The sequence below is a fragment of the Parabacteroides hominis genome, assembly GCF_014287585.1.
GTDB classification, from domain to species: Bacteria; Bacteroidota; Bacteroidia; order Bacteroidales; family Tannerellaceae; genus Parabacteroides; species Parabacteroides hominis.
Genome location: NZ_JACOOJ010000026.1, coordinates 1 through 57671, shown reverse-complemented (window position 1 = coordinate 57671; position 57671 = coordinate 1). Strand labels below are relative to the sequence as shown.

The 57671-nt window shown below is 47.9% G+C and carries 43 protein-coding genes and 2 tRNA genes (1 of these 45 running past the window's edge); 28 read left to right on the top strand and 17 right to left on the bottom strand.

The features are described from left to right. Window positions 1-261, top strand: partial view of an ABC-F family ATP-binding cassette domain-containing protein gene (locus tag H8S65_RS13950; RefSeq protein WP_186930540.1) — the 3' end only. The gene continues 1377 nt to the left of window position 1, outside the view; only the last 261 of its 1638 coding nucleotides appear in the window; its start codon lies off the left edge, out of view; the stop codon is at window positions 259-261. On the opposite strand, the gene H8S65_RS13945 is transcribed toward H8S65_RS13950, so the two are convergent. Further along, window positions 258-1736 carry a DUF3943 domain-containing protein gene (locus tag H8S65_RS13945; RefSeq protein ID WP_186930539.1) on the bottom strand — a complete coding sequence of 493 codons (1479 nt, stop codon included), beginning with the start codon at window positions 1734-1736 and terminating at the stop codon, window positions 258-260. The genes H8S65_RS13950 and H8S65_RS13945 overlap by 4 nt on opposite strands. 155 nt (window positions 1737-1891) lie before the next feature. Here H8S65_RS13945 and H8S65_RS13940 point away from each other — a divergent pair, with 155 nt between their 5' ends. The 5 genes from H8S65_RS13940 (at window position 1892) to H8S65_RS13920 (ending at window position 4696) form a co-directional block, all read left to right on the top strand. After that, entirely contained in the window at window positions 1892-2503 is a 612-nt protein-coding gene (locus tag H8S65_RS13940; RefSeq protein ID WP_186930538.1) for a trimeric intracellular cation channel family protein, read from the top strand. Window positions 2504-2523: 20 nt separating this feature from the next. Beyond that, window positions 2524-3594, top strand: a complete 1071-nt coding sequence (locus H8S65_RS13935; protein WP_186930537.1) for an asparaginase — start codon at window positions 2524-2526, stop codon at window positions 3592-3594. Between the two features lie 30 nt (window positions 3595-3624). Continuing rightward, window positions 3625-4428, top strand: coding sequence for an MBL fold metallo-hydrolase (locus H8S65_RS13930; protein ID WP_186930536.1), 804 nt, complete (start codon window positions 3625-3627; stop codon window positions 4426-4428). A gap of 92 nt (window positions 4429-4520) precedes the next feature. Continuing rightward, window positions 4521-4593: transfer RNA gene (locus tag H8S65_RS13925), tRNA-Lys, on the top strand. A gap of 30 nt (window positions 4594-4623) precedes the next feature. Continuing rightward, window positions 4624-4696, top strand: a tRNA-Lys gene (locus H8S65_RS13920). 109 nt (window positions 4697-4805) lie between these two features. On the opposite strand, the gene H8S65_RS13915 is transcribed toward H8S65_RS13920, so the two are convergent. The 3 genes from H8S65_RS13915 to H8S65_RS13905 are packed head-to-tail and all read right to left on the bottom strand — an operon-like array spanning window position 4806 to window position 6980. Next, complete coding sequence (locus H8S65_RS13915; protein ID WP_186930535.1) at window positions 4806-5270, bottom strand: TspO/MBR family protein; 465 nt, start codon at window positions 5268-5270, stop codon at window positions 4806-4808. After that, the gene (locus H8S65_RS13910; protein ID WP_186930534.1) at window positions 5267-6529 is read right to left on the bottom strand and encodes a Y-family DNA polymerase; all 1263 of its coding nucleotides are present in this window, start codon (window positions 6527-6529) and stop codon (window positions 5267-5269) included. The genes H8S65_RS13915 and H8S65_RS13910 overlap by 4 nt, the downstream gene beginning before the upstream one ends. Window position 6530: 1 nt before the next feature. Next, window positions 6531-6980: a LexA family protein gene (locus H8S65_RS13905; RefSeq protein ID WP_186930533.1), complete on the bottom strand. Its 450-nt coding sequence runs from the start codon at window positions 6978-6980 to the stop codon at window positions 6531-6533. A gap of 280 nt (window positions 6981-7260) precedes the next feature. Between H8S65_RS13905 and H8S65_RS13900 the strand changes: the two genes are divergently transcribed. Both H8S65_RS13900 and H8S65_RS13895 read left to right on the top strand, forming a co-directional pair. After that, complete coding sequence (locus tag H8S65_RS13900) at window positions 7261-8166, top strand: helix-turn-helix domain-containing protein (RefSeq protein WP_186930532.1); 906 nt, start codon at window positions 7261-7263, stop codon at window positions 8164-8166. 15 nt (window positions 8167-8181) lie between these two features. Continuing rightward, window positions 8182-9081 carry a helix-turn-helix domain-containing protein gene (locus H8S65_RS13895; protein WP_186930531.1) on the top strand — a complete coding sequence of 300 codons (900 nt, stop codon included), beginning with the start codon at window positions 8182-8184 and terminating at the stop codon, window positions 9079-9081. Window positions 9082-9472: 391 nt separating this feature from the next. Here the strand turns inward: H8S65_RS13895 and H8S65_RS13890 are convergent, their stop codons facing one another. From H8S65_RS13890 to H8S65_RS13845, 10 genes are all read right to left on the bottom strand, one after another. After that, the gene (locus H8S65_RS13890) at window positions 9473-11149 is read right to left on the bottom strand and encodes a sodium:solute symporter (RefSeq protein WP_186930530.1); all 1677 of its coding nucleotides are present in this window, start codon (window positions 11147-11149) and stop codon (window positions 9473-9475) included. Window positions 11150-11248: 99 nt separating this feature from the next. Beyond that, a complete protein-coding gene (gene rpiB / locus H8S65_RS13885; RefSeq protein WP_186930529.1) occupies window positions 11249-11680 on the bottom strand; it encodes a ribose 5-phosphate isomerase B in 432 nt (143 codons plus the stop codon). 83 nt (window positions 11681-11763) lie between these two features. Further along, window positions 11764-13791 (bottom strand): transketolase family protein, encoded by a 2028-nt coding sequence (locus H8S65_RS13880; protein WP_186930528.1) that lies wholly within the window; start codon window positions 13789-13791, stop codon window positions 11764-11766. Window positions 13792-13852: 61 nt separating this feature from the next. Then, window positions 13853-15529: a ribulokinase gene (locus tag H8S65_RS13875; RefSeq protein ID WP_186930527.1), complete on the bottom strand. Its 1677-nt coding sequence runs from the start codon at window positions 15527-15529 to the stop codon at window positions 13853-13855. A gap of 3 nt (window positions 15530-15532) precedes the next feature. Continuing rightward, window positions 15533-17044: an L-arabinose isomerase gene (gene araA / locus H8S65_RS13870; protein ID WP_186930526.1), complete on the bottom strand. Its 1512-nt coding sequence runs from the start codon at window positions 17042-17044 to the stop codon at window positions 15533-15535. A 27-nt stretch (window positions 17045-17071) separates the two neighbouring features. Next, window positions 17072-17758, bottom strand: a complete 687-nt coding sequence (locus H8S65_RS13865) for an L-ribulose-5-phosphate 4-epimerase (protein ID WP_186930525.1) — start codon at window positions 17756-17758, stop codon at window positions 17072-17074. Between the two features lie 205 nt (window positions 17759-17963). Then, window positions 17964-18656 carry an NUDIX hydrolase gene (locus H8S65_RS13860; RefSeq protein ID WP_186930524.1) on the bottom strand — a complete coding sequence of 231 codons (693 nt, stop codon included), beginning with the start codon at window positions 18654-18656 and terminating at the stop codon, window positions 17964-17966. A 27-nt stretch (window positions 18657-18683) separates the two neighbouring features. Beyond that, entirely contained in the window at window positions 18684-19829 is a 1146-nt protein-coding gene (galK, locus tag H8S65_RS13855; RefSeq protein ID WP_222616295.1) for a galactokinase, read from the bottom strand. Between the two features lie 101 nt (window positions 19830-19930). Continuing rightward, a complete protein-coding gene (locus H8S65_RS13850; protein ID WP_186930523.1) occupies window positions 19931-21214 on the bottom strand; it encodes an MFS transporter in 1284 nt (427 codons plus the stop codon). Window positions 21215-21263: 49 nt separating this feature from the next. Further along, window positions 21264-22343 carry an aldose epimerase family protein gene (locus H8S65_RS13845; RefSeq protein WP_186930522.1) on the bottom strand — a complete coding sequence of 360 codons (1080 nt, stop codon included), beginning with the start codon at window positions 22341-22343 and terminating at the stop codon, window positions 21264-21266. Between the two features lie 189 nt (window positions 22344-22532). Between H8S65_RS13845 and H8S65_RS13840 the strand changes: the two genes are divergently transcribed. The 8 genes from H8S65_RS13840 to H8S65_RS13805 all read left to right on the top strand — a co-directional run bounded on the left by H8S65_RS13840 (window position 22533) and on the right by H8S65_RS13805 (window position 41706). Then, window positions 22533-24485 (top strand): alpha-L-arabinofuranosidase family protein, encoded by a 1953-nt coding sequence (locus H8S65_RS13840; protein ID WP_186930521.1) that lies wholly within the window; start codon window positions 22533-22535, stop codon window positions 24483-24485. Next, entirely contained in the window at window positions 24482-26425 is a 1944-nt protein-coding gene (locus H8S65_RS13835; protein ID WP_186930520.1) for a glycoside hydrolase family 97 protein, read from the top strand. The genes H8S65_RS13840 and H8S65_RS13835 overlap by 4 nt, the downstream gene beginning before the upstream one ends. Before the next feature lie 125 nt (window positions 26426-26550). Next, window positions 26551-29115: a hypothetical protein gene (locus H8S65_RS13830; RefSeq protein ID WP_222616297.1), complete on the top strand. Its 2565-nt coding sequence runs from the start codon at window positions 26551-26553 to the stop codon at window positions 29113-29115. 39 nt (window positions 29116-29154) lie between these two features. Then, window positions 29155-33270 (top strand): hybrid sensor histidine kinase/response regulator transcription factor, encoded by a 4116-nt coding sequence (locus H8S65_RS13825; RefSeq protein ID WP_186930519.1) that lies wholly within the window; start codon window positions 29155-29157, stop codon window positions 33268-33270. A 10-nt stretch (window positions 33271-33280) separates the two neighbouring features. Further along, window positions 33281-34438 (top strand): alginate lyase family protein, encoded by a 1158-nt coding sequence (locus tag H8S65_RS13820; RefSeq protein ID WP_186930518.1) that lies wholly within the window; start codon window positions 33281-33283, stop codon window positions 34436-34438. A gap of 198 nt (window positions 34439-34636) precedes the next feature. Then, entirely contained in the window at window positions 34637-37717 is a 3081-nt protein-coding gene (locus tag H8S65_RS13815; protein ID WP_186930517.1) for a SusC/RagA family TonB-linked outer membrane protein, read from the top strand. Between the two features lie 24 nt (window positions 37718-37741). Beyond that, complete coding sequence (locus H8S65_RS13810) at window positions 37742-39223, top strand: RagB/SusD family nutrient uptake outer membrane protein (RefSeq protein ID WP_186930516.1); 1482 nt, start codon at window positions 37742-37744, stop codon at window positions 39221-39223. A 2-nt stretch (window positions 39224-39225) separates the two neighbouring features. Then, window positions 39226-41706: a glycoside hydrolase family 2 protein gene (locus H8S65_RS13805; RefSeq protein WP_186930515.1), complete on the top strand. Its 2481-nt coding sequence runs from the start codon at window positions 39226-39228 to the stop codon at window positions 41704-41706. Window positions 41707-41829: 123 nt separating this feature from the next. Here H8S65_RS13805 and H8S65_RS13800 read toward each other — a convergent pair whose 3' ends face one another. Next, window positions 41830-42711, bottom strand: coding sequence for a LysR substrate-binding domain-containing protein (locus H8S65_RS13800; protein ID WP_186930514.1), 882 nt, complete (start codon window positions 42709-42711; stop codon window positions 41830-41832). A 101-nt stretch (window positions 42712-42812) separates the two neighbouring features. On the opposite strand from H8S65_RS13800, the gene H8S65_RS13795 reads away from it, so the two are divergent. From H8S65_RS13795 to H8S65_RS13765, 7 genes are all read left to right on the top strand, one after another. Then, window positions 42813-44102 (top strand): MFS transporter, encoded by a 1290-nt coding sequence (locus tag H8S65_RS13795; RefSeq protein ID WP_222616294.1) that lies wholly within the window; start codon window positions 42813-42815, stop codon window positions 44100-44102. A 184-nt stretch (window positions 44103-44286) separates the two neighbouring features. Next, entirely contained in the window at window positions 44287-45693 is a 1407-nt protein-coding gene (locus H8S65_RS13790) for a polyamine ABC transporter ATP-binding protein (RefSeq protein ID WP_186930513.1), read from the top strand. 16 nt (window positions 45694-45709) lie between these two features. Further along, window positions 45710-46483 (top strand): ABC transporter permease, encoded by a 774-nt coding sequence (locus tag H8S65_RS13785; protein ID WP_186930512.1) that lies wholly within the window; start codon window positions 45710-45712, stop codon window positions 46481-46483. Further along, a complete protein-coding gene (locus tag H8S65_RS13780; RefSeq protein ID WP_186930511.1) occupies window positions 46480-47268 on the top strand; it encodes an ABC transporter permease in 789 nt (262 codons plus the stop codon). Before H8S65_RS13785 ends, H8S65_RS13780 begins: the two co-directional genes overlap by 4 nt. Window positions 47269-47284: 16 nt before the next feature. Continuing rightward, a complete protein-coding gene (locus H8S65_RS13775; RefSeq protein WP_186930510.1) occupies window positions 47285-48613 on the top strand; it encodes an ABC transporter substrate-binding protein in 1329 nt (442 codons plus the stop codon). A gap of 30 nt (window positions 48614-48643) precedes the next feature. Further along, complete coding sequence (locus H8S65_RS13770; protein WP_186930509.1) at window positions 48644-49261, top strand: HAD family hydrolase; 618 nt, start codon at window positions 48644-48646, stop codon at window positions 49259-49261. A gap of 71 nt (window positions 49262-49332) precedes the next feature. Next, window positions 49333-50301 carry a FimB/Mfa2 family fimbrial subunit gene (locus H8S65_RS13765; protein ID WP_186930508.1) on the top strand — a complete coding sequence of 323 codons (969 nt, stop codon included), beginning with the start codon at window positions 49333-49335 and terminating at the stop codon, window positions 50299-50301. Here H8S65_RS13765 and H8S65_RS13760 read toward each other — a convergent pair. Then, window positions 50298-50984: a queuosine precursor transporter gene (locus H8S65_RS13760; RefSeq protein WP_186930507.1), complete on the bottom strand. Its 687-nt coding sequence runs from the start codon at window positions 50982-50984 to the stop codon at window positions 50298-50300. The two genes, H8S65_RS13765 and H8S65_RS13760, sit on opposite strands and share 4 nt — an antisense overlap. A gap of 277 nt (window positions 50985-51261) precedes the next feature. On the opposite strand from H8S65_RS13760, the gene H8S65_RS13755 reads away from it, so the two are divergent. The 5 genes from H8S65_RS13755 to H8S65_RS13735 all read left to right on the top strand — a co-directional run bounded on the left by H8S65_RS13755 (window position 51262) and on the right by H8S65_RS13735 (window position 56833). Continuing rightward, window positions 51262-51603, top strand: a complete 342-nt coding sequence (locus tag H8S65_RS13755; protein WP_186930506.1) for a hypothetical protein — start codon at window positions 51262-51264, stop codon at window positions 51601-51603. 96 nt (window positions 51604-51699) lie between these two features. Continuing rightward, entirely contained in the window at window positions 51700-54060 is a 2361-nt protein-coding gene (locus tag H8S65_RS13750; RefSeq protein WP_186930548.1) for a TonB-dependent receptor, read from the top strand. Between the two features lie 30 nt (window positions 54061-54090). Next, on the top strand, window positions 54091-55119 hold the full coding sequence (locus tag H8S65_RS13745) for a sensor histidine kinase (RefSeq protein ID WP_186930505.1): 1029 nt from the start codon (window positions 54091-54093) through the stop codon (window positions 55117-55119). Then, complete coding sequence (locus tag H8S65_RS13740) at window positions 55116-56123, top strand: sensor histidine kinase (protein WP_186930504.1); 1008 nt, start codon at window positions 55116-55118, stop codon at window positions 56121-56123. The genes H8S65_RS13745 and H8S65_RS13740 overlap by 4 nt, the downstream gene beginning before the upstream one ends. After that, on the top strand, window positions 56120-56833 hold the full coding sequence (locus H8S65_RS13735) for a LytR/AlgR family response regulator transcription factor (RefSeq protein ID WP_186930503.1): 714 nt from the start codon (window positions 56120-56122) through the stop codon (window positions 56831-56833). Before H8S65_RS13740 ends, H8S65_RS13735 begins: the two co-directional genes overlap by 4 nt. Window positions 56834-57135: 302 nt before the next feature. On the opposite strand, the gene H8S65_RS13730 is transcribed toward H8S65_RS13735, so the two are convergent. Further along, window positions 57136-57417, bottom strand: coding sequence for a hypothetical protein (locus tag H8S65_RS13730; RefSeq protein ID WP_186930502.1), 282 nt, complete (start codon window positions 57415-57417; stop codon window positions 57136-57138). Window positions 57418-57671: the final 254 nt, after the last annotated feature.

Here is a 57671-nt window from a genome sequence, read left to right as displayed (position 1 = left end):
CTGGAACCGGTCAATTTGCTGATCCTCGACGAGCCGACGAACCATCTGGACATGAAAACGAAAGATATCCTGAAACAAGCCTTGATGGATTTTGACGGGACGTTGATCGTCGTGTCGCACGACCGTGATTTCCTGGACGGCCTTGTGACCAAAGTTTACGAGTTCGGAAACAAGAAAGTGACGGAACATCTTGAGGGTATCTACGAGTTCCTGCAACGCAAGAAGATGGAGAACCTGAACGAGTTGGAACGGAAGAATTAAATCCGTATCCCCAGTCCGAGCATCAGGTCGTAAGTGGAATAATCCACCCGGGGATAATACCTGTAGTTTGTCCGTCGTGAGAAATAGCGGTTTGTCAGGGTGATGTTCCACTTGTCCTTTAATAAATAAGCCAGTTTCATCGAGAAGATAGTCAGGCGCGCGTTTCCGGCATCGCCCTGGATATTCAGGGTGCTGGGGTCTGTCTGCGACCAGTCGATCTCCGGATCATAGCCCTTCCAGGTGAAGATATGGTAGTTTTCCATGTTGAGCAGAAAAGCCAACCGTTTGTTGTAGATGATGCCGGCTCCGGCTTTTGTGCTGTAGCCGCTTCCCAGGTTATAATCCCGTTCGCCGAGCAACATGTAATCCGAAAGGCTGGCTCCTAAAGCTACGCCGTTTGCGTACAGTTCGGCATAAATATCCGTTTTGTCTCCCGATGTGGCTTGCTTGTAATAAATCAAGCCGCCCCCTGCTGCTGCCGGTGCTGCGATACGGTAGGGAGGAACGGTCAGATCGCTTCCGTGGCGGAGCTCCGAATTGTAGAAGTCGAAATGTTGGAAAAATCCGGCGGAAAGCGTACGCGCTCCTTTTGTCCAAACTGTTTTCCCCCATAAGGCGCCGATGGCGTTGACCTGGCTGACAACCGGCTGCGCCGAGAATAAATCCATCCCGAAGTTGAGGCGAAACCATTCATAAGGAGAATAGAAATCATCGTTGATAGGATTTCCGTAGTCGATGCGGAAATTAATATTCAAGCTCGTCGTGCCCCGCTTCGAACCTTCCTGCTCTGCCAGAAAACGCGGTCCCATTGTCACGATGAAGTTCACAGGAACAGACGTATAGGTTCGTCCTTTTGAAGAACTATGCCGCCAGGCTTCACCCGAAATGATACGGTTGAAGGCGCGGACCGGCGACAGGATGCCCGCCAGCACTTCACGTCCGACACGTTCGGCCCCCGATGAACGGTTGTCGATGAACAGGTCGGACAGCCGGTAGGTGATTTCTCCCAATTCGATTCCCCCGAATGTCGTTGCCAGCATGTCGTTGATGGAAGGCGGTTCGTTTTCCATAAAGAACTCCCACATCAGGCTACCGCCGGCTGCAAACGGGGCGGATTGCCAGAAGTTCATCCCGTTGCTGCGTGCTGAGTTGAAATAGAGCGAACCGTGGTAAGGATGAGAAAACAGGTTGGTCGTGAACTGGTCGGTATCCCATACCGGGCCTTTCCTGAAATTGCTCTTGATCGTATGCCCGTTGATATACGCCCAGTCTTCTTTCACGATATAACGGTCGAATCCCCAGACGACCATATTGAGCCCGAATGTTTCGAGTGCCGCTTTCCAGGGGCGGCGGGGCTGGAATAAAGTGGTGTCGCTTGTATAATGGCGATGTGTTATTTGAGGTATGTATTCTTGTCCCCATATCCATGAAGACGAAAGCAGACAAATAAGTCCGGTTAATATAAACTTCTTCATTTTTTCTTAATTAGATAATCATCAGCACCTTTTTGGACGCAAACTTATATATAATTAACAGCCGGATATTCGTTTGGTTTAAATTATTATCAGGTCGTCTTGATAGAAAACCGCAACATTGCGAGGAAATACTTATTTTTGCAGAAAAAATCAAAATGATAGACTTCATTACGTTTTGCGACTATACCGGAACATTCGCTTTCGCGATTAGTGGTATTCGCTTGGCTTCGGCTAAACAATTTGACTGGTTCGGCGCTTATGTGGTTGGTGTAGTGACGGCGGTAGGAGGTGGTACGATCCGTGATATCCTCCTCAATGCCACTCCTTTCTGGATGGAGCAAGCCTCTTATCTCATTATATCGGCACTGGCATTGCTCTTCGTTATCATCTTCCGGAAATATGTGATCAGCTTGAAGAATACGTTCTTTATATTCGATGCTATCGGGTTGGGACTGTTCGGCGTAGTGGGTATCGAAAAGGCGCTCGCTTTCGGGTTCCCGATGTGGGTGGCTATTGTGATGGGGACGATTACGGGGGCTTTCGGAGGGATGATCCGCGATATTCTGATTAATGAAGTGCCGCTGATATTCAGGAAAGATATTTATGCGTTGGCATGCGTGTTCGGAGGCCTTATTTATTATGCTTGCTTGCAGATGGGAATCGGCCCGTCGCTGACACAGTTTATCGCTGCTACCGGAATATTCGTTTCCCGGATCGTGGCGGTAAAATATCATATAAGCGTCCCTGTATTAAAAGGGGAAGAATAAAATTATTAACTTTGCGATCTATGACAGCAAATATGAACACTCAAAGTGAGAAAGCCTCGATCCTGCTCATCTATACAGGCGGAACGATCGGTATGATCGAAAACCCGGAGACCGGCGTGTTGGAATCTTTTAATTTTCAACATTTAAAGGATAATATGCCGGAGCTGAAGAAGTTGGGCTATGCGGTTTCGACCATCCAGTTCGATCCGGCTATGGATTCATCGGAGATGGGGCCGGAGTCATGGATGAAGATCGTGAAGATCATTGCTGACAATTATCAGCTGTACGACGGTTTTGTCGTGCTTCACGGTACGGACACGATGTCTTTCACGGCATCCGCTTTGAGTTTTATGCTGGAGAATTTAAGTAAACCGGTCATCTTTACCGGTTCGCAATTGCCGATCGGCATGTTGCGGACCGACGGGAAAGAAAACCTGATCACCGCTATCGAGATCGCCGCAGCCAAGGAAAACGGCGTCCCGGTTGTACCGGAGGTTTGTATCTTTTTCGAAAATGACTTGTTGAGGGGCAACCGTACGAGTAAGATCAATGCGGACAACTTCAATGCTTTCCGTTCATACAATTATCCGCCGCTGGCACATGCCGGTATCTATATAAAGTATGACACCGGGCAGGTTTACCATCCTGTTTCGAGAAAGCCGTTGAAACCGCATTACCTCTTGGACCGGAACATAGCAGTGCTGAAACTTTTTCCGGGGATTTCTCCCCAGGTGGTGGAAAGCATCCTGAACATACCGGGGCTGAAGGGTGTCGTGATGGAGACGTTCGGAAGCGGTAACGCGCCGTGCTACGATTGGTTCCTGACGATGCTGAAAGATGCGGTGAGCCGGGGAATTGTGATTGTGAATGTAACCCAGTGTAGTGCCGGAAGCGTGGAAATGCACCGGTATGAGACTGGACATAAATTGTTGGAAGCGGGGGTGATAAGCGGATTCGACAGTACGACTGAAAGTGCTGTCACCAAACTCATGTTCCTTTTCGGCCACGGCCTGACGCCGGAGGAGGTGAAGGACCACATGAACTGTTCGCTGATCGGGGAGGTGACGATCCCCGACACGTTTCGCCCGTAATTCCTGTTAAGGACTGAATTGGAAATTAAAATGAAACTATCATTTCTGAGTTTAGCAAGTGGAAGCAGTGGAAACTGCTATTATCTGGGAACACCCGAGTTCGGTGTGTTGATTGATGCGGGTATCGGTATTCGTACCATAAAGAAGGTGTTGAAAGATAAAGCGATCGATTTCTCCAAAATTATTGCAGTCCTGATCACGCATGATCATGCCGATCATATCAAGACCGTGGGGTGTCTGGGAGAAAAACTTTGTATTCCTGTCTATACGACGGAGGCTGTTCACCGGGGGATCAACAAGAGCCGCTATGTGGAGGAAACGCTTGTCGGTTCGCGTAAGGTGATCGAAAAGGAAGTGCCTTTTATGATCCGCGATTTCCGCATTACTGCTTTCGAGGTCCCGCATGACAGTACCGACAATGTCGGCTATTATATCGAATATGGCGATCATAAGTTCACGTTGGCAACGGATGTCGGCCATATCACCGAAACGGTAAGCAAATATATGAGCATGGCGAACCACCTGATCATAGAGGCCAATTATGACGAAGAGATGTTGCAGTTCGGCACGTACCCCGCTTTCCTGAAGGAACGCGTTGCCAGCCCGACCGGACATTTGAGCAACCGTGAAGCTGCCGAGTTCCTCGCAACCCATTATGATCCCAAACTGAAAGATATCTGGTTGTGCCACCTGAGCCGTGACAATAACCATCCCGAACTTGCCTATAAGACAGTCGATTTCCGTTTATTCCAAGAGGGGGTGCGGGTAGGAAAGGATGTCTCCCTGCATGCTCTGAAGCGGACTACACCGTCTGATATTTTTGAATTCGAGTAAATTTTTATGTAAAAAATTGCGGGAAAAGTTTGCGAAGAAAAATTAAACTCCTATCTTTGCACCCGCAATCGAGAAGCAACGATAGCATGAATGACTTGGTAGCTCAGTTGGTAGAGCAAATGACTCTTAATCATTGGGTCGAGGGTTCGAGCCCCTCCCAGGTCACTCTGATAAAAAAACAAAACCAACAAAAATGACTCGGTAGCTCAGTTGGTAGAGCAAATGACTCTTAATCATTGGGTCGAGGGTTCGAGCCCCTCCCGGGTCACAAAAGCAACAAGTTGATAAACAGTATTTTACAGTTATTCTGTGAAGTGCTGTTTTTGTTTATGGACCTTTTTTATGCGGTAAATATAGGCTGTTGAAAATTCGGCATTTTAGTTGTTTAGCAGGATGTAGCCATTCAAATATGTGGCAAAATAAATCCAGATGATATAAGGGATGAATAAGAATGAACTGACTTTTTTTACTGGATAACTCTTAATAGCATACATAGTCACACAGATGTCAAGAATAAGAATATCAATAAGTCCTAACAAGGGATTTCGCAGGTAGAAGAATAAAATACTCCATGTGAAATTGAAGATTAGCTGAATGCCAAAGAGCTTGATCAGTTCTTTTTTCTTTATTGAGTTTGATAAAAAAATTATTCCGATAGATATTCCCATACAAAGATAGATAATACTCCATGCGATCGGGAACACTACATTCGGAGGAGTTAATTTCGGTTTGGAAAGAAGTGGATACCACATCTTAATAGCCTCATCCTGAAAGTAACTTGCGGTCAATCCGATAAAAAAACATATTAATACCGGAATAATTATTGCTACAACTTTTCTCATAACTTTATCTTGATAATATCATTTAGTTTAGTAGTATAACAAGGGGATAGCAGTTCTTGTTTTAACTTCCACTTCCTTCGTCCGTCCTGTACCGCCAAAAATAGGTTATTTCGGGAAAAGCCATTATTAAGTCGGTCTACAACCTCCATCAGCTTTTTATGTTTTTCTCGGTCCACGACATCGAATATGTTTTGTTGGATTGCGTTGTCCGGTACGATATCCATGAGAATAACTCCGGCTTTTTTGAAATAATATCCTTTCCGGTAGATATTTAGAAGCGCAGCAATTGCGTAGTGCACAATCTCAGGAGTACTGTTTGTCGGGACTGGTAGTTTGATCACGCAATTCTTGAAATATTGTGGCAGATCCTCCCTGAAATTGTTGGTATGAATGAAAACCATGAGCGATTGTGCGCAAGACTTCTGTTTGCGTAGCTTACCGGCACAGATACTTGCAAAAGAAGAAACAGCCTCTTTCAATCCCTCAATATCCGCGATCGTTTGTCCAAACGCCCTGCTGGTGCAGATTTGTTTTTTAGCCGGAGCTATTTGTTCCATATCGATGCAAGGTTCACCGTTCAGTTCTTTCCAGGTACGTTCACCTACGACTGTCATTTGTTGTCGGACCCATGCTTTCGGCATTTGGGCGAAGTCGTAAGCACTATATACGCCGTATTGCTCTAATCGCTTCGCATGCCGGTGTCCGATGCCCCAGACATCGCTGATCTCTGTGCGTTTTAAGGCTTCGATTCTCTTCTCCTCGGTGTCTATAATGCAAACTCCTTTGTATCCTTTATGCTTCTTAGCGAACTTGTTGGCTACCTTAGCTAATGTCTTTGTCAGGGCGATACCCATAGAAACAGGTATCCCGGTTCCTTTGGTGACCGACTGGACTATGCCTTCTCCGTATGTTTTCAGATCATATAAACCAAATCCAGAGAAATCCAAAAAGCATTCATCAATTGAATAAATCTCGACATTGGGAGAATAGGAGGAAAGCATACTCATTACCCGGTTGGACATATCGCCATACAGGGTATAGTTGGATGAGAATACTCCGATATTATATTGTTCAATTTCAGTTCTGATCTGATATGCCGGGACTCCCATCTTTATACCGATCTTTTTTGCCTCATTGCTTCGGGCAATAACACAGCCATCGTTGTTTGATAGCACAACCACCGGCCGGCCATTCCAATATGGATTGAATGCGCGCTCACAACTCGCATAGAAATTATTACAGTCTACTAAAGCGAACATTTTATGCTCTCCTGTTGTGCTTCTTAATGGAGTAGGTGACTATTCCCCAGACCATAAAATCATTTTCTGATGTTACCTTGATTGGCTGGTAGGCTTCGTTTGCAGGGATCAGCCAAATGACATTAGACTCGATCCGGATATACTTGATCGTAAATTCTCCGTCTATATAGCAGACTGCCATATCTCCGGTTCGCGGCTCAAGGGATTTATCAATAACTAAAATATCCCCGTCATCTAACCCTGCATCTTTCATAGAATCTCCTGAAACACGTCCGTAAAACGTACAGGCTGGGTGATGAATCAGTTCTTTGTTTAAATCAATAGCCTGGCTGATATAATCCTGTGCCGGACTTGGAAAGCCGGCTTTAATTCCTCCATCCGCATAAGGTAGCGGCATATAGGTTTCAGTATCTACATTGTAGATGGTTAAATTCTTTTCGTTTTTACTCATAAATGGTCTCCTTATTGACAAAAGTAGGAAATGATTTGGTTAATATCATTGAACTGGTTGTTAATGTTTTAGAGATAATTTTTTGTCTTGGAATAGTGAAAAAGTGCATCTGATGAAATTGAAAGGCTTTTTTATGATATAAAATCGGTAACAATGGTTATGTAATCTGTAATTGGGGTAATGAAGATGTCTGGATTATCTTTTACTTTTGTAACCGGAATGTTGTAAGTGATATAATGGATATTTTTTGTATTACTCGGTAAGTTAAATATTTGCGGTTATGGATAAGATACTCAATTTGGATAATGTGGACCTGTATAACAAATTATACGGCCTTGAAACGTTGAACCCGCTGATCAGCGTGGTTGACCTGAACAAAGCGACCAACGGTGTAGACCTCATCCGGTTCAACTATGGCGTTTATGCACTGTTCCTGAAACTTGAAAAGGCCTGTGACATCAGATACGGACGTCAGACTTACGATTACCAGGAAGGTACTATCGTCTGTTTTGCTCCTGGACAGACGGCGGAAACGACTCCGACGACGGACAAGGTCCAGGTTAACGTATATGGGATTCTTTTTCATCCGGACCTGCTGCGGGGGACGTCGTTGGGGAAGGTAATTAAGAAATACACGTTTTTTTCTTATGAGGTAAGCGAAGCGTTGCATCTTTCGGAAGAGGAGAGAAGTATCGTGATGGATTGCCTGAAGATTATACGTATGGAACTGGAACATGGTGTGGACAGGCATAGCAAGACTTTGCTGGTAAACCATATCGAATTGCTACTTAACTATTGCATGCGTTTCTATGAACGCCAGTTCATTACCCGCAGCAAGGCGAACAGCGATGTGTTGACACGCTTCGAGAGCCTGCTGGATGAGTATTTCGAGGGGGCGACTGCTGAGAGTAACGGCCTGCCTACGGTGAAATACTTTGCCGACAAGCTCTGCCTTTCGTCTAATTATTTTGGCGATATGTTCAAGAAGGAAACCGGGAAGACACCGCAGGAATATATTCAGACGAAGGTTATCGAACTGGCTAAGGAGCGTATCTCCGTTGCGGAGGAAACTGTCAGCCAGATTGCCTACTCGCTGGGATTCCAGTATCCGCAGCATTTCTGCCGCTTGTTTAAGAAGCGGGTAGGGTGTACGCCAAATGAATATCGGGCACAAAACAATATGTGAGTGATTTTTTAGGCGATGAAAGAAAAAACGTTGGACATAAAGACCGTATGTGAATGCAATCGGTGTTTGGGGTGCGAGACGCTGCATCCGCAGGTCAGTATCATCAATCTGGAGAATCCGAATCTGGAACAGGATGCCGTAAGGTTCGAGTTCTACGCTATCCTGCTGATTGAAGATTGTGAAAACGGGTGCGATTGTTGCGGGCGCAAATATTACGACTATTCTAATGCAACGATGGTGTTTCTTACTCCCGGCGAAATTTTCGGCATGAGCGAGAATAATACGCTTCCCGACAAGGGTTATCTTTTGGCTTTCCATCCTGATTTACTGTTCCGCACCTCGTTGAAAAATCATATCAAGAATTATACTTTTTTTTCCTACCGCAAGGAAGAGGCATTGCATCTTTCGCAACGGGAAACGGCGAAAGTGACCTGCTGCCTCGAAAATATCGAAGACGAGCTTCATCATGCTATAGACACGCATAGCAGTACCATCCTGTCCCGCCATATCGAACTGTTACTGGATTATTGTACGCGCTATTACGAGCGGCAGTTCATTACCCGTGAAAACAAAAACAAGGCGATTCTGGAGAGAATGGATAAGATTCTCGACGGCTATATCGCCTCCGGTAAGTTACAGGACGGCAAGCTCCCCACTGATGCCTATTGCGCTGAAAATCTAAATTTGTCCATTGCTTATTTCAATGATCTGTTGAAATTTGAAACAGGTAAGACGCTTGCCGAATATTTCCAGCTAAAACGATTATATATCGCCAAAAACCTTTTGTTGAAAACGGACAGCACGCCTGCCGCCATTGCCTGCCAGCTGGGTTATCCGAGCGTGCAGCATTTCAGCTTGATATTTAAAAAGATAACAGGTTTCTCACCCAATGAATACCGGTGTTCGCAGAATTAAAAGCCGTAATTAATCGTTTTTTAAGTATATTGAGGCTGTACAAAATGAAATCACTCCAAAAAGGTTTTTGGAAAAAGTTGAATATGTCTCTTGGTTTCATGAAGGCAAAGGTCACAAAAGTCTATGGGATTAGTGTAGTCTCAGGGAAACCTCGCCAAAAGGCTCTTGCTCAGATGGAGTTTTGTATCAAGGCTCACAGTAAAATGTTGTGCTTTAAATGTTTACAGGTAGGGTGAAGGTGAATGCTAATTTTAAAAATACTTCACAAGCCGTATTTTATGGCTACCGTCCTGTAAAAAGCTATAAGCTTATACCTTGTTTTTGGAAAGCTATGCTTGTCGCTTCCGGAAAAGCCGCCGTCTTCTTTGGGAAGAAAACGGCGGCCGAATCATTACCAGAAATACCAATAGAATGCGGCTGTAATACCCAGGATGATTACGGAGTGGATCACATCCCAATGATTCCAGCTTGCACGTGTGGCCGCCCGTTCTTCTGGCGTCGCCGTTCCGAATACCAGACCTTGTATTTTTTCTGCTTCGGGTGCTTTCGTGCAAAGGCTGACAACGATTGTCAGGATGATGCAGAAGAGAAACATCCATCCGCAGAAGAACAACCAGTTCATGTCATAGAACAGGGCTTTGAACAGATTGTCGGATGCGTCGACCGCATTGCTGTAAAAAACTTTGGCTCCCAGGCGGGTAATACCGATGATGATACCTGCCAGCATCCCCCACATACCTCCTTGGGCAGAAGTTCGTTTCCAACAAATCCCCAACAGGAAGGCGGCGGCTATACCCGGTGACAGTACGGATTGTACGTCCTGCAGGTAATTATAGAGGACATCCCCGACGCTGCGCATGATCGGAATCCAGAGGATACCCAGAATCACGATTACGACCGTTGCGATCTGACCGATTACAACCAGCTTCTTTTCGGGTGTTTCCGGTCTGAAACGTTTATAAAAGTCGATCGTGAACAACATTGCCGACGAGTTGAATAGGGATGCCAGCGAACTCATCAGAGCAGCTAAAATGCCGCATACGACAAGCCCTTTCACGCCTGCTGGAAGCAACTTCGCTACCAATGTCGGGAAAGCTGCATCCGGAATGGAAAGTTTGAATACTTCGCCATTGATAACCACTCCGTTTTTATTCAATGCGAAAGCAATCATCCCCGGAATCAGGAAGAGGAATACTGGGAGTAGTTTCAGGTATGCCCCGAAAATGGCGCCACGGCGGGCTTGTTTCATATTTTTGCCCGAAAGGACGCGCTGCACGATGTACTGGTCGGTACACCAATACCAGAAGCCGATGATGGAGGAACCGATCAGCGCACCGAGCCACGGATATTGCGGGTCGCGGTTGTCACGGATCAGTTGCGTCATGGTATCGCCGTAATCGTTTACGACAACAGATTTGCAGGCAGCCATCATTTCGTCCCAGCCTCCTAATGCTTTAAAGCCGAGCACGAGGATAATCAGAGAGCCCAACAGCAGAATAGGGGTTTGGAGCACGGACGTATAAAGAACGGATTTCATTCCCCCTACAATCGTATAAAGGGCGGTTAACAAGACCAGTCCGATCGCAGCAATCCAAAAGAAGTCGATTCCCCACAGTTCCTTAATGCCGAAAACTTGCTGGAATACCAATCCGCCGGCATAAACCGTAACAGCCACTTTTGTCAATACATAACTGATTAATGATATAAAGGAAAGGATGGTACGGGATTGCGGATTATACCGTCTTTCCAGAAATTCAGGCATCGTATACACCATACTACGTGTATAGAAAGGAACGAATACCCAGCCGAGGATCAGAATCATCCATCCCTGGATTTCCCAATGAGCCATTGCCATACCGCTGGAAGCTCCTGCTCCTGCCAGTCCGATAAGATGTTCGGAGCCGATATTGGATGCGAAAATGGATGCACCGATGGCGAGCCAGGTGGCATCGCGGCCACCGAGGAAATAGTCGGCAGAGTTGTTTTGTTTTTGTTTAGATACCCATATAATAATCCCGATTAGAGCTAAAGCGAATAGCCCTATTACAATAAAGTCTAATGTTGCCATAATAGTGTTTTACATGATTTTAGGGAATTAAGAATTAAAAATTATGAAGTAAGAATTACAATCCCGCATTTTTTACTTCATAATTTTTAATTCTTAATTTCACAAGGGGATTTTGTCAATCCTGCGCTGATGCCGACCGCCTTCGAACGAGGTGTTCAGGAAGGCTTCGACCGTGTGAGTGGCTTCCTCTTGACTGATAAATCTGCCGGGCATTACAAGTACGTTTGCATCGTTGTGCTCGCGTGCGAGACGTGCTATCTCTTCCTGCCAGCACAGAGCGGCTCGTATTCCCTGATGTTTATTGAGTGTCATGGCTATTCCGTTTCCAGACCCGCAGATAGCTATTCCGGGATATACATCGCCGGCTTCTACAGCTTCGGCAAGCGGATGGGCGTAATCGGGATAATCACAACTTTCTGTCGAGCAGGTTCCGAAATCTTTATAGGCTAACCCTTTCGAGTCGAGTATTTGTTTTACGAATTCTTTCAGTTCGTACCCTGCGTGGTCACTACATAAACCTAATGTTTTCATCTTTATCTGTTAGAGGAGTTTGGAATTTATGATTTCAGATTTATGAAGAGTTGATGAATCATAAATCTGAAATCATAAACCTATTAGTTCAATAATTCTTTTACCTGATTGTATACATTCTGTCCCGTGAAGCCGAGTTTTTCGTCCAGTACCTTGTACGGAGCGGAGAAACCGAATGATTCGAGTCCCCAAACCTTGCCGTTGGCACCAACCAACCCTTCCAGGTTGACCGGCAGCCCGGCTGTAAGCCCGAATACCTTGCTTCCTGCCGGAATGACGGACTCTTGGTATTCTTTGCTCTGGCTGCGGAATAAACCTTCAGACGGAACAGATACGATGCGGACCTTGATGCCATCGGCGCGAAGCAATGCTGCTCCTTCTTCCAATGTGGAAACTTCCGAACCGGAAGCGACCATGATTACATCAGGGTTTTCGTCACCTTCTACAATATAAGCACCCTTTTCGGCCTGCAAAGCTTCGTCGTAACGGTTTCCCTTTGCGGGCAGGTCAGTGATGTTCTGACGGGAAAGAATCAAAGCTGTCGGAGTGGCTGTGTTTTCCATAGCCATCTTCCAGGCAATTGTCGTTTCGGTCACGTCTGCCGGACGAAGTACCAACATGGAGTTGTGTCCCTTGTGGTTCTTCAGTTTTTCCATCAGACGGATCTGTGCTTCCTGTTCAACCGGTTCGTGTGTCGGTCCGTCTTCGCCTACGCGGAAGGCATCGTGAGACCAGATGAACTTAACCGGCTGTTCCATTAGGGCAGCCATGCGAATCGCTGGTTTCATGTAGTCGGAGAATACGAAGAACGTACCGCAAGCTACGATTACACCTCCGTGGAGTGACATACCGATACATACGCAAGCCATTGTCAACTCGGCTACGCCAGCCTGAAGGAATGCACCGCTGAAATCGCCTTTCACGAATGCATGTGTTTTTTTCAGGAAGCCGTCGGTCTTGTCCGAGTTGGAAAGGTCGGCTGAAGAAACGATCATATTTTCCACCTGGGTTGCTAACACGCCTAAGACGGTTGCCGAAGCGGCACGGGTCGCCTGGTTCGGTTTCTGTTCGATAGCTTTCCAGTCGATGACGGGTGCTTTACCGGAGAACCACAGCTCCATCTTAGCTGCCAGTTCCGGATTGGCTTTCGCCCATTCTGCTTTGGCAGCATAGCGTTCTGCTACGATTGCTTCCAGTTCTTTAGCACGTTTGGTATACAGTTCCGCAACTTCGGGGAAGATCTGGAACGGATCTTCCGGGTTTCCTCCCAAGTTCCGGATGGTGTCTGCGATAGAGACGCCGGCTGCCGAAAGAGGTTGTCCGTGTGTGGACACCTTGTTTTCGTAGCTGCTCTTGTCAGCACCTACGGCTCCTTTACCCATGATCGTGTTACCGATAATCAGGGTAGGACGGGATGTTTCGGCTTTCGCTTCGGTCAATGCCCGGCGGATTTCCGTCACATCGTTTCCGTTGATCGTGATGACTTTCCAACCCCATGCTTCGTATTTCATGGCTACGTTTTCAGCAGTCACTTCGCCTACGGTTGTGGAAAGCTGGATGTTGTTGGCATCGTAGAACATAATCAGGTTGTCCAGTCCCAGCGTACCAGCAATACGTCCGGCTCCTTGGGAAATCTCTTCCTGGATACCACCGTCGGAAATATATGTATAAATCGTCTGATTCATAACGTCACCCAGGCGTGCTTTCAGGAACTTGGCAGCGATAGCGGCACCTACGGCGTAAGTGTGGCCTTGTCCCAACGGACCGGATGTGTTTTCTATACCACGCATCACGTTGACTTCGGGATGTCCCGGAGTAACACTACCCCACTGGCGAAACTCTTTCAGTTCGTCGACTGTGAATTTACCTGTGAGGGCGAGTACTGAATAAAGCATCGGCGACATGTGTCCCGGATCCTGGAAGTAGCGGTCTCTGCCTTCCCATGTGGGATTCTTGGGATCATACACGAGGAACTCTGAAAACAGTACGTTCACAAAGTCTGCACCACCCATTGCACCACCGGGGTGACCGGATTTCGCTTTTTCTACCATTGACGCAGCCAGGATACGGATGTTGTCCGCTGCTTTGTTCATTAAATTAATATCGTTCATTGTGATGAATTATTTTTATTTTTTTGCAAAGATAGGCAATCTCTTCGTAATGACCATCCTATCAATGAAACAATTCATTTTCGGTAAAGTTCCCTAATTTCCGATATTTCTCATAGAGAGCAAGATACACCAGGTGATTTTCGTGATTCGGCTGGTATTCTTTTGCAAAACCTTGTCCCATAGCCCGCTGTGCATCCTCGATTTGGGTATATATACCGGCTGCTACGGCAGCGAACATGGAAGCTCCGAAAGCGCAAGCCTGTTCCGCTTTCGCCACTTTGATCGGCATATCCAGCACATCCGCCAAAGTCTGCATAACAAACGGGGATTTCAGTGAAATGCCGCCGATTCCGATCACACTCTCAATCTTGATGCCGTTCTCCAAGAAACGGTCGACAATGGCTTTCGATCCGAACGCCGTCGCTTCCACCAGGGCCCGGAAGATAAGTGGAGCGGAGCTTGCCAGGTTGAGGCCGGTAATCGTTCCTTTCACTAACTGACTGGCATCTGGTGTGCGGCGACCGTTCATCCAGTCTACTGCCAGGATCGTACTTTCGCTTACCGGCACTTTTGCAGCCTCTTCGGACAGAACGGGGATGATCTTGTCTGCCGTTTCTTCGATCAGCCTGGCTTTTGTCTCTTCGTCGACCAGGGTGCTCTTGGCCAAGATGTTTTCGAGCGGCCATGCCAGTACGCGTTTGAACCAAGCATAAATATCGCCGAAACCGGATTGTCCGGCTTCCAACCCGATCATGCCGGGGATAACGGAACCGTCCACCTGCCCGCAGATGCCAGGAACCAGTTTGTCACCCATTTCTTCATAAGATGAAACCATAATGTCGCAGGTCGACGTACCGATCACGCGTACGAATGTACGGGGAGTGATCTCGGCCCCGACAGCTCCCATATGGCAGTCGAACGCGCCGACCGAAACAGCCACGCCGGTTGTCAAGCCGAGACGTTCCGCCCATTCTGGCGTCAATGTACCCACTTTCGCATCACTGGTATAAGTTTTCTCGAACAAATGGCTACGGAAACCGGCCAGCTTCGGCTCAAGCGAGGTTAGGAATTCTTCGGCAGGCAGTCCGCCCCATTTTTCCAGCCACATCGCTTTATGTCCGGCTGCACAACGGCTGCGGTACACCTCTTCCGGTTTGGTCTTCCCTGTGATAAGGGCAGGCAACCAGTCGCAATGCTCGATCCATGCATAGGCTTCCTTACAGACACTATCGTCTGTGCGGAGGACATGCGCCATCTTGGCCCATACCCACTCGGAAGAATAGATGCCGCCTTCGTAGGCGGTGTAGTCGATACCCCAGCGTTTCGCCAGTTCGTTGATCTCGGCGGCTTCCCGGATGGCGGTATGGTCTTTCCAAAGGACGAACATCGCATTCGGGTTTTCTGCATATTCGGGCAGCAAGGCGAGGGGAGTACCGTTCTTGTCGGTCAGGACAGGCGTGCTTCCGGTCGTATCGAAAGCAATGCCAACTACGTTTTGCGCTGTCCCGTCAGGGCATTGTGCGAGTGCATCCTTTACCGTGGCTTCCAGCCCTTCTATGTAGTCCAATGGATGCTGGCGGTACTGGTTTTTTGCGGGATCACAGTATTTCCCTTCCATCCAGCGGGAATAGTACTTGACAGCCGAAGCCATTTCGCGGCCTGTCGCAGCATCGACGACTACGGCGCGACAGGAATCGCTGCCGTAGTCCAGGCCTATAACATACTTTTCGTTTGCCATGACTTAAGCCTGTAATGCGCGGTTCAACATGTAATACAGATCGTTGTATTGCAATTCTTTCTTGAAGCTGGAAATGGTCGTATCCTTGTCGATCACCACCAGTTCGATACCGGCGATATCTGCATAGTCTTCCATATATTCCACTGTCAGGTCGTAAGAGAAGCTCGTATGATGGGTTCCTCCGGCCAGTATCCAGGCGGCGGCACCGATCTCCAGATTCGGTTGCGGAATCCAGAGTGCGCTGGCAACCGGAAGGTTTGGCAGCGGTTTGCTCTTGATGCAATCCACCTTGTTTACGATCAGGCGGAAACGGTTTCCCATGTCGACGATTGTGGCAGCAACGCCTTCACCCGGTTTGCTGGTGAATACGAGGCGGGCCGTTTCACTGTCTATGCCAATGCTCAAGTGGTGTACTTCCAACTTCGGCTTATGTTCGGCGATCAACGGGCAAACTTCCAACATATGTGCCTGGAGGATTGCGCTCTTTTCGCCGTCGAAATTCAAAGTGTAGTCTTCGAGGAAGGAACAACCTTTCGGCATTCCCTGGCTCATAAACCACATGGTACGGTACAGGGCTGCTGTTTTCCAGTCGCCTTCGGCACCGAAGCCGTAGCCTTCCGCCATCAGGCGTTGTGATGCCAGACCCGGAATCTGGTCGAACTTGCCGAGGTCATCGAAATTGGTTGTAAAGGCTTTTGCCCCTTTGTCTTTCAGGATGCGGCGGATGGCGATTTCGGCTTTTGCAGAGTTCCATACTTTCGTATAGGCTTCCGTATTTTTATTTTCCAGTTCGGGCGCATGATCGTACTCGGCGAAATACTGTCCGACAAGTTCCTCCACATCTTTGTCTTCTACTGTGTCGTAATATTTCATCAGGTCATTTACCGGACAGTAATCGACATGGTAACCTAATTTCAGTTCGGCTTCCACCTTGTCACCATCTGTAACGGATACGTTATTCATCTGGTCGCCAAAACGGATGATCTGCATATCCTGCGCATCGGCCCAGGCAGCCGCCACACGCATCCAGACAGCGATCTTGGCTTGTGCTTTCGTATCTTGCCAGTGCCCTACCACGACTTTGCGGTTTTTACGCATCCGGCTTACCATATGGCCGAATTCGCGGTCGCCGTGAGCAGACTGGTTCAGGTTCATGAAATCCATATCCATAGTTTCCCAGGGTATCTCTTTGTTAAACTGGGTATGGAAATGAAGCAACGGCTTTTTCAGCTCTTGCAGGCCGTGTATCCACATTTTGGCCGGAGAGAAGGTGTGCATCCAGGTAATAACACCAATACATTTGTTGTCGTTGTTGGCGGCTTTGAATGCAGCCGTAACCTCTTTTGCCGAATTAACAGTCCCTTTGTAGACTACTTTTACAGGCAGGTTCCCGGATTCGTTCAATCCTTTTACCATTTCATTGGAATGAGCATCCACTTGGATCACTGCGTCACCTCCGTACAGAAGCTGTGCTCCCGTTACGAACCATACTTCAAGATCTTTAAAATTTGTCATGGTTTATTGATTTAATTGTTATGTTATTTATTTTTGTCCGTAATAAGCATTCGGGCCGTGTTTGCGTTCGAAATGTTTTGTGATAAGATATTTGTTCATGGTCAATTGGGGATTGATGCCGTACGAGATATACGCCATCTTGGCCACCTGTTCCATTACGACCGCGTTATAGACGGCTTCTGCCGCATTCTTGCCCCATGCGAACGGGCCGTGATTTCCCACCAAGACTCCCGGAATGTGTACCGGATTCAGCTCTTTAAAGCGTTCGACGATCACGTTGCCGGTCTCTTTCTCATAATCGCCTTCAACCTCTTCTTTCGTCATCGGGCGGGTACAGGGAATCGCATCGCTAAAATAATCGGCGTGTGTCGTGCCGATATTCGGAATGTCGCATCCGGCCTGCGCCCAGGATGTTGCATATGTGGAGTGAGTGTGTACGATTCCCCCGATTTCCGGGAATGCCTTGTACAGGACCAAATGGGTAGGAGTGTCCGATGATGGTTTGAGGTTACCTTCCATTATATTCCCGTCCAGGTCGAGTACCACCATGTCGCTGACTTTCATCGTTTCGTAAGAAACTCCGGAAGGTTTGATTACGATCAGGCCTTTTCCCCGGTCTATGGCACTTACGTTTCCCCAAGTAAAGATGACCAATCCGTGTTTTACCAGGTCCAGATTGGCTTTAAAAACCTTTTCTTTTAACTCTTCAACCATACTTATTACTTGTTTATTTGTGGTTTGTATGTGTTCGGGTGTAAAAGTAACACTTTAGTGCGGCGAGTGTACAAAAAAAGCTATGTTCTACAACATAGCTACCTTTGTTTTTGCTTTTATTCCCCTTGGCGTGGAATTTCAGTTTCATAGGCATGAAATTGTAGTTCCATTCGCATGGAAATGAAAAAACATTCGATGTCCTTTCCTATAAGGAAAAATAGAATCCCTGTTCCAGCAGATGATCGTATTTTTCTTTGTTGAACATATAATAGAAAGCTCCTCTTTTGGAACCTTTCTTATCTTTTTCATCCAACTTCTCCAGAATATCCATCGCATTCAGTTTTTTGCGGAAGTTGCGTTTGTCCAGTTGGGTTTGGTAGATGGCTTCATACAGGCTCTGCAATTGTGGTAACGTGAATTTTTCGGGAAGCAGGTTGAATCCGACCGGACGGGTTGCTGCTTTTCTGCGCAGGCGGGCCAATGTGTCGGTGATCATTTGGTTATGGTCGAAAATTAGTTGCGGGACTTCGCTAATCTTGGTCCAGACCGCATTGTGTTCCTCCAATGTTTCGGCACTGAAGTCATTCATATTGACGAGTGAATAGTATGCTACGGAGATAACCCGCTCTCCGAGATCGCGGGTAACATCTCCGTAAGCACCTACCTGTTCCATAAAAAGATTATCGATGCCGGTACAGTCGGTAAGCACGCGTGATGCGGCTTCCTCGATACTTTCACCTGCTTTGATAAAACCGCCCATCAGAGACCATTGCCCCATCATGGGTTCAAACTTTCGTTTATAAAGTAATACATTGAGCTCTTTTTGATCGAATCCGAGTATGATACAATCTACTGCAACGTAAAATTTGGTTTCGTTCTGATAAAAAGCGGTTGTCATGATTTTTATGGAATTATAATTAATTTATTAGGCGAGCTTGCGTGCGCCGTCACTGATTACTACATTATATAACTTAGGTTCGTGACCAAATTTTGCAGTGTAAGATTCGAATGCTTCTTTTACGAATGCATCATATTTTTCTTCTTTCACCAAGTTGATTGTACAACCACCGAAACCGCCACCCATTACACGTGAGCCGGTTACACCGCATTTCTTGGCAACATCATTGAGGAAGTCCAATTCTTCGCAGCTGACTTCGTACAATTTGCTCATACCGTGATGTGTTTCGTACATTTTCTTACCTACGGTTTCGTAGTCGTCTTTTTCCAGCGCGTCGCAAACGTCGAGTACGCGCTGTACTTCTTCGATCACATATTCAGCACGCATATAATCTTCAGCGCTGATGTCACCTTTTACTTCGTTCAGCATATCCATTGTCGCATCGCGCAGGAATTCGACTTCCGGATGATTGCGGCGGATTGCGGCGGCGGCGTTTTCGCAAGACTGGCGACGTTTGTTATAAGCCGAAGATGCCAGTTCGTGTTTAACGACTGAATCCAGCAAAACCAATTTGTAGCCGACCGGATGGAACGGGAAATATTTATATTCGAGTGAACGGCAATCCAGACGGATCAAACTTCCTTCTTTTCCGAATACGGAAGCGAACTGGTCCATTATACCGCAGTTTACACCGCAATAGTTATGCTCCGTAGACTGGCCGATTTTAGCCAATTCAAATTTATCGATGTTCAGGGAGAACAAGTCGTTTAAAGCAAATGCATAGGTACTTTCCAATGCTGCGGAAGAGGACATGCCTGCACCCAGAGGTACATCGCCCGCAAACACGGTGTCGAATCCTTGGATCTGCCCGCCACGTTTGATGATTTCGCGGCAAACACCGAAAATATATCTTGCCCAACTTGCTTTTGGAGCGTCTTCTTCGTTCAGACCAAATTCTGCGTAGTCATTCAGGTCGACAGAGAATGCACGAACTTTACCTGTACCGTTCGGTTTGATTTCGGCAATCATACCTTTGTCGATCGCACCCGGAAATACGAAACCTCCGTTATAATCAGTATGTTCGCCAATCAGGTTAATACGGCCCGGAGATGCATATACGCTACCTTCTGTTGAGAATAACTCCTGAAATTTATTTCTGATTTTTTGTCTCATGATAGATTTGTTTTTAATTAGGTTATTAAACAATTGAAGAAATTATCCGACTACAAATATAGTTAGATAATTTCTTCAATCATATAGTTACACTTGTTTTTTTATTCTACAGGAATGTCCTTGTTTACGTTCTTGCAACCAACCAAAGCATAGAACAACAGATAAGCCAGCGCAATCAGAATAACTACATAGCTGGTCATAAATCCGGACATGTCAGCGATTTGACCCTGGATCAGCGGTAAAATACCACCACCGCAAACCAATACCATGAAGATACCGGAAGCTGCTTCCGTATATTTACCCAGACCTTCGACAGCCAGGTTAAAGATACCACCCCACATGATAGAAGTACAAAGACCGCAAAGCGCCATAAACATGATGCTGATAGGAACTTGCGCCACACCGAATGAAATGTCGCTCTTGAATACCGGCATGCTTACCATTGTCGTGATCGGACAGATAAAGGCAAGGATAATAAACAGGATGCCGACACCCGATGCCACTGTAAGCATGGCCTTACTTGTGAACTTGGCTCCCAGAGAAGCACCTACCAGACGTCCGATTAACATTAAGAACCAGTAAGTACCAACTACCGAACCGGCAATTGTTGAGTCGATTGCCAGACCGCCGCCAGCTTCAGGTGTCATCATGAACAGACCTGCGAAGTGAGGAATACCGACTTCGATACCTACATATACGAAGATTGCCAACGCGCCTAATTTGAAGTGACGGAATGCAAGCGGGCTGTGTTCGTTCTTTACATTGTTGTTTGCTTTTGCCAAACTCGGTTCCGGGATATTCATGATGAATAATACCAGGAATGCCACGGCGAAGATAGCCATTGCGATGTACAGAGCCGGCAATGCTTTAGCAATCGTACGTTCTTCAACGACGGTTCCCATCAAATAACCAACCAAAACCGGAACGATAGTAGCTGATACCGAGTTCAACGAACCACCCATCTGGATTAACTGGTTACCTTTCTTACCGCCACCGCCTAATGTGTTCAACATCGGGTTTACGACTGTATTCAACATACACATGGAGAAACCGGAAACAAATGCACCTGCAACGTAAGTGGCAAATCCCATTTTAGAGGAAAGAACTTGAATACCGACACCTACAAAACCGACTACGATTGCAATCAATGCCGTCTTTTTGTAGCCGATCTTCTGCAAAAGCATACCTGCCGGAATACCCATGAAAGCATATGCTATAAAGTTTGCGAAGAAACCCAAAGTAGCTTCAAAATTGGATGCCCCGAACTCATTTTGAACAATTGCCCCGAAAGGTTGGGGCAGACCCGTAACGAAAGAGATCATAGCGAACAATGCGAACATCATCGCTATAGGTAATACATAACTTTTCTGTTTAGTTGACTCCATTTCTTTTTAGATATTTAGATTATTAATTATTTAGGTCGATTGAATAGGCTTATTCTACTGTGAATTTGTAGATCGTTTTGCTCTGGAACGCTTCGTCCGGACGTAAAACGGTGGACGGATATTCCGGTTTGTTCGGGCTGTCGGGGTAGTGTTGTGTTTCCAGACAAAGAGCGGCACGTGCCGGATAGCGCTGGCCGTTCTTTCCGACAAAATTGCCGGTCATCCAGTTGCCCGTATACAATTGTACGCCCGGTTGTGTGGTATAGCATTCCATTACGATGCCGGTTTTGGGCGATACGCAACGGGCACAGAACGACAGTTCGTTTTCTTCTTTTTTATTTAATATATAGGTATGATCATATCCTTTGCCGAAATTCAGCGCTTCGAAATCTTCGTCGATGCGTTCGCCCACTTCGTGCGGAGTACGGAAGTCCATCGGAGTCCCTTCCACTTTTTCTTTCGGGCCGTAAGGAATGGCGGTGTCGTCTGTCGGCAGGTAATAATCCGCATTGATCGTCAGTTGATGATCGTAAACGGAAGGATCGCCCTGGCCGGAGAGGTTGAAGTAGGAGTGGTTGGTCAAGTTCAGAACGGTTGGTTTGTCTGTTACTGCATGATACATGATCACGACTTCGTTGTCATCGGACAGATGATAGGTCACGGTCGTATCCAGCTTTCCGGGGAAACCTTCTTCGCCGTCGACCGATGTGTATTTCAGTTCTACCGTCTGGTCGTCAATCCGGTTCAGGTCCCAGACAACGGAATTGAAGCCTTTCAAACCGCCATGCAGGCTGTTCGGTCCGTTGTTGATAGCCAGCTTATCGTACACGACACCATCCAATGTGAATTTTCCGCCTGCGATACGGTTGCCGTATCGTCCGCAGATAGCTCCGAAATAAGGCTCTTCGGATACCAGGTATTCGTCTATGGAATTGTGTCCTGTCACTACATCGGTTAACTTCCCGGACCGATCCGGTACCATAAGCGATACAATCTTTGCACCGTAGTTGGTAATGGTAAGTTCTGCTCCTTTGTTATTTGTAAGGATGCATAGCATCGTCTCCTTGCCGTCTATTTGCTTGCTGAAGTTAGCTGCAGTTAAGCCAGACAGCGTGCTTTCGTTCTTCATGTAAATATATTTTCAAAATTGTGTGTAAAATTACTCTCTTCTTTGTATTCATGCACTACTTTAAAGATGTTTTATAGCATAAAACGGCTTTTTGTCTACTAAAATGAACGATTTGTCTCCCTTCAATCAGAATTATTAGTGTACATTTGTAACTAAATAATCTTTGTATTCACAGAAAAACACATATCTATGACAAAAAGTATGAAAAAAGCCATTTCCCTATGTCTGTTTAGCATGGGTGTTGTCAGTTTAATGGCACAAAGTAATGAATTTAAGATAGATGTGCAGAAAACAGGTGCACCTATCCAGTCGACCATGTACGGGATCTTTTTTGAAGATATCAATTTCGGTGCAGATGGCGGTCTGTATGCCGAACTTCTCAAGAACCGTTCTTTCGAGTTTGAAAACCCATTCGGGGGCTGGACGCCTTTCGGAAATGTCAGTGTACAGACCAAGAATCCCTGTTTTGACCGTAATCCGCATTATGTCCGCCTTTCTTATGAAAAGGAACTGACCGGAACCGGCCTCGACAATGAAGGTTTCAAAGGAATCGGTATTCGGGAAGGAGAGAAGTACGACTTCTCTTTATATGCCCGCACCCAGTCCGGTACGTCGGTCAAGTTGCGTATAAACCTGGTGAACAGCCAGAACGACCTGTACGAGCAAAAAGAGATCGAGGTGAGCGGCAAGGAATGGAAGAAATACACGGTTGTCCTGACGCCGGGAGCGACGGAAGCCCGTTCCCGTCTGCGTATCACGATGGAGACGAAAGGAACCGTCGACCTCGAACACATTTCACTGTTCCCGCAAAAGACATTCAACAACCGTCCGAACGGTATGCGTGCCGACTTGGCACAGGCTTTGAAAGATCTGAAACCGGGTGTCTTCCGCTTTCCCGGCGGTTGCATCGTGGAGGGGACGAACAAGGCTACCCGCTATCAGTGGAAAAACACGATCGGCCCGGTCGAGAACCGTCCGATCAATATCAATCGTTGGAACTATACGTTCTCGCATAAGAAGTTCCCGGATTATTATCAGTCTTACGGCCTGGGCTTTTTCGAATATTTCCAGTTGAGCGAAGACATCGGGGCGGAACCGCTTCCCGTGTTGAACTGCGGCCTTTCCTGCCAGTATGAGAACCAGGACCCGAACGAGAATTGCCCGGTGGACAAGCTGCAACCTTATATCGACGACGCCCTCGACCTGATCGAGTTTGCCAACGGCCCGGTAACCGGCAAATGGGGAAAGATACGCGCCGATATGGGGCATCCGGCTCCTTTCAATCTGAAACTCATTGCTATCGGCAACGAACAGTGGGGACCGCTTTATCCCGAACGTCTTGAACCGTTTGTCAAAGCGATCCGTGCCAAATATCCGGAGATAAAGATTATCGGAAGCTCCGGCCCGCAGTCGGAAGGAGAGGATTTCGATTACCTCTGGCCGGAAATGAAGCGTCTGAAAGTGGATTTGGTGGACGAACATTTCTACCGTTCTCCCGAATGGTTCCTGAACGGAGCCAAACGCTATGATTCGTATGACCGCGAGGGACCGAAAGTGTTTGCCGGCGAATATGCCTGCCATCCTGCCAACCGCGAGAACAGTTTCCTGACCGCTTTGTGCGAAGCCGCTTTTATGACCGGTTTCGAGCGGAATGCAGATGTGGTGCATTTATGCACGTATGCCCCGCTTTTCGCCCATGTGGACGCCTGGCAGTGGCGCCCGGACCTGATCTGGTTCGACAATCTTTCGCTGGTAAAAACTCCGAACTATTATGTACAGCAGCTATATGGCCATAATGCCGGTACGAATGTTGTTCCGCTGACCATGCAGGGCGAACCGGTCACCGGACAGCAGGATTTGTATGCCACTGCAGCGGTCGACAAGCAATCAAACGAACTTATCATCAAAGTCGCCAATACCGGAATCCGTAGCAAGCGGATCAAGTTGAGCTTGAACGGTCTTTCGGGCGGTAAGCATAAAGGGACGCTTACGTTGCTCCATTCTTCCGACCTGGAAGCCAAAAACACGTTGTGCGATCCTTCGGCGGTAGTTCCGGTCGTTTCCGATATCGAGATGGAGGCCCCGCAGGTAGAAGTGATCTTGAAACCGCTCAGTTTCTCAGTTTATCGTATCAAATTATGAAATCTTATTTAATAATAATGGCCTTGTCACTGACCGTTTCCGTGCTGCCGGCACAGGAACTTTCGGTGACAGGCCCGGATCAGCACCTGAAAGTACAGGTTTCGCTGAAAGACGGGAAACCGGTCTACCGGGTTAGCTATAAGGATAAAACGGTTTTGGAAGATTCCCCTTTGGGACTTGTTTCGAACGCCGGAGACTTTAGCCAAGGCTTGACCTGTGTGGAGCATAAGGAAGGCCGGATAGACAAGAGCTATGTGCAGGACCGTATCAAGCAGTCGAATATCCGTTATCAAGCAAATGAATTGACCTGTACGTTCGCTAATCCGGATAAGCAGAAGATTGATGTCATTTTCCGTGTCAGCAATAATGATATCGCTTTTCGCTATGTGATGCCGCGTTATGGGGAAACCGGCAGTTGTGTGATCGAGAAAGAAGCTACCGGCTTCGATTTCCCTTCTTATACGACAACCTTCCTAACCCCGCAAAGCGATGCCATGATCGGTTGGAAACGGACGAAACCGAGCTACGAGGAGGAATACAGGGCGGATGCTCCCCTGTACGAACGCTCGCAATACGGACATGGCTATACTTTCCCCTGTCTGTTCCGCATTGGCGATGATGGTTGGGTACTTGTCAGCGAGACGGGCGTCGATAGCCATTATTGTGCTTCACACTTGAGTGACGCTACGGCAGACGGCTTGTACACGCTTGCTTTTCCCATGCCGGAAGAAAATAATGGAAACGGGACGGTTGCTCCCGGTCTGGCTCTTCCCGGCTGTACTCCGTGGCGCACGCTTACCGTTGGTGAGACGCTGAAACCGATTGTCGAAACGACCGTTCTCTGGGATGTGGTGGAACCTCTCTACGAGACGGAGCACAACTATCGTTTCGGGCGGGGCACATGGAGCTGGATTCTCTGGCAGGACGGAAGCATCAATTATGACGATCAGGTGAAATATGTCGATCTGGCTGCTGCAATGGGATATGAATATGTTCTGATCGATAACTGGTGGGATACGAACATCGGGCGCGACCGTATAAAATCGCTTGTCGAATATGCGCATAACAAGCAGGTGGATGTATTCCTGTGGTATAGCTCCAGCGGTTACTGGAACGATATCGAACAAGGCCCGGTCAACTGCATGGATAACCCTATTGTCCGCAAACGCGAGATGAAATGGCTCCGCAGCTTAGGTGTGAAAGGCATCAAAGTCGATTTCTTCGGTGGAGACAAGCAGGAGACGATGCGCCTGTACGAAGCGATCCTGAGCGATGCGGACGATAACGGCCTGATGGTGATCTTCCACGGCTGTACCCTTCCCCGCGGCTGGGAACGCATGTATCCGAATTATGTCGGGAGCGAAGCCGTCTTAGCATCCGAGAATTTGATATTCAACCAGCATTTTGACGACAACGAGGCCTTTAACGCCTGCCTGCATCCGTTTATCCGGAACGCTGTCGGCTGTATGGAGTTCGGGGGCGTCCTGTTGAACAAACGACATAACCGGACGAACGATGGCGGTACGGTTCGCAAAACAACGGATATTTTCCAGTTAGCAACGGCTGTCCTGTTCCAAAACCCGATTCAGAACTTTGCCATTACGCCAAATAACCTGACGGATGTTCCCGCTTTCGAAATAGATTTTCTAAAGCAGGTTCCGACCACATGGGACGAGACCCTTTTCATTGACGGTTACCCCGGCAAGTATTGTGTCCTGGCTCGCCGGCATGGTGACAGATGGTATGTTGCTGGTGTCAATGCAGGCAAAGAACCTTTGAAGCTGAAAGTATCCCTTCCGATGATCGCCGGAAAGAAAGCCACTGTCTACGACGATGATAAGAAACGCAATCCCCGTATGTCGGAAACCGTTGTAAAAGCCGATGGGGAAATGCAGCTGGTTATCCAACCGGAAGGAGGCGTTATTGTTGCAGCCCGCTGAGATAGTTTGTAGGACACTAATCTCGCAGATGGAGGTGTGTCCTCCGGTTTCTGTCCCCTCCCGGACGAGATGTAAGGATAGATAGGGGCGTAAACAACTGATTCTGCTTAAATGTTATTTCCGTGATGAGAAAATTTGAGCAAATATGTCAGTATTACAAGAGTATGCTTGTTTGCCTGCTGTTTGTCCTGCCGTTCCTTTTCTGTACGAGTGTGAATGCGGGTGCAGTTGCGGCGAGGCAGGACACTGTGAGGCGTTCGATCTATCCGCAGGATATGAAGAATAAAAGTAATCTGTATAATAAACTTTGGGGCGTACATTATCGGGCACTCTATTCGACTCCGGTCACTGCGGATGCTGTTACGCTGCAAACACTTCAGGGCGGCATGGAGATCATGGAGCAGGCGGAAGACTTCCATGCCCTGATTCTCTCTAACCGGCAGAACCGCTTATATATGCTCAAACCGTTAGGAGGTTCGACCAGTTTTCTTGAATCCAAGTTTTTCCGTGAGATATATAATAGGAACGATTTTAAGGGAACCTATCTCGATGAGTTTATCGGGGATGCTTATACCATTATCAATCCTTATACCTTCCTTGCTGCCGACCGGATGGCACAAGCTTCCGGTCTGAATTTCAATGATCCCCGCATCTATTTCATGCAAGGCGGAGAGGTGGGAGATACGATTGCCGATGGAACCGGCATTCGCAACAGACTCGTCAGCCTCCGGAATGTGCCCGACACCGCTACCCAAAAGAACATCCTCTCTACCGGGGACTTACTCAAACAGATCCGGCAGAACAAATCCCGCCAGGTGAACCAGGAAGAATACATCACCGGACGCCTGTATGACATGTTGATCGGTGACTGGAACAAAATCCCCGAAAATTGGAACTGGCAGGCGGTTTATACCGCCGACAGCATCCTGTTCAGCCCGATCGTTATCGACCGCAGCCATGCCTTTACGAAGATTGACGGTCTTCTTTTCAAACGCATGCTGAAGGTGTTGGGACTCGGCTTCATCACGAACTACAGCAACCACCCGAAGGACATCGGGGAGATAAACACGCTCGGTTATACCCTCGATATGGCATTGGCAAGCAGTGCGGACGAATCGGTATGGACGACTCAGGCCCTCGCTCTCCAAAAGAGCCTGTCCGACTCGGTTATCGATGAAGCGTTTTCAACTCTTCCGCCGGAGATACAGGGGGCTGAAACGGAGGCTATAAAAAAGAAACTGCTTATCCGCCGCGATAGCCTCCCGTATATGGCGCATCGCTATTATAAGAAATTGCAGCGTACGCCTGTCCTGACCGGGACGGAAGGGGACGACCGGATCGTGCTTGAACGTTTCGGTCGTGACAGTTTGTTGGTCCGTATTTATCCGCGGGAAGACTCTGTTCCTTCTTTTCAAAAGAAATATGCTGCTAAGGAAACGGCAGAAATCTGGTTGTACGGTCTGGACGGGAATGATGAATATGAGGTGAAGGGAAAGTCGAAGCGCGAGATCCCCGTTTATCTGATTACAGGTCCGGGACATAACACCTATAAGATGGAGAAGGCACATAAGATTCGTATTTACGCTTACGATGCCGACCGGGAACAACTGGATGAGATTTCCGGTGTCCATAAAATCATATCGGACAGTCCGGCTATTCATACTTATGATTACGAAAAGGTAAAGTATAAGGAATTGGACTTCACGCCGTGGGGCTTCTATGATTCGGATGTCGGCTTTAGTTTGGGAGCATTCTTTACCTATACGATGTACGGATTCAAGCAATCGCCTTTCACCTTCCGTCATCGTGTTGGGTATAACTATCTGCAAGGCTTTATGTATCAGGGGACGTTCCCTTTTTATGATGCCCGGAAGAGTTTCAACTTGGATGCCTTTATCGCTTCGCCCCGTAACTTCTTCAATTTCTTCGGTTATGGGAATAATACGGAAGGATTTAAAGATGAGGGTAAAGCCTATAACCGTGTTACGCTTCGTCAGTATTCGGTGGTTCCATCTTTCCGGATGGAGATAAAAAAAGACCGGCAATTGACATTGTCCGCTTCGTTCGAGATGTATAAGGCAAAACATACGGAAGGCCGGTACATTAATCAGGTACTTCCGGACAGTCACCCGGTTTTCGGAATGAACCTATTCGTCGGAGTAGAGGCAGACTGGCGGATCAGGATGGTTCCGTCAGCCTTTATCCCGGAACTGGAAGTCGAGGCTTCGTCCGGTTGGAAAATGAACCTGAAGGATGTCAGGCGCAATTTCCCGTACTCGAAGTTAGATGTTTCCGCTACGTTCCGCTGTTCGGACCGCTTCTCGGTCGAAACAGGGGCGGAGGTGAAATTGCTATACAATAACAAATACGATTTTTACCAGGCAGCCGGCATAACTTTGCGCGGATTCAGGGATAACCGCTTCATCGGCAAGCAATCTTTCTATCAGCATACCGACTTCCGCCTGGATATGGGGAAAATCAGGAATCCGTTCACGCCGCTTAAGTACGGGTTATTCGCCGGCTTCGATTACGGGCGTGTTTGGTTTCCCGACGAGCATTCCCGGCGCTGGCATACTTCCTATGGGGGAGGGTTCTGGCTCACGATCGTCAACAAAGTGACGACGCAATACTCCTGTTTCGGCTCCGAGGACGGAGCACGTTTTCTGTTTGCGATACGACTGGGCATTTGATCCCTTTTTAGTATATTTGCGGCCTAATGCTTTTACGTTATGAGGAAAACTAACTTAGTAACTTTCTTTCTTTGTTTCCTGAGCGCTTGGCTGAATGGGGCTGTTCCGCCCTTCTCTTTCTCTTCCTTGAAGCTCGAAAGCGGTTTGTCGCAACTGTCCGTCCTGAAGATCCATCAGGATAAAAGCGGTATCATGTGGTTTGCCACCCGCAACGGCCTGAACCGCTACGATGGCAATTCTTTTGTCGTGTACAAGCATAGCAACGGCGACTCGTCGAGCTTATCCAGCAATCATATAACGTCTCTTGCCGAGGACGATAGCGGTAACCTCTGGGTAGGTACGATGAACGGGCTTAACCGGTTGGATCTGAAAACGGACCGGATTACATCTTATAATGATATGCCTGCCTACGCACAGTCGCCGATCCGGAATACCTGGATATCATGTCTGCATGTCGACAAGCAGAAACGTTTCTGGGTCGGGACAAACAAAGGACTTTTCTTGTACGACTATATAGAGGGGACGTTTAGCCCGGCGAACCTGAACGGAAAACTGCCGAAAGATCAGATTATGGCGATTAGCGAAGACCGGAACGGGAATCTGCTGATCGGAACTTATGAGAACGGTCTTTATATTTATGACGGTAAGCAGCATTTCTTATCACATTATTTTAAGAACACGACGCCCCTTTCGCTAACCGGCAATAATATCTCGGCGATCCACGAAGGGCCGGACGATTGCCTGTGGGTAGGCTCGCGGCAGTCGGGGCTGAGCCGGATCGACACGAAAAGGAACACCGTCACCCACTTTACCGTTCAAAACGGCGGCTTGGGAGACAATTCGGTCCGTACGATCGATACCTATAACGGCAAAATAGTCATCGGAACCTACAACGGCCTCAGCCTGATCGACCCGGCGGACGGTTCCTGCACGACCTATACGAATTTTGACGAGCGTAAGGGCGGCCTCAGCCACTTTTCCATCTTTTCGGCCTTTGTCGACAAGGCGAATACGCTTTGGATCGGGACCTATTCAGGCGGCGTCTGTTACAGCAATCCGTTGAACAGCCGTTTCATGTTTTATGACCTGCAGAGCAGTCCGGACAAGCTATTCGGCATTTTTGCAACGATGGCATACCAGCCCGGCCATACATTGTGGGTAGCGTCGGAGGGGAGAGGATTGCTTTCGTTCGATCTTGAAACGGAGAAGTTCGAACGCTACCTGCTGGACGTGCGTCCGAACGCATTGAACGACCGGAACATTATCAAATCTTTGTTTTTAGAAGGAAATACCCTCTGGTGCGGTACGCAGAAAGGAACCCTTTACCGTTTCGACATGCGGACGAAGAAATTTTCCCTCTTTTATTCCTTCGACCAGGAAATTAGCATCTACACAATTGCCCGCTGCAGCGATGGCGCGCTGTGGGTAGGGACGACAGACAATACCGGCATCACCCGCTTCCTGCCCGACGGCACGGTTGCACCTGCTGACAGCTTTTTCCGCCAACTGCCGAGCGTGCGCAGTTTTTTAGAAATACGCGACGGCGTCTATCTGATAGGCATGCACCTGGCCGGATTGGCGATGTATGACTCCCATGCGCATAGCTTGGTGACCTATAAAACCGGCAAAGAGGGCCCTTATAAGCTGTATAGCGACCATGTTTCCAATATCGTGCGGGACAAGAAGGGCCGTATCTGGATCGGAACGTTCGGAGGCGGATTCTGCCGTTTCGACGAAGAAAACGGGATTGTAGAACGCCTCACCGCCCATGACGGGCTGAGCGACGATAACATCAACTCGATGATCCCAGGCGATGACGGCAAACTATGGATCAGCACGGGAAACGGCATATCATCCTACGACCCCGAATCCCGCATCTTTAACAACTATACCGGAAAAAGCGAGATCCCGGTAAATGAATTCAGCCTGAAGGGCGGAATCAAGCTGCCCGACAACCGGATTTATTTCAGCGGGAGCAACGGTCTTATATCCTTTTATCCGGAACGCCTGAAAGAGAACAGTTTTATCCCTCCGGTCGTGCTGACCACCTTCACGGTCAACAATAAACCGATCCTTCCCGGCGACCCGTCCGGTTTGCTCGGTAAAGTCCTCGACTATACCGAAGAGGTTGAACTCGATTATAACCAGAACAATTTCTCTGTCGGCTATGCCGCTTTGAACTACCTCTATCCGAACCAGAACAAATATGCTTATATGTTAGAAGGTTACGACAACGATTGGAACGATGCCGGTTCCCGCAAGGAGGCATTCTATACGAACTTAAAGCCGGGCAACTATGTATTCCGCGTACGCGCCTCCAATAACGACGGGCTTTGGAACGACGAAGGCCGTTCGTTGGCGATCCGCATCCGCACCCCGCTCTGGCAGACCTGGTATGCTTACCTTATATATATACTGATCGCCGGAAGCATCTTTTATGTGATCTGGTATTACCTGCACATGAAGCGCAGGTTAGAACACGACCTTTTCGAGAAACAGAAGGAGCAGCAGCGGCAAGAAGAGTTCCACCAGTCCAAGATACGCATGTTCACCAATTTCTCGCACGAACTGCGCACACCGTTGATGCTGATCCTTTCACCATTGGAAGAAGTCTTGCAGCGAGTGGACATGAATTCGAACTTGAAAGGCACGTTGCGTCTGGTCTATGGAAACGCCCAGCGGCTTTTGTTGCTGGTGAACCAGTTGATGGATCTTAGGAAGAACCAGAGTGGCAACCTGCGATTGCGTGTTTCGCATAATGATCTGTATCTGTTTACGCAGGAGATATATATTGCTTTTAATCAGATTGCGGTCAAGGAACGGATCGCCTTTCGTCTGGAATCAGATGAGTCGGGAATAGATGCGTGGTTTGATCGTGCTTTGCTGGAAAAGGTGTTTTTTAATCTTTTGTCGAACGCTTTTAAGCATACGGCTCCGGGTGAGTCGGTAACTATTCGTCTGCAATCGCTTTCGGCTACCGGATTGCAGGAACAATATCCCGGCAGGATAGGCGGGGAGGTCCGGGAGGGGTCCCGATATGTCTGCTTGTCGGTAGAGGACACAGGGAAAGGGATAGACGATTCCGACAAGTTCCATATATTTTCTCCTTTCTACCAGGGAACGGATGAAAGTGAGTCGAATACGACCGGAACCGGTATCGGGCTCAGTCTGGTACTCTCTATCGTGAAACTGCATAAAGGGGTTGTATGGGTAGAAGATAACACATCGAAAGGGGCTGTATTCCGTGTCTTGATACCGGTAAACCGCGAAGCGTATGCTCATGAGCAATTTGCAGAAGAGGACTCTTCTGCAAGGAATCCCTACAGGGAAATTGAAGAGGCCGGAAATGAATCCGAAATTCCTGACAATATGCATGAGCGACTGTCTGCCTCCGGTCAGCGTTATACCTTATTATTAGCCGAAGATAATCCGGATGTCCGCCGGTATATCAGCAAGCATCTCGAACCCTATTTCGATGTGCTTGAAGCGGAGAACGGGGTAGAGGCTTTCGACAAGATTGTGGAAACCTTGCCGGACCTGGTGATAAGCGACATCATGATGCCGAAGAAAGACGGTCTGCAACTTTGTTCGGAGATCAAGCAGGATTTACGCACCGGGCATATCCCGGTCATCATCATTACGGCAAAGTCGATGGTCATGCATATTAAAGAGGGGTTTCAGTGCGGTGCGGACGATTATATCGTGAAGCCTTTCAATATGGGAGTCCTGCTGTATCGCATCCGGAATATCCTGGCTTCCCGCGAACGGCTGAAGGAACTGTATGGGAAAAAATTTTCGTTGGAGTCGTTGGGTATCGAGACGACATCTGCGGACGATACATTCATGCAAAAACTGTTCGAGGTGATCGAGCAAAACTTCTCCAACCCAGAGCTTAACGTGGAAACATTGTGCAAAGGAGTCGGTATGGGACGTGCCAACTTCTACCGGAAGTTGAAGGCGATAACCGACCTTTCACCGATCGATCTGATCCGTAACAAACGTCTTGAAATAGCTGCAAAGATGCTGCTGGAAACAGATATGAACGTATCTGAAGTTTCTGTCAATATCGGCTTTAATTCCCATGCCTATTTTGCCACTTGCTTCAAGGCGATGTACGGCATGTCGCCGACCGAATATGTGCAACAAAATAAATAAATTCTATATCATGTATAAATTATTACTATTCGTTATTCTTTTGTCATTCTGCCAATGCAAGAGAGATCATTCATTAAAAGAAGAAGTGACGGATTTACTTCGTGCCGAAATTATCATTCGTGGCGATAAGGCCCTGGCAGAAGAACCTGTGACGATTACTGCTTATAAAGCGGAACGGAGTGCCGGAAGTATTCACGATTTCTATTCCGAAGGCGATTACTGGTGGCCTAATCCGGTAAGTCCGGATAGCGCCTATATACGCCGTGACGGGCAGACGAATCCCGATAACTTTGTTGCTCATCGTCATGCTATGATCCGTTTCAGTTCGTTGATCGGCGACCTGACCTCCGCCTGGCTGGTGACGAAAGACGAGAAATATATCCGGCAAGCGGTTAAACATGTCCGTGCCTGGTTCGTTGACCCCGAAACCCGGATGAATCCGAACCTTCAATATGCACAGGCGATCAAGGGCATCGTGACAGGGCGGGGGATCGGTATCATCGATACGATCCATCTGTTGGAGGTCGTACAATCCCTTATTCGGATGGAACAGGCCGGCGTCTTTTCAGTCGAAGATGCGGTCGGTATTCGTGCTTGGTTTTCCGATTACCTGAAATGGCTGACAACGCATCCTTACGGGGTGGACGAGATGAATGCTAAAAATAATCATGGAACCTGCTGGGTGATGCAGGTAGCCCAGTTTGCTAAATATACCGGTGATCAGGACATAATTCAGTTTTGCCGGAATCGTTACGAGTCGGTTTTGTTGCCCTCACAGATGGCCGAAGATGGCAGTTTCCCGCTCGAATTGAAACGGACGAAGCCCTACGGTTATTCCCTATTCAATCTGGATGCGATGGCAACGATCTGTCATATCCTTTCCGACCGGCAACACGATCTTTGGCAGTTTACGACTGGGGATGGCCGTAATATGCAGAAAGCCGTTGCCTGGTTATATCCGTATATCGCCGATAAGTCAAGTTGGCCTTTTGCCGAAGATGTCATGTATTGGGATGAATGGCCGGTTGCCCAGCCAGCCCTTCTGTTCAGTATCTTCAATTCTCCGGACAACGCTTATCTGGAAACCTGGAAACGCCTGGATCATTTTCCGGTAAACGACGAGGTAATCCGTAATCTACCTATTCGTCATCCGTTATTGTGGCTATGAAAAAGCCTTTCAAAAGCGTATCCGTTTCCTTTTAATATTGTATACCTTTTTGAAAACCCGCTTTCTAAGCGGGTTTTTTATTTATATCCGAATTAAATTTAAAAGCAAAAGAGACGATTTTTAAACAACCCGGAACCTCCTTCCCCTACATTTGCAGCAGAAGAAAAACACATAAGTTTCAATCTTAATAACAGTATTATGAATTACACGTACATGAAAGGTTGTGCCCTGTGCATGACATTGTGCCTGACTTCGGCAGCCCTGCCCGGCATGGCAAAGGCTGAAAGTTCGGCTATCGTAAGTGGAGTCTTGCAATCATCCGTAATAAAAGGGGTGGTAAAAGACTCGAATGGTGAACCTCTGTTAGGGGTTAACGTCCTTGTAAAGGGCACGACGATCGGGGCGGTCACCGACATAGACGGTAACTTCTCCTTCGAAGCCCCCGCCGGTTCCACATTGGTCGTTTCCTATATCGGCTTCAAGCCGCAGGAAATAAAAGTAAAAGGCAACGCCCCCCTGAACATCATCCTGAAAGAAGATTCCGAAGCGTTGGACGAAGTGGTCGTAGTCGGCTACGGCGTGCAGAAGAAAAGCGATGTGACCGGTGCGCTTTCGTCCGTGAAAGGCGAAGACCTGACAAAACTTTCCATCTCCCGCACCGACCAAGCTTTGCAGGGACAGATGGCAGGTGTGATGGTACAGAACAGTGTAGCCGCACCGGGCGAATCGCCTAACATCATTATCCGCGGCGGTAACTCCCTGAAAGGCGAGAATGCTCCGCTGGTAGTGATCGACGGAGTTTTAGGCGGCGACCTCTCCCTGATCGACCCCAACGACATCACCTCTATCGAAGTATTGAAAGATGCTTCTTCCACCTCTATCTACGGTTCCCGCGGGGCGAACGGCGTCATCATGGTAACGACCAAACGCGGGCAATCGGGCAAACCGACGGTTTCTTATAGCGGATATGTCTCGCTTTCGCAGGTATCTAAAGAAATGGATATGCTGAATGGCCGGGAATTATATGGTTTATTGAAAGAAGCACAGGAAAAATATCCTAAGACAGCCTTGAAAATACCGGGTTGGATAGATCCGGACAATTTGAATGATACGAACTGGCAGGATGAAGTGTTCCGTACTGCTCCGGTCACGGGCCATTCGTTGTCTGTAAGCGGCGGAACGGAGACGACGCGCTACAGCCTGTCCGGCAACTACCTCATGCACCAGGGAATTGTGAAGAACTCTGATTTCAACCGTGCCGGCATACGTGCCAATATCGAACAGAAGTTAGGAAAGAAGGTTACGGTCGGCGCGCTGATCAATGCTTCCCGCTCATCGTCTTCCAACGCGAGCGTCAACCAGATGAACGGTTCCGATGGCGGAGGCGTCACATTCTCCGCTCTCGGATTCGGTCCGCTGGTCCCTGTCTACAAGGAAGACGGCAGCTTTAGCGGTCCGTTGAAGGACGGGGCGCAGATGAACAATCCGGTAGCTCTGATCAATGACCAGGTCGTGGATAAATACCGCAATTATTTCCAGGGCACGGCTTTCTTGGAATGGGAAATACTGAGCGGTTTGAAATTTAAGACAGCCTGGACTTATACCTACAGCGACCGTAAACAACGCCAGTTTACTTCCGGAGAGAATCTTCTTTCCTATAAAGGACAGGGATATGCTTATATGAATGACCAGGAAACAACTAACTGGCTCGGCGAAAACACGCTGACTTATTCCAAAACATTCAATAAAGACCATTCCCTGAATGTCGTTGCCGGTTTCACAGCCGAGGCTTCTGACTATTTCAACAATAACAGCAGCGGCAAAGGCTTCGACATAGAGTCGTTGGGGTACTGGAATATGGGTCTTGCCAACAGCAGCCTGCTGTCTGTCGCTTCCGGCGGCAACCATTCTGCCATTGCTTCCTGGCTGGGCCGTGTGAACTATGCTTATAAAGGCAAATACCTGGCGTCTGTCAGTTTCCGTGCCGACGGTTCTTCCAAGTTTGCAAAGAATAACAAATGGGGATACTTCCCTTCTGCCGCTTTGGGATGGCGTATCAGTGAAGAAGATTTCATGAAAGACATTTCCTGGGTCCAGAACCTGAAACTGCGTGCCAGCTATGGTGAGACAGGCAGCCAGGCGATTACGGCCTATCAGTCTTTGGCAAGTTTCAGCACGACCAGCTATGTCCTGAATGGAAATTCGGCGGTGGCGCTTGTTCCGGGTCGTGTTCCGAATCCGGATTTGAAGTGGGAGACAACTAAACAGACGGATATCGGTATCGATTTGAGCGTTTTGGGCGGACGTATCTCTTTGGTTGCAGACTATTATTACAAGAAGACAGTCGATCTGCATTACGACAAGATACTTCCTTACTATACCGGCTATTCTTCACAGACACAGAACATCGGCAGCAAATCCAACAAAGGGTGGGAATTTTCTTTGAATACCCAGAACTTAGTGGGTGACTTTAAGTGGTCTACTTCTCTCAATATCGCCTTGAACCGTGAAAAAGTGCTTGATCTCGGCGATGACGAGTACTTCTATACAAACGGTTCAGGTGGCGCTTTGGGAGCCGGCTTCAATGAGACCGGTATTGTGAAGGTCGGCGAACCGTTGGGTAACTTCTACGGATATGTCTTTGACGGCATCTATCAGAATGAAGCCGAAGCTAAGGCTTTAGGGCTGACGAAAGACGATGTCGGAAGCGTGAAGTTCAAGGACCTGAATGGCGATAACAAGATTACGACCGAAGACCGTACGATCATCGGCAATGCCAATCCTGACTTTATCTTTGGTATCGGCAATGACTTCTCGTATAAGAATTTCGATCTGAGTTTTATGTTCCAGGGTACTTACGGCAACGATGTCTATAATCTGTTGAAGGTGTCTTTCAGCGAATTGCCGAGCAATTCGAATAATACGGGAAATGCTTTCGCCTTTGTAAAGGATTCCTGGAGGGGAGAAGGGACTTCGAATACGCAACAGGCTTTTGACAAGGGCGTGGGACCGTCTTCATCCCGTTTTGTGGAAGACGGCTCTTATATTCGCCTGAAAAACCTGACGTTCGGTTATACTTTGCCGAAATCAGTCACATCCAAGTGGGGAATCTCCAACTTACGCTTCTATCTGAGCGGGCAGAACTTGTTTACGATTACCGGCTATTCCGGTTATGACCCGGAAGTCAGTTCACGTACCGGAAACTACAACTTGGGTTTTGACGGCGGTAGTTATCCGGCAACCCGTTCTTATACTTTCGGATTGAATCTTACATTATAATTAAACCATTAATAAAAAGATAAAATGAATACATATATAAATAAAGCAATTGCAGGGCTGTGCTCCCTGATGCTATTGATGAGCAGTTGCGAGTCTTTCCTGTCGGAGGAGCCGAAAGATTTCCTTTCGCCGGAAAACCTTCCGAACACGGAGGCCGAATGTAATATGCTGCTGATGGGGTCGCTTTCTTATTGGCGCAGCAATAATTTCGAACGGCATATTAACTTTATAGCCGAAGCGACGACCGATGCGGTTGTCAGCGCAACAGCCAACAATGTCGCGCGCGATGAAATGAACTCCCTGACCTGGCAAAGCGACAACGAGAGCCTTTATAAGCCCTGGCAGCAGTTTTATGCTTGTATCAATGCTTCCAACATCATGATCGAGAAGGTTCCGAATGCCTCGAAGGTTTCGGATGAGGTTAAAATGCGTTATGTTGCAGCAGCCCGTTATATGCGTGCCATGTCTTATTTCTATTTGGTGCGTATCTTTAATGATGTTATTTATTTAGATACGCCGGTGAATGATTTTACCAGTGCGAATAACATGGCAAAGACGCCGGCAAAGGAAATCTATAATAAGATTGTTGAAGATTTGGAATATGCAGAGGCTAATCTCCCTGTCAAATGGGATTCCGGAACGGAACGTCCGACTGTCGCTGCTGCCAAGTCGTTGCTTTCATGGGTTTATATCACGATGGCGGGCGAACAGGTCAAAGATAATGCCATGTGGGCAAAAGCAGCTTCTAAGGCGAAGGAAGTTATCGATAATGCCGCTGCTTACGGCGTTAAGCTGGAAGAAAACTATGCCGATCTCTGGCTTGTCGACAACCGGTATAATAAAGAATCGATCTTTGCCCTGAATTTTGCAGACGGGTTAGGAGATAACCAGTGCGGAGCCGAATGGCGTCCGACGAGCATCGGATCTGAATCCGGATGGGGATTCTTCTACGTCAAACAGTCCTATATCGATAAATTTGATGATAACGACAAGCGGAAATCAGCAACCTTCCTGACCGAAATCGTCAGTACGGTGGATAATAAGACCTATACGACTGAAAATTTCGGAAGCCCCTATCCACATGGAAAGAAATGGTGTGATGGAGGCCGCGAAGACTTCTCACAGCGTAACAAACGTACGGATATGTATATCCCGATCATCCGTTATGCCGATGTCCTGCTGATATTTGCCGAAGCGGAAAACGAGGCCAATGGTCCGACGGCCGCTGCTTATGATGCCGTGAATCAATTACGTGCTCGCGCCGGTTTGGATCACTTGTCGGGTTTGTCCAAAGAGGCTTTCCGCCAGGCAGTCCGGAAAGAATGGACGCTTGAAACGACTCATGAACGGATTTATCGTTTCAATTTGGTTCGCTGGGGCACTTATCTGACGGTGATGAAGGAATATTTCCAGGAAAACTTTCCTGAAAAGGTGAAAAATGTAACGGAAGAACGGTTATATTTCCCTTGTCCGGAACATGATGCATTGATCAATCCGAATTTATAGATATGAAATGCTTATTTATCTCATGTTTACTGTGGTTCTCCGTCTTGTCAGCCGTAGCCAAAGTCCCTTCGATGGAGAAGATCCGGCTGACGGACAACTGGGAATACCTGAAAGGCGACTTAGGGGGAGTCTGGGAGGCTGTGCGTCCAGCCGCCCCCGGTAGTCCGGAGACTGTTCCCCTCTGGAAACCTGTCGCATTGCCCCACTGTTTTAATGCGGAAGATGCAGTTGATCCCGACGTGAATTATTACGAAGGCCCCGGTTGGTATAAGACCCTGCTGACGATTGACAATCCTTATTCGGACGGTCGTATCATGCTCGACTTCGATGGGGCCGGGCAAAAGACGGATGTCTACGTCTATACGACTCTTGTGGGTAGTCATGTGGGCGGTTACGACAGTTGGAATGTCGATATAACGGATGCCGTGAAAATATTTCTCGGCAGCAAGGATGCGCAGCGTTTCAAAGGGAAAGTTCCCTTGTCGATCCGCTGCGACAACTCCCGCGACCTGGAGATGATCCCGTCCGACCTGGCCGATTTCAATATCTATGGCGGCCTGTACCGCTATCTGAATCTGGTCTATCTGCCGAAAGTCTCTTTCGAGACGATCCGCCTGGAACCGTCCCTGTCTTCCGACCTGAAAGAAGGGACATTGAAAGTAGAAGCTTCGTTCTATAATCCGGACGATGTGAAGAAAGCGGATGTGACCGTATCGGTCTACGACGCCGGCCGGAAGCTTGTCTTTACCCAAGCGATCGAAGGAGTATTGCCTTTGGGCAGCCGCCTCTTGGCAGAGATGAAGATCAAGAACCCGGCTTTGTGGGATGTGGATGCGCCGCATCTTTATACCTGCGAGCTGACCGTAAAGACACCGGACCAGACTTTTACGACTGAAGAACGCTTCGGTTTCCGCCGGGCGGAGTTCAAGGATAAAGGCCCGTTCTTCCTGAACGGCAAACGTCTGCTTTTGCAGGGTACGCACCGCCACGAAGATCATGCCGGCGTGGCGCAGGCGATGACGGAAGAGATGATGCGACGCGAAATGCAAATGATGAAAGATATGGGCGTGAACTTTATCCGTCTCGGACATTACCAGCAGTCCGGAATCATCCTGGACCTTTGCGATGAACTGGGTATCCTGGTATGGGAAGAAATACCTTGGTGTCGTGGCGGACTCGGAGGCGAAGTCTATAAGGAACAGGCTCGCCGGATGCTGGCAAACATGATAGGCCAGCATCATAATCATCCGGCTGTGATCATCTGGGGGCTGGGAAATGAAAATGATTGGCCTAACGATTTCAGCACGTTCGATAAGAGTGCGATCCGCGCTTTTATGAAAGAATTGCACGACCTGGCTCACCGCTTGGATGATACGCGCATGACCGCAATCCGCCGTTGCGAGTTTTGCAACGATATCGTCGATGTCTATTCTCCTTCCATCTGGGCGGGTTGGTATCGCGGTGTCTTTACCGACTATAAGTCTATCTCCGAGCAGGAGATGCAGAAGGTGAAACATTTCCTGCATGTGGAGTGGGGAGGCGACAGCCATGCCCGCCGCCATTCGGAAGACGCTTTCTATAATCTGAAAAACATCGAGGCTGGAAAAGGCGGTGATGAACGTGCCGGCGATGCTTCCCTGTATGGCGGTGTCCCCCGTGCTTCGCGCGATGGCGACTGGTCGGAGAGCTATGTGGTACGCTTGATCGACTGGCATCTGAAGGAACAGGAGACGATGCCCTGGCTGACCGGTACGGCTTACTGGCCTTTCAAGGATTTCTCTACTCCGGTCCGTCCCGACAATCCTGTCCCTTATGTCAATCAGAAGGGCGTGGTCGAGCGCGACCTTACTCCGAAGGAAAGTTATTATGTTTTCCAGTCTTACTGGACGGAGAAGCCGATGATCCACATCTACGGTCACACCTGGCCGGTCCGCTGGGGTGGAAAAGAGGACCGCAAGGAAATCTTAGTGTATTCCAACTGCGACGAAGTGGAACTTTTTGTCAACAACATAAGCCAGGGCGTGAAACGGCGCAATAGCCAGGATTACCCGGCTGCCGGCCTGCGCTGGAACTGTGTCTATCAGGAAGGCATGAATGAAATTCGAGCTGTCGGCATCCGGAAAAAGGATAAGGTGGAAGTTTCCGACAGTCTCCGCCAGGAATACCAGACTGCTAAATGGGATAAAGAAGCCGCCTGCCAGTTGAGCCTGCTTCCCGAAGGGGGAGACACGGTTTTGGTACAGGTACAGTTGGTAGATAAGAACGGCATCCGTTGCCTGAACTCAAAGAAACTGGTCGCTTTCGAAATTGCAGGTGACGGGCGTTTGATCTGTAATCTCGGAACCTCGACCGGCAGCCGCAAGGTACAGGCGTATAACGGACGTGCCCTGATCCGTGTCAAACGGAATGGGGGAAAGAGTGTGATTGCTGTTAAAGCGGAAGGCCTGCCAACTGCATTCCTGGAATTGGACGCGCCCCGGTAGGAGCAGATCGATCGGTATCTTTAATTTCATTTATCCGGAGGGTATTTCTGCTTATCCGCCGGATAAATGAAAATTCCCCGTCCGGACAGTCCGTCATGGCCCCCTTGCGATTGCGGCATTGTCTTAAGATGTCAGGATTTCCGATAGGATATCCGTGAAAGCAAGTGCCGACTTTTTACGGTATGCGCCTTTGGTCCAGAAAAGCGCGGCATGTGTGGACAGGTCTATGTCGGAACGGATCGGTATTTTGACGAGCCCGTCTTCATTTCTGGCGGCTGCGAATGTCAGTATGGTTCCCCAGTTGCCGGTATTTACCAAGTTGATTATCGTGTGGACGTCGTTCAACTCCATATCTACATGCAATTCCAGTTTTTTTTGTTCGCAAATCTTGTCGATCCGTTCCCGTGTGGCAAACCCTTTGGCCGGAAGTATCAACGGCATCTGTGCCAGTTTCTCAAGTGTGACGGCCTGCATGCCGGCACTGGGATGCGTCTTATGCACGATCAAATACAACCTGGAAGTAAAAAGAGAAATCATATCGAAACCTTCGTCCGAACTTCCCGACTCAAATGAAAGGATAAAATCCATTTTATTATTGTCCAACATCTCCATCAATTCGTCGGAAGTGGCAAATGTGATCTCGATCTTTATGTTGGGATATTTCCCGGAAAACTTTTTCAATGCTTTTGTCAGGATCGTGCTCAGGCTGTAGGTGACCCCTATGTGCAACGATCCGGTTTCCAATCCTTGCAGATCCCGGATGATCTGTTTGCCGCTATCGGCATCGCGTATGGCGTTTCTTGCGTATGGCAGGAACGATGATCCGGCTTCAGTCAATACAATGCGTTTGCCTACCCGGTCGAAGAGCAGGACTCCCAACTCGCTTTCCAGTTGTTTGATCTGTTGTGACAATGTGCTTTGGGAGATAAATAAAGCCTTTGCCGCTTCTGTGAAATTTAAGAGTTCACTTGTCTTCTCGAAATATCTTAACTGGCGTAATTCCATATCAATCGGTTTTATCAATGATTACTATCGAAAAATAGCGTTTCGCAAATGTATGTATATATTCTCTTGCTGCATACTTTTGTGGCATGAAAAACGATCTTATGCACATAAATACAACAGTAAAGGCAGAAAAGGAGACGAAGCGTTTCCGGTTGATCAGGAATTGCATGTTCCTGTCCGGTCTTTCGGTTTTTGCCCAGTTATATCTGTTCCAGCCTATGCTTTCGGAACTCTGCACCTCTTTCAGGATAACGCCGGCTATGAGCAGCCTTGCCGTATCGGTATCTACGATAGGTATGGCTGCGGGCTTGTTTGTCTTTGCTTTCAAAGCCGATTCGCTTTCACGGCATAGACTGATGGGAGTTGCGCTTGTTCTGTCTTCCGCTCTGACTGTATTATCTGCCTTTGCCTGGAATTTTCCGCTCTTACTGGTCATAAACTTTTTGAAGGGGGCTGTGCTTTCCGGGGTATCGGCTGTCGCACTTGCTTATTTGTCGGAAGAGGTGGACGCTTCTGTGATCGGTTTGGCAATCAGCCTTTATCTGAGCGGGAATACGGTCGGCGGGATGGCAGGCAGGGTGATGGGGACGCTCCTTTCCGGATGGAGCAACTGGAGGTATGCTGCACTGGCGATCGGACTTGTCAGCTTGATACTTGGCATTGTCTTTATCTGTAAGATTCCACGTTCGGAGAACTTTGCTCCTTCTTCCGTCGATGTGCGTAAGAGAGTAGGGGATATGGGACGGTTCCTGAATAAAATCACATTCCTGGGGATGTTTCTGGTTGCTGCTTTGGCGATGGGGGCATTTGTGAGTGTCTATAATTATCTTTCTTTCATTCTGGAATCTTCCTCGTTCGGACTGCCGCATTATGTTGTCGCCATGATATTTATGATGTACACGACAGGTGTAGTCGGTTCTCTTGTCACAGGCAAACTTTCCGACCGGTACAGCCCTGCTGTGTTGTTGAAAGGTTCTCTCCTTTTGATGGCGGGTGGCTTGTTGCTATTGCTTGTCATGCAACTTTGGGCGATCATAACAGGACTTGGTATCTTGACGTTCGCTTTCTTCAGTGCACATACGATGGCAAGCAGGATCGTTTCCGTAAATGCCCGGCAGGCCAAAAGCAGTGCAACCAGTCTTTATTGGCTCTTTTACTATGCCGGTTCGAGTGTTGCCGGCTCATTGACCGGTATCATCCTTTCCGGATATGGCTGGAATACCTTCGTCTGGTTTGTTATCGCATTGGTGGCGGTTGCATTCTTTATTTCCGTCGCATCGTCCTGCCGATATAACGGTCGCAGATGGATCATATTTGCATTGCCCGAATGGGACTCTTCGCTTTGCAGGAGCGATATTAAACCTGGTATTGCCGGAAAACAAGATAAATAGTTGAGTTTCCTGATATATTCGTACAGAGTCGTGGAGGTACGCGTGTAATCATGTTCACCGTAATATTATCTGTAGAAGAAACTGAAATCAACTCTCAATTATCAATTAATTATTACCTTTGTGCCGCTTTTTACGAGAAAAAGCAGAAATATGTTTAATCTGTATTGGTAAAGGGGTATAGTCTATGCAAAAATCTGACTGCATCATTGGTGTGGAGCATGTGTCTAAATTCTTTGGGGACAAGGCCGTATTGAATGATGTGAATTTGTCTGTCCGCAAGGGCGAGTTTGTAACCATTTTAGGGCCGTCCGGTTGCGGAAAGACGACGTTGTTACGTCTGATAGCCGGATTCCAGACAGCTTCGGAAGGGGTTATCACGATTGCGGGAAAGGAAATCACGCAAACGCCTCCCCATAAACGTCCGGTCAATACCGTTTTTCAGAAGTACGCCCTTTTCCCTCACCTGAATGTATTCAATAATATCGCTTTCGGCCTGAAGCTGAAAAAACTCCCGGCAGCCGTTATCGAGAAAAAGGTGAAGCAGGCATTGAAGATGGTGGGGATGACCGACTACGAATACCGGGATGTCGACTCCCTCTCCGGCGGACAGCAGCAGCGCGTTGCCATCGCCCGTGCCATCGTGAACGAGCCGGAGGTGCTTTTGCTGGATGAACCGCTGGCTGCTCTCGACCTCAAGATGCGCAAGGATATGCAGATGGAGTTGAAGGAGATGCATAAATCCCTTGGGATCACCTTTATCTATGTGACCCACGACCAGGAGGAAGCGCTCACACTGAGCGACACGATCGTCGTGATGAGCGAAGGGAAGATCCAGCAGATCGGGACGCCGATCGACATCTATAACGAACCGATCAACTCGTTTGTCGCCGACTTCATCGGCGAAAGCAACATCCTGAACGGGCTGATGATCAAAGATAAATTAGTGTCCTTTGCCGGCCACGAGTTCGAGTGCGTGGACGAAGGCTTCGGCCAGCAGGTTCCGGTGGATGTCGTGCTTCGTCCGGAAGACATTTATATTTTCGAGCCGTCTGAAGCCGCCATGCTGACGGGGACGGTGACATCCTCTATCTTTAAAGGCGTTCACTACGAAATGATGGTGCAGACGCCGGAAGGCTATGAGTTCATGGTGCAGGATTACCATTGCTTCGATGCCGGGCAGGAAGTCGGCCTGTTAGTGAAGCCCTTCGATATCCACGTGATGAAAAAGGAACGTATCTGCAATACGTTCGAAGGCAAGATGGTCGATGCCACGCATGTGGAATTTTTAGGTTGCACGTTCGAATGCCGGGAAGTCCCCGGAATAGAGCCGGAAACACCCGTGCAGGTAGAAGTGGACTTTGCCCGCGTCATCCTGGAAGACAACGAGGAAGACGGACGCCTGACCGGCGAAGTGAAATTTATCCTCTATAAAGGCAACCATTATCATCTGACGGTGTTTACCGACTGGGACGAAGATATCTTTGTCGACACGAATGATGTCTGGGACGACGGTGACCGGGTCGGAATCACGATCGCTCCCGAAAACATACGGATTGTTCAATCAACTAAAAAGGAAGGAAGTGGTAAGTAAGATCTCAGCGTTTTTTATGCGGCGAAGGAACTGGACGATTCCTTATGCCCTGTTTCTGGCTGTTTTTGTCGTAATGCCCTTGCTGCTGATCGTATTCTATGCGTTTACAGATGCCGACGGAGCATTCACTTTTGCTAATTTCCGTAAGTTCATGGTGCATCCCGAAGCGATGAACACGTTCGTCTATTCGATCGGGATTGCGATTATCACGACGCTTGTCTGTCTTATCCTGGGCTATCCGGCTGCTTATATCCTGAGCCAGGAGCGTTTCAATACCTCCCGGACGATGGTCGTGCTGTTCATCCTGCCGATGTGGGTGAATATCCTGATCCGTACGCTGGCTACGGTGGCCCTGTTCGATTTCCTGAACCTGCCGTTGGGAGAGGGGGCGCTGGTTTTCGGCATGGTGTATAACTTCCTCCCGTTCATGATCTATCCGATTTATAATACGTTGCAAAAGATGGACCGTAACCTGATCGAGGCGGCCCAGGATTTGGGAGCCAATCCGTTTCAGGTCTTTATGAAGACGATCCTGCCTCTTTCGATGCCCGGTGTGATGAGCGGGATCGTCATGGTTTTCATGCCGACGGTTTCCACTTTTGCCATTGCCGAGTTGTTGACGATGAATAACATCAAACTGTTCGGTACGACCGTGCAGGAAAATATCTATAACGGCATGTGGAATTATGGCGCGGCGCTTTCCCTGATTATGTTGTTGCTGATCGGCGTTACCATCCTCTTTACGAACGATGAAGACAATGCCTCAAACGAAGGGGGAGGTGTGATATGATGACGAAATGGATGGCGAAAGGGTATCTGTGGTTGCTGTTGGCGCTGCTCTATTCCCCGATTCTGATTATTATGATCTTCTCGTTTACCGAAGCGAAAGTCTTGGGAAACTGGACGGGATTTTCAACCAAATTGTATAGTTCGCTGTTTACAGGAGGCGTGCAGCGTTCGTTGGTGAGCGCGTTGTGGAATACGTTTGCTATCGCGATGATTGCGGCAACCGTCTCCACCTTGTTGGGCAGCATTGCGGCTATCGGCATTTTCAACCTGCGGTCGCGGACCCGCCAGGTGATGAACTTTGCCAATGCGATCCCGATGATGAATGCCGATATCATTACGGGTGTCTCCCTTTTCCTGCTGTTCGTGAGTTTTGGCGTTTCGCAGGGATTCACGACGGTCGTGCTGGCGCATATTACGTTCTGTACGCCCTACGTGGTGCTGAGCGTGATGCCTCGCCTGAAAAAGATGAACCAGAATGTTTATGAGACGGCGCTCGATCTGGGGGCGACCCCTTTCCAGGCGTTGCGCAAGGTGATCCTGCCGGAGATTCGTCCGGGAATGATCAGCGGCTTTATACTCGCTTTCACGCTTTCGATCGACGACTTTGCCGTGACTATCTTTACGATCGGCAACGAGGGGCTGGAAACCCTTTCGACCTTTATTTATGCGGATGCCCGCAAAGGAGGGCTGACACCGGAATTGCGTCCGTTGTCGACGATCATCTTCGTGACGGTACTCGTCCTTTTGATTGTAATTAATAAACGGGCGGAGAAGTCCAAAAGCTAATGGAGAAAAGCAGGAAATGAATAAACTGATTACAATAATAGCCGGTTGCATGCTCCTTTTAGGCGCAATGTCCTCATGCGGACGTACGGACGAGGAACGCAGCCATATCCTGAAAGTCTACAACTGGGGGGATTATATCGACGAAGATGTCTTAGCCGGATTTCCCGCCTGGTACAAGGAACAGACCGGCGAGGATATCCGGATCATCTACCAGGTGTTCGATATCAACGAAATCATGCTTACCAAGATTGAACGCGGGCATGAAGATTTCGACTTGATCTGTCCGTCCGAATATATCATCGAGCGGATGCTGAAGAAAAACCTCCTTGTCCCGATAGACCGCAATTTCGGAAAGACACCGGATTACCTGGATAATATCTCTCCCTATATCCGCGAGCAACTGAATAAGCTAAGCCAGCCGGGGCGGAAAACGACCGACTATGTCGTCCCTTATATGTGGGGAACGGCAGGGATTCTCTATAACAAGCAGTTCGTTACCAAAGAAGAGGTCGAAAGCTGGGAATGCCTCTGGGACCCCAAGTTCAGGAATAAGATCTTGATGAAAGACAGTTATCGCGATGCCTACGGTACGGCCATTATCTATGCCCATGCGAAGGAACTGGCAGACGGCACTGTGACAGTCGAGCAGCTGATGAACGACAATTCGCCCGAAGCAATCGCCATAGCCGAGGAATATCTGAAAAAGATGAAGCCCAACATTGCCGGTTGGGAAGCCGACTTCGGCAAGGAGATGATGACGAAAGGCAAGGCCTGGCTCAACTTTACCTGGAGCGGGGATGCGGTCTGGGCGATGGACGAAGCGGAGGCTGTCGGGGTGGAGCTGGACTATGAAGTGCCCCGCGAAGGCAGCAATATCTGGTACGACGGCTGGGCGATCCCTAAATATGCCCGCAATGTAAAGGCTGCCAGTTATTTTATTGATTATCTTTGTCGTCCGGACGTCGCTTTGCGGAATATGGACGCCATCGGTTACGTCAGTGCCATCGCGACTCCCGAAATCATGGAAGCCAAGATCGATTCGACAATCGAAGAAGTTTCCGACCTGAGTTATTTCTTCGGTCCCGGTGCGGATAGCATCCGGATCAATCCGGTACAATATCCCGACCGCAAGGTGGTGGAGCGTTGCGCCATGATCCGCGATTTCGGAGACCGGACGGAACTGGTCCTGGAGATGTGGAGCCGCGTGAAAGGGGATAACCTGAATACCGGGATCGTCTTGCTGATCTTTGCTGTGTTCGGCGTGTTATTTGTCTGGTTGGTATATCGCAGGATACGTCAATATAAGCAACGGAAACGCCATCACAGACGTCGCCGCCGCTGGTAAACATAAATAGTTAGAATCAAAAAGAGAGTCATGGAAGGCATTAAAAACTTGGTTATAGATTTTGGCGGCGTGATCATCAACCTCACCCGTAACCGCTGTATTGAGGCATTCGAGAGCTTGGGTGTCGCAAATATACGCGAACAGATTGTCAATAATTACCAGCATAAGGATCTCTTCATGAAGATCGAGCTCGGCTCCATCACGACAGCCGGCTTCCGCGACGGCATCCGCCATCTGACCAAGCAGTCTCTGACGGACGAGCAGATCGATGCCGCCTGGATCGCCATGCTCGATGATGTCCCGGATTATAAGCTGGATCTTTTGCTCGACCTCCGCAAGCGTTACAATACGATGCTGCTCAGCAATACGAACGAGATTCATTGGGACTGGTCGGAAAAGACCTGTTTCTCCTATAAAGGCCACCATGCTTCCGACTTTTTCAATCATATATATCTTTCCTACCAGCTTCACATGCTGAAACCGAACGCCGATATATTCGAATATGTCCTGCAAAATGCAGGCATACGCCCCGAAGAAACATTGTTCATAGACGATGCCGTCCCCAATTGCCGCACCGCCGAATCATTAGGTTTCCATACCTATACGCCCCAACCCCGCGAGGATTGGTCGCATCTGTTTGTTAATTAACTTATTTCAGACAACCATATTTGCCGTTGTTTGTTTTGATTAGACAAAAAACGAAACAAATAATGGTAGTTATGAATAGGTTAATGCTAACGGTACTTGCCGCTGCCGCCCTGTTTGGCAGTTGTTCCAAAGACGATGACGATAAAACAGGTAATAATAATAAGGATCTGGTCTCTCCGGAGATACTCGACATGACTGTTTCGTCAGCAGCTTCTTTTACAGGAGGGTTGATGGTTTATCCTTGTATGCCCGATACTTCGATTTATTTCGGCAACTTCAGTGTGAACGGCGAAATTGTCTCGTTCAATGCTAACTATACGGTGATCAACGGTTCCGCCTCTTCCGTCTTGAACCCGGTACGTCTTCCGGTAGGGGATTATAATTTCCTTTATTGGGGCGTTATGAAGAACAGTCCGACCGACTCGACCTATGATGCCGCTTCCATAACGGAACCCGGACTGAGAAGGGGTATTAACTTAGCCGATCTGTCCTATTCACTCCGTAAATCGAGTTACTCGGATACGACCTACAGCCCCGTATATGACTTTGTCCATGCCGTCCAGCCGCTTCATGTCGGAACCGATAATATGGAGGCGACACTGGATAGAGTGGTTACCGGTTTGCGGGTGGCTATAGTCAATTACGACGGTTCGACAATGGATTCCAGCATTGCGACTTGCCGCGTCTTGGTGAGCAGCATAGCCGGCAAACTGAACTACTACACAGCCGAACCTTCCGATTTTACGAAGACGGTCGCTTTCCCGCTTACCGTTTCGGGCGACAGCCTTATGATGTCGGCCAATTCTACAGTCATGATGTTCCCCTCCGGTGATGCGCCTGAACTGTCGGTCGTCCTGAACCTGAAAAATGGCCAGGAAAAGGTATTTCGCAAGGCGCTTGCCGGTCCTTTAGCGGCAGGGAACCGTCTTGTCCTGAAGATTTCGCTGGGCGACCTCTATGTGGAGGAAGGCTCCTCGCACGGCTTCGAGGTCAAAGACTGGGATGAAAAGACGGAATCCCTCGATTTTCCTACGAACTAAATATCCTTTACTTTCAATATATTGTATGACGTCCCCACGTCATACACATCATTCCCGTCCACCTTCTTGATGTAGTTTACTACGCGGATGGTGACGGGAAGGATTATTACTTCATAGAGGGATTTCAGGACCGCCTGTGTCCCGATCATGATGAAAAGCTCGCCTACCGGTATCAGTCCGGCGAAAGCGATCGGGAAAAAGATCATCGAATCGGCGCTCTCGCCGACCAAAGTGGAGACGATGGCCCGTAAAGAGAAATTCTTTCCGGCCGAAGCAATCTTCATCTTGCTCATCACATAAGCATTCAGGAACGAACCGGCAAGAAAAGCGATCAAGCTCGCTATGGCGATGCGCGGCGCCATCCCGAACACGAAGTTGAAACCTTCTTCGCCTTCCCAGAACGGGGCGGCAGGCAACATCACCGCCAATTGTGCGAATCCGATTACCAGGAAATTCGAAGCGAACCCGCTCCAGATAATCAGGCGTGCTTTCTTGAACCCCCATACTTCGGCAATACAGTCATTGATGATATAAGAGATCGGGAAAACGATCAGTCCGGCGGTGGCAGTAATGCCGGATACCTGGACGACTTTGGTTTCTAACAGGTTCGAAGCTACTAAGCAGATATTGAACAGGATGCCCAGCAGCATAAACGGCACGGTTACAGTAGATGTCTTCTGCATATTTCTTGTTTTTAACGAGGTTTATCAAGCACTCGGTGAATAATGTGAAGGAACGTTTTTGCCATTCCGGAAGCAAAGTTAGCGATTAATCTTGAAGATATAAGATAAGTATACTGTTTTTTGATAGTTCTCTCCATTTTTCTTTGAACACTTGCTACCCCCCTTCGTATACAAACGAGCCCATTTCATCTCTAAATTCCGGCCCTCCGTCTCAATATAAAAACAGTACCCGAATCACCTGTACTTTCGCAGTATAAATTCAAAATATACAGCGAAAATGAAAACATCATTATCACATTCGGAAGCAGTCAGCGGATACAAAAAACCCGCCTTGTTCTTTATCTTATCTACCCTTATACCTTGGGCTTTTTGGTTTGCCGCAGGGTTTGTAAGCCGGATCACTCCGTACGAACAAAAATATCTGGATGTGGCCGGCATGTTGGCTTTTGTCGGGTTGCCGAATCCCGTTGTGGTAGCATTCTTCCGGAATCGGGCCGAATATCGGTTACGGGTTCAGCGTCGACACCAAGACCGAGAAGCTGCCCGAAGGCGACCCGAACGAAAACAAATTGGAATTGAGCCATTGGTATCTGGTCGGCGGAGCGATGGTCTGATATGAATTCCGCTTCGTACAATGTTAGAAATGCCTTCGGCAAAGTATATAAGCTCATGGATTTTTTTAAGAAATAATTAACAAACTTCATAAATACGAACAATCGTGAAACAATTAATCCAAATTATACTATTTGTCGCTTGTACATTGCTTGCGACAAACATATCCGCACAGGATAACAAACCCGTACAAACCATACGCGGGATAGCCATCGACTATGCTTCCGGCACTCCGATCCCTTACGCGACGGTTCAACTTTTAGACTTGCCGCAAATGGGAACAACTACTGATAATGACGGTAAATTTGTGATAAAGAACGTACCCGTAGGTCGCTACGATTTGCAGGCTTCCTTCTTAGGCTACGAACCAACTATCTTCCGCGAGATTATGCTCACATCAGCGAAAGAGGTGTCTCTCGAAGTGCAGATGAAGGAGAATACCCGACTACTGGAAGAAGTGGTAGTTCGTCCACGTATCAACAAAGAAGAACCGATGAATAAGATGGCTCTCTCAGGAGCGCGTATGCTCAGCGTGGAAGAAGCCAGCCGCTTCGCCGGCGGCATGGACGACCCGGCGCGTTTGGTGAGCTCCTTTGCCGGAGTCACATCGGCTGTTGGGAGCAATGGCATCTCAGTACATGGAAATGCACCGAGCCTGCTTCAATGGCGATTGGAAGATGTGGAGATTCCCAATCCGAACCACTTTGCCGATGTAGCTTCGTTGGGTGGTGGCGTGCTGTCCTCGTTAAGCAGTAACGTATTGGGCAATTCCGATTTCTATACCAGCGCTTTTCCCGCCGAGTTCAACAATGCCGTATCAGGCATATTTGATATGAAGATGAGGAACGGAAACAGTCAGAAATTCCAACACACACTGCAAGCCGGAGTGCTTGGTTTGGATGCCGCTTCGGAAGGGCCACTCAGCCGAAAACACAATGCATCCTATCTGTTCAACTACCGATACTCGACTACGGGATTGATGAACAAGGTAAGCCCTGCCGGAGATTTGGAACAGGAAATGGATTATCAGGATTTGAATTTCAAGCTGAACTTCCCAACCCAAAAGGCGGGTATCTTTTCCGTGTGGGGAACGGCTCTGATTGACAAGATAAAGCCCGAAATCAAGACTCCTGACGAATGGGATTACATGGAAGATGCTAAAGATTCGCGCATGAAGCAGACTTCGGCTGCCGCCGGATTGAGCCACCGCTATTTCTTTGATAACGGAGGACTGCTTAAAACTTCCCTTGCCACTACTTATTCCAAAACAGATGTGTGGGAAAGCATCTACGATAATAATATGGATTCCGCTCCCTTTCTCGATTTCCAAAGCCGTTATACCAATCTGGTGCTGACCTCTTCGTTCAACAAAAAGTACAGTTCCAGACATACTAACAAGACCGGGTTCACATGGACTAATATGCACTACGACATGGACTTCGATCTGGCTCCACTTTACACGGAACCCATGCAGCGTATTTCGGAAGGAAAAGGCACTACCAATCTCCTGTCGGCATACAGCAGTTCCTTGTTCACTTTCAACGATAAGCTATCGGCAACATTGGGCGTAAACGGACAACTCCTTACGCTGAATAATACATGGACAATAGAACCTCGTGCCTCTGTAAAATGGCAGGCAACATCAAAGAGTTCGTTCGGCTTGGGTTATGGGCTGCACAGCCGGATGGAGAAGTTGGACGTGTACTTCGTAAAGACACAAGCAACCGGCGATAAACAGGTCAATAAAGACTTGGACTTCACAAAAACGTACCATCTGTCTTTATCCTACAATTACAGAATATCGGACGATATGAACCTGCGGGTCGAGCCTTATTTCCAATACCTGTACGATGTGCCTGTGATGGCGGACAGTTCCTATTCCGTACTCAACCGTAATACCTTCTATGTGGAGGATGCGTTGGTAAACAAAGGAAACGGGCGCAACTACGGGATAGATGTTACGTTTGAAAAGTATATGACCAAAGGCTTTTACTACATGATAACGGCATCCGTATTCGACTCCAAGTATAAAGGCGGCGACGGCGTTTGGCACAATACCAAGTTCAACCGTAACTACGTGTTGAACGGTTTGATAGGGAAGGAATGGATGATCGGGCGCGATAAGCGGGACGTGTTAAGTGTAAACCTGAAGCTGACTTATCAGGGCGGCGACCGTTATTCTCCGGTCGATGAACAGGCGACATTGGCGCACCCCGACAAGGAAACGCAATATGACGAAACGAGAGCCTATTCACTGCAATTATCGCCTATGTTTCTTGCCAACTATACCCTTAGCTACCGGATGAACCGGAATAAGGTATCGCATGAGTTCGCCGTGAAAGGTATGAACGCCACCGGATACAAAGAATATTTCGGGCACGAATACAACCTGAAAACCGGAGTGATAGAACCCAGGCGATTGAAAAATTCTATCTTCAACATAACGTACCGACTTGATTTTTAGCGTATCTTTGCAACCCTCATATAGATAGAAATGAAAGATAATAATTTCCTGCCCCGCTTTCTGTTTAGTCCGAACTATCGGGTTTGGCGGCATCTGATATTTATCCTTGTCGGGGCAATTATTACATTCAATCAGGTATTCATTGCCTATCAGGACAGCCAAGCCGTTTTAGGAAACCGGATTTATCTTATCTGCGCCACGTCCTTTATGGTATACCTGATTGCCCTGTACTTCAATTACTTTTATCTCACACCCAAATATCTCCTGAAAGGGAACTATATCGGCTATGCGGTATTTCTTACAATCATTGTTTTTTCATTGCCAACATTGTCTATAGCAGGGGAATACTGGGTACGCAATTCATTGGGGTTGCCTCACAGGATAACATCCTATACCCATCCGCTGATTTTGGTCGATAACCTTTCCACCACCGTCATTACAGCCGTTTGTTTTTGCGGCGTGTCGGTGATTATGTTCTTTGGCAAGTGGATGAGAGGCAATGAGGAAGTCAGTCGGATGGAAAGCGAGCATGTGAAATCGGAACTGAACAAACTGAAAGGACAAATCGCCCCTGCGTTCCTGTCGAAGACACTCCGCAATGCTTCGTCTCTGGTAGAATCGAACCCGCAGCAGGCTTCCGATACGCTGATGCGGTTGGGACAGCTATTGCGTTACCTACTCTATGATTGCAACCGCGACCGTGTATTGCTTAAATCAGAGATTAATTCTCTTGACAAGTTCTTTGAACTGGAGCAATCGAACAATCCCGACATGCGGTATCGAATACATATCGAGGGAGATATAAGAAACACTTTCGTTGTTCCCATGCTGTTTTTGTCGCTTGTTCAGTGTGTAATAGCCGATAGCCATTCGGTGGAGTTGCTTTTCAGACTCCAAGATAAAACGCTCTCCTTTACATGTAAATCGGATAACGACAAACCGTTGGATAAAGATGCGCTTTCTTTGATCCGCCAACGCTTAGAGTTGCAATATCCCGGTAAATACGCATGGGATGTAAGCATGGAAACGATAGAACTTAAAATAGATACGTCGGAATGAAACCCATCCACAGACATCTCGTATTGCAAGCCGTTATTCTGGCCATCTCGTTCGGAGTGTTTTTCGATGCTCCGGATAAGTTGAACCTTTCGCTTAACCGCTTTTACGGTTGGATCGGCTATTATCTTTTCCTGAGTATGCTTGTCTATGTCAATGCCTATGTGTTGTTTCCCTGCTTTCTGGCAAAAAACAAAGTCTTAGGCTATGTCATATCGGTTGTTCTTTTTACTGTTTTTTCCATGTTCATTATGACCGTGTTGCAAGACTTGTTTTATGACATAGCGGTATCGCACGGGGAGCCTTCGGGCATGGCGGTTTTCCTTAGTATAGCCTCTTCGGTATGTACCCTATTTCTTTTCTTGGGAGGCATATCGATGCTCCTGCTGTTCAAACAATGGACAATCGGCAGGCGGAATATCGGCAACCTACGAGTCGCCACCTCGCAGTCGGAGCTTTACTTCCTTAAGAGCCAGATAAACCCGCATTTCCTGTTCAACATGATAAACAATGCCAATATCATGGTAGACGAAGACCCTAAGATGGCTTCCCATATATTAAGGAAACTGGACGATATGTTGCAGTATCAGTTCAACGACAGCACACGGGAGCGGGTTTCGCTGAAAGCCGACATTGCTTTTCTCACCGACTTTTTGGATTTGGAGAAAGTTCGCCGCGACCGGTTTGAATACAGTATCACCGTAGAGGGGAATCCGGAATACATTCAAGTGCCGCCTTTGCTCTTTATCCCGTTTGTGGAAAATGCGATAAAACATAACAGGGACGCAAACAGTTCGTATGTACATATTAAATACCGAACGGCAAACGATCGCCTGCTCTTTGAATGTGAAAACTCCAAACCGCCCAAGCCGATTAAGCGTGATGTAGGCGGTTTAGGCTTGGCGAATATCAAACGCCGTTTGGCTCTGCTGTTCGGCAACGACTATGTGTACGACATAGTAGAAACGGAAACAACTTACAAGGTAAATTTACAAATCCCATTATGAGATGCATTATAGTAGACGATGAGCCAATCGCTCGCAAAGGAATACAGAAATTAGTCGCCCGGATTTCCCAACTTGAACTGTTGGATAGTTTCAACAGCGCGGAAGCCGCTGCCGGGTATATGCAAATAACAAATGTCGATTTGATATTTCTGGATATTCAGATGCCGGGGGTAAACGGTATTGAGTTTGCCCGCAGCATCCCCAAACACACGCTCATTATCTTCACGACAGCCTATTCGGAATACGCCCTCGACAGTTACGAGGTCGACGCGGTCGATTATCTGGTCAAACCGATTGACGCCGCCAAGTTCCGCAAGGCGGTGGATAAAGCGATCACCTACCACTCCCTGTTGCTGGACGAAGACAAGAAAAGCGTGGAAAACGTAGAAGATGAATGTATCTTCGTGAAATCGGACAGGAAGTATTTCAAGGTAAACCTGAAAGACATCCTCTTTATCGAAGGATTGAAAGACTACGTTATCATTCAATTAGACGGACAGCGTATTATTACCCGCATGAATGTAAAAACAATACACGATCTGCTTCCCAAGAGCATTTTTCTACGGATAAACCGTTCGTATATCGTCAATCGAAACCACATCGAATCGTTCGACAACAACGATGTCTTTATTAAGCAACATGAAATTGCGATCGGCAATTCCTATCGGGATGCTTTCTTTGAGGAGTTGTTGAATAACAGGTCTATATAAGGCAATCCGGTCTGAATGAATATTACAGCCCTATACGTTAATCACATGGGGCTTTTTGTTATTTCTTCACTCTTTTGTCTTGATATGTGCAATGAAGTCGAGAGTATACATATAAAAAATGACAATAACCCCTTTTTCGTCCTTTTTCTATTTCATCTGAAATTCCGGATCATACAGATCTTACACTTTGTCCGGCAGGGTGCTTTTTGTTTGACACGGAAAGAAATGAGATGGGCAGCTTGTCCCGTTATAGGTCCTGTTTTGTCAGTTTGACGGGGAAAAACCGGAAAATGTGATAATCCTCAACTCCCGGAGAATCGAATATTTGCGGACGAAGCCGTGTCGCGTTCCGTTTGCGGCGAAAGCACTTTCCTGCCTTTCCTCCGTGAGGTGCGCAGAACTTTTCCATGACGACCGTCTTCGTTGTCGTGAAGACTGACTTTATAGGCAATGACGACCGTCTTCGTGGCGATAAAGTCAATCTTCACGGCGCCGAAGACGGTCGTCATGGCGGAAAACCGGCAAATAAATGAAAAAAGATCCGTTTTGTTTCCCCAAGAGAGGAATCCGAACTTTTTCATCATAAAGCCAGCCAATTGTTAAATAACCGTTTTTTTACAATAAGGATATGCGAAAGTAAGAATATTTGAACCTGTAAATGATGATTTATCAGCGAGCTAACAAACAAAGCTGCGCCTTATGCCGCAGGTTCTCTTTTGGAGGGTGTGTCAAAACCGACACATCCTCTTTTTATATCGTTTCCTCCTTTTCCCGATATAGTATTTTTCTATGCCGCAATTTTCCGAGTTGTATAAGTAATAATTGCCATTTTCGTTCT

Coding starts and splice junctions, on each gene's coding strand:
- H8S65_RS13740 (WP_186930504.1), top strand. CDS start 55,116: ATGAAACCCATCCACAGACATCTCGTATTGCAAGCCGTTATTCTGGCC.
- H8S65_RS13940 (WP_186930538.1), top strand. CDS start 1,892: ATGATAGACTTCATTACGTTTTGCGACTATACCGGAACATTCGCTTTC.
- H8S65_RS13760 (WP_186930507.1), bottom strand. CDS start 50,984: ATGCAGAAGACATCTACTGTAACCGTGCCGTTTATGCTGCTGGGCATC.
- H8S65_RS13890 (WP_186930530.1), bottom strand. CDS start 11,149: ATGGCAACATTAGACTTTATTGTAATAGGGCTATTCGCTTTAGCTCTA.
- rpiB (WP_186930529.1), bottom strand. CDS start 11,680: ATGAAAACATTAGGTTTATGTAGTGACCACGCAGGGTACGAACTGAAA.
- H8S65_RS13735 (WP_186930503.1), top strand. CDS start 56,120: ATGAGATGCATTATAGTAGACGATGAGCCAATCGCTCGCAAAGGAATA.
- H8S65_RS13820 (WP_186930518.1), top strand. CDS start 33,281: ATGTATAAATTATTACTATTCGTTATTCTTTTGTCATTCTGCCAATGC.
- H8S65_RS13825 (WP_186930519.1), top strand. CDS start 29,155: ATGAGGAAAACTAACTTAGTAACTTTCTTTCTTTGTTTCCTGAGCGCT.
- H8S65_RS13905 (WP_186930533.1), bottom strand. CDS start 6,980: ATGAGTAAAAACGAAAAGAATTTAACCATCTACAATGTAGATACTGAA.
- H8S65_RS13755 (WP_186930506.1), top strand. CDS start 51,262: ATGAAAACATCATTATCACATTCGGAAGCAGTCAGCGGATACAAAAAA.
- H8S65_RS13865 (WP_186930525.1), bottom strand. CDS start 17,758: ATGGTTGAAGAGTTAAAAGAAAAGGTTTTTAAAGCCAATCTGGACCTG.
- H8S65_RS13900 (WP_186930532.1), top strand. CDS start 7,261: ATGGATAAGATACTCAATTTGGATAATGTGGACCTGTATAACAAATTA.
- H8S65_RS13730 (WP_186930502.1), bottom strand. CDS start 57,417: ATGATGAAAAAGTTCGGATTCCTCTCTTGGGGAAACAAAACGGATCTT.
- H8S65_RS13805 (WP_186930515.1), top strand. CDS start 39,226: ATGAAATGCTTATTTATCTCATGTTTACTGTGGTTCTCCGTCTTGTCA.
- H8S65_RS13810 (WP_186930516.1), top strand. CDS start 37,742: ATGAATACATATATAAATAAAGCAATTGCAGGGCTGTGCTCCCTGATG.
- H8S65_RS13840 (WP_186930521.1), top strand. CDS start 22,533: ATGACAAAAAGTATGAAAAAAGCCATTTCCCTATGTCTGTTTAGCATG.
- H8S65_RS13775 (WP_186930510.1), top strand. CDS start 47,285: ATGAATAAACTGATTACAATAATAGCCGGTTGCATGCTCCTTTTAGGC.
- H8S65_RS13790 (WP_186930513.1), top strand. CDS start 44,287: ATGCAAAAATCTGACTGCATCATTGGTGTGGAGCATGTGTCTAAATTC.
- H8S65_RS13875 (WP_186930527.1), bottom strand. CDS start 15,529: ATGGCAAACGAAAAGTATGTTATAGGCCTGGACTACGGCAGCGATTCC.
- H8S65_RS13930 (WP_186930536.1), top strand. CDS start 3,625: ATGAAACTATCATTTCTGAGTTTAGCAAGTGGAAGCAGTGGAAACTGC.
- galK (WP_222616295.1), bottom strand. CDS start 19,829: ATGAGACAAAAAATCAGAAATAAATTTCAGGAGTTATTCTCAACAGAA.
- araA (WP_186930526.1), bottom strand. CDS start 17,044: ATGACAAATTTTAAAGATCTTGAAGTATGGTTCGTAACGGGAGCACAG.
- H8S65_RS13895 (WP_186930531.1), top strand. CDS start 8,182: ATGAAAGAAAAAACGTTGGACATAAAGACCGTATGTGAATGCAATCGG.
- H8S65_RS13945 (WP_186930539.1), bottom strand. CDS start 1,736: ATGAAGAAGTTTATATTAACCGGACTTATTTGTCTGCTTTCGTCTTCA.
- H8S65_RS13880 (WP_186930528.1), bottom strand. CDS start 13,791: ATGAACGATATTAATTTAATGAACAAAGCAGCGGACAACATCCGTATC.
- H8S65_RS13835 (WP_186930520.1), top strand. CDS start 24,482: ATGAAATCTTATTTAATAATAATGGCCTTGTCACTGACCGTTTCCGTG.
- H8S65_RS13785 (WP_186930512.1), top strand. CDS start 45,710: ATGCGGCGAAGGAACTGGACGATTCCTTATGCCCTGTTTCTGGCTGTT.
- H8S65_RS13770 (WP_186930509.1), top strand. CDS start 48,644: ATGGAAGGCATTAAAAACTTGGTTATAGATTTTGGCGGCGTGATCATC.
- H8S65_RS13935 (WP_186930537.1), top strand. CDS start 2,524: ATGACAGCAAATATGAACACTCAAAGTGAGAAAGCCTCGATCCTGCTC.
- H8S65_RS13780 (WP_186930511.1), top strand. CDS start 46,480: ATGATGACGAAATGGATGGCGAAAGGGTATCTGTGGTTGCTGTTGGCG.
- H8S65_RS13765 (WP_186930508.1), top strand. CDS start 49,333: ATGAATAGGTTAATGCTAACGGTACTTGCCGCTGCCGCCCTGTTTGGC.
- H8S65_RS13845 (WP_186930522.1), bottom strand. CDS start 22,343: ATGAAGAACGAAAGCACGCTGTCTGGCTTAACTGCAGCTAACTTCAGC.
- H8S65_RS13745 (WP_186930505.1), top strand. CDS start 54,091: ATGAAAGATAATAATTTCCTGCCCCGCTTTCTGTTTAGTCCGAACTAT.
- H8S65_RS13815 (WP_186930517.1), top strand. CDS start 34,637: ATGAATTACACGTACATGAAAGGTTGTGCCCTGTGCATGACATTGTGC.
- H8S65_RS13795 (WP_222616294.1), top strand. CDS start 42,813: ATGCACATAAATACAACAGTAAAGGCAGAAAAGGAGACGAAGCGTTTC.
- H8S65_RS13800 (WP_186930514.1), bottom strand. CDS start 42,711: ATGGAATTACGCCAGTTAAGATATTTCGAGAAGACAAGTGAACTCTTA.
- H8S65_RS13850 (WP_186930523.1), bottom strand. CDS start 21,214: ATGGAGTCAACTAAACAGAAAAGTTATGTATTACCTATAGCGATGATG.
- H8S65_RS13910 (WP_186930534.1), bottom strand. CDS start 6,529: ATGTTCGCTTTAGTAGACTGTAATAATTTCTATGCGAGTTGTGAGCGC.
- H8S65_RS13860 (WP_186930524.1), bottom strand. CDS start 18,656: ATGACAACCGCTTTTTATCAGAACGAAACCAAATTTTACGTTGCAGTA.
- H8S65_RS13830 (WP_222616297.1), top strand. CDS start 26,551: ATGAGAAAATTTGAGCAAATATGTCAGTATTACAAGAGTATGCTTGTT.
- H8S65_RS13915 (WP_186930535.1), bottom strand. CDS start 5,270: ATGAGAAAAGTTGTAGCAATAATTATTCCGGTATTAATATGTTTTTTT.